We start from the raw sequence: 57671 nt of genomic DNA on the forward strand, positions 1-57671 counted from the left end.
GTCTGTCATGGGTCACGGCATGGGGATCCCATCTTGCTCAATCTACGTCCATGAGTTGATCAAAGATTACGGTGTTAAAAACGTGATCCGCGTCGGCAGCTGTGGTGCGGTTAAAGACGATGTCAAGCTGATGGATGTCATCATCGCACAAGGTGCGTCCACGGATGCGAAAGTCAACCGTACACGCTTTGGGGGTCACGACTTTGCAGCGATCTCAGAYTACCACCTGCTTGAAACAGCAGTCGGTGAAGCACGTAAGCAGAATGTTGCCGTGCGTGTCGGGAACATCTTCTCTGCCGATCTGTTCTACAGCCCAGAAGCTGATTTGTTCAACAAAATGGATAACCTAGGTATTCTGGCGGTGGATATGGAAGCGGCCGGTATCTATGGTGTCGCTGCAGAGCTGGGCGCTCGTGCACTGACCATCCTGACTGTGTCTGATCATATTATTCGCGGTGAAGCACTTAGCTCAGATGAACGTCAAAAATCATTTAACGAGATGATGACTGTTTCGCTAGAAACCGCAATCAACCTGTAAGTGTTGGTCGGAGGAAACGTGTCTAGCGGTAAACTGCCCCTCGCGGCCGGTGATTTACAGCTGAACTTCTGTAAAACCCTCACCTGCCCGAATTTTGGGTCAAAGGATGAGCAAGATTACTTGGTTCAGCACACCAATCCAGCACGACCAACCTTGGTGTGCCGTGAGTGTGGCGCGTTTCCTCCACTGTTAAATAACCATGATGTTCACGCTGAGCTAATTACTCAGCGCCAACTTCATGCCGATGGCTTGTGTGCCTGCACCAACCCAGAATGTGAACATTTAGGCAAACCCGTGCTCACGCATCGGCATTGTTATCATGCGTTCGGCTATAGTGGCGATCGTCAACGCTATCGTTGCAAAAGCTGCCAAAGCACCTTTGTCGATCGCTGGTCTGGGATCAACAAAAAAAGTGAGTTACAGCAAAAACTGTTGGCCTTTCTTTTTACTGGCCACACAGTGCGTGACATCTGCCGGCGGCTGTCGCTGAATCCGAAAACCTTCTACGATCATCTTAACCAAATAGCCGCACGTTGCCGACAAAAGCTTGCCGCTTACGATAGTCGGTTTTTAGCTGATACCTCAACCGGTCACCTAGCCAGTGTCCACACCGCATTGCAGCCCAAGAGCGACAATGGCGTGCAATGGCTAGCAACGGGTGAAGCGCATAGTGGCTACGTGCTGCAGCAAGATGTGAATTATCATGCGGATGACCATCACCACTTGACCACACACCATGACCCTTACCAACCTGATTGTCGGTTTATGTCGACGCACAGTGCGGGTCAGCCGCAAGAAACAGTGGCACGGCCAGAAGGATTATTGGGTCGGGTTGATGCCAAATACCGCGATGTCTTTGCCCGCTCGAATGTCGAAGATCCTTATACGCAGCCACTGCATTTTATTTATCCTAATCGCGGCACGCTGATCCGCYCTCAATACACCACGTATGCACACTACCTCAACCTCAAGCCGTTAATCGAACATTGGCAGCAAATTGTGGTGTTTTCGCCACAAGAGCCTTTATTGCGCTCCGCTTGCCTCTCCGTTTTTGAGGCCGATATTCGCGATAAGCGCGTCAGCCATGTATACGTCGAGCAAGATGCCGGTTGGCAGCCCGGATCAGAGCCAGAAAAAATTGATATCGTTTTGCTAAGCTGGTGGCGTRACCGTTGGGCCTTTACTCGCCGTGGCGACGGCGCTAAGGCGATCTGCGATCATGGCCAAAACAAAGGTCAAGAGGCCTATTGGTTAACCCATGCAAGCTGTGATGCATTAAAAAAATATCAACAGCACTTCCACCAGCAGTTTTCACTGTTGGTCAATGAGCCGAGACGCCGACTGCGCCCGGGTGGACTGCTACCCTTGCTTGATATCTATCGCGCATGGCACAACTTATGTTGGCAAGACCGCGCGCATCTCACCCCAGCCCAACGGCTTGGCTTGACCGAACGCCCTTTGACCTTGGCGGATCTGATGCTCTGATTGATATCGCGCGCATTCACTTGACGTGCATCGAGGTTTTTTGCCTAAATGCCCAATATCGCCGAGAAGGAAACCGCCATTGGACATTCAACTCCTGCGCACATTTATTGAAGTCAGCAAGACACGTCACTTCGGTCGTGCAGCGGACAACCTTTACCTGACCCAGTCCGCTGTGAGCTTTCGCATTCGACAACTCGAAACGCAGCTGAATACATCCCTGTTTATTCGTCAGCGCAATAATGTTCGTCTGACCGATGCGGGGGAGCGATTACTTCCTTACGCTGAAACCATGCTGCAAACCTGGCAGCGCGCCCAACAGGACGTCAGTGCGATGCACCACGCGAGCGCGCAACTGACGCTAGCCGCCTCCCCGATGCTGTGGGAACTCGATGGCGTCAGCGCATGGGTAAACCGCGTCTGTGCGGCACACGGAGACTGGTTGATCCGTACCGAATCGACGCCAGCCCAGTTGCTAGCACGCCATTTGATTGAAAAACGTATTGATGCCGGGTTGACCTCAGAGCTGCCTAAGCTTGAAGGATTACAATCGCATCACTTAGGCGATTACCAACTTCAGTTAGTCAGCCATATACCGGGGCTCACGCTGGACACGAGCGAGACCCTCCCCCTGATCTATCTCGATTGGGGCACTCGCTTTTCGCTCGAGCAAAGCCAAATTGCGTCCCTGCAACGTTCACCTGTGTTACACACCCAGTCATGCCAACTCGCATTAAACTATTTACTCGTACACGGTGGCGTCGCGTTTCTACCGTCATTAGCGGTTCATCCTTATCTCGACAATGGACAACTCCACCTGATTGACCACGGCCATATGTTGACCCATCCTCTTTACCTTACCTGGCTAACCAATAGTGATAAAAGCAACCTAATCAATGATTTAGTATCATCCGCCGGTCAGTTATAAGGGCACAGAAAAAATCGCTAAATTCACGCCTATTTCACTAGTCGACGGTCAATTTTTAGGCTATCTTAGAATCGTTAGGCAAACATTATGTGTCTAACACTTCGGCTACACATAGCACTGACAATCAACAAGCGTTAGGAAAACACCACCATGGCACAGTGGGATCAATGGTTAAAACACGGCTCGCAACAAAAAGAGAAGTTTAAATCTCGCCACCACGACGATTTTGATGACGATATGCCACGCGGCAAAAAAGACAAGAAGCGCCATAACAAACGCGCGCAACGCTCTCAATACGACGACAGTTATTTTGGAGAGGATCGCTAATCGCGAGGTAAGGCTCGCGGCATGAAGCACTGGTCATTGATAGGATAAAGGCAACGGTATCGCGTTGCCTTTTTGTTGTGGTTTTTAGACACTGGAGCACTCACTCAGGCTTGTTGCGCTTGCCACTCTGCTGCGTGTCGTTTAATCGCACGCTGTGCTAGCTGCCAACGCGGATCTTGCTGTAAGCGTTGCCAATCCACGGTTTGGCGCACCCGCAACCTGTCAGCCGCAGTAACCGACTGAATCGGCAACGCGTCGAGCACCGACACCGCACTGTGACGATCATTGCATATCAAGGCCATGTCGCATCCCGCATCAAGCGCCGCTTTGGCACGCGCGGGCGCGTCACCGAACAAATGCGCACCGCCCATACTTAAATCATCCGAGAAAATAATCCCTTTAAACCCAAGCTGTTGGCGCAAAATCTGGCTAAGCCAGTATGGCGAGCCGCTCGCAGGCAAGGCATCATGTTGTGGGTAAATCACATGCGCAGGCATCATCGCATCCACGAGCCCCTGCTCAATAAACGATTGGAAAATCGCAAAATCGTCTGAGTGCAAAATATCGCGCGTGTCCTCAGGTGTCACTAAGTGCGAGTCTTCTTTCACCCCTCCGTGTCCCGGAAAATGTTTCCCTGTCGTGGCCATGCCCGCCAGGCGCATCCCCTTAGCAAAGGCGCCGGCATAGTCGGTGATAGCTTGATGTGTTGCGCCAAAGGCGCGGTCTTTGATTGCCGCACACCCAAACCCTAAATCCAGCACAGGTGCAAAGCTAAGATCAATCCCATGGGCGATCAGCTCCATTGCCATTATCCAACCCGCCTGCTCCGCCAGCGCTGGACTGGCGCTCAACGCACCATATGACTGCGCGGCGGGGATGGGCGTAAACGCGTCGCGAAATCGCTGAACACGTCCGCCCTCTTGGTCGACGCCAATTAAGATCTCACGCCCAGCCGCAACACGAATCGATTGCGTTAGTGCACGAAGCTGCTCTGAATCGTAATAGTTGCGCGCAAATAAAATGACGCCGCCAACACTCGGGTGGGCCAAGATTTCTTTTTCTTCGTTATCGAGCTGCTCTGCATGCACATCCAGCCAAACCGGTCCCATTGTTTCTCCTTCATACGCTTGTCAACCCACTGACAACCATGCTCGGTATTCTCCACCATCATGTCTTACCGACTGATAAGATGTCAGTATCACAGACGCATAATCAAGCACTTTGCCACGTATCGCAATCTGTTTATACTCAGTGCGTTTTACCTCATCGCCATCTTATTGTTTGACTAACGTAAGGAAACACCCGATGTCACAGCCCGCCGCCGATATCTATATAGGTGTCATGTCAGGGACGAGCTTAGATAGTATCGATGTCGTCGCTGTAAGGTTTACTCACGCCGGTTACGTGGAGTCTATCGCCCGCCACAGCGATCCGCTTCCCCAAGATATTAAAACCACGGTGATTACCTTGAGCCGAGGCCATCCGATGTCGGTCAAAGCTTTGGGTGAACTCGATCGTCGTTTAGGGGAATGTTATGCCAATGCTATCAATACCTTACTTGAACAAGCAGCATTACGGCCCAAGCATGTCGCCGCCGTCGGTTGTCATGGTCAAACCGTCTATCACCAACCCAGCGGTGATTATCCATTCACCATGCAGCTTGGCGACGCCAATGTGATTGCAGCGCGAACCGGCATTACCACCGTCGCTGATTTTAGGCGCAAAGACATGGCGTATGGCGGCCAAGGCGCGCCTTTGGTGCCCGCCTTTCACAATGATTACTTTGCTGATAGCGAACAAGCCACCGCGGTGGTGAATATCGGCGGTATTGCCAACGTATCGATGATTTGCCCTGACCGCCCCTTGTATGGCTTTGATACGGGCCCTGGGAATATGTTGATGGATGCCTGGACGCAGCGTCACCGCCATCAAGCCTATGATAAAGATGGCGAGTGGGCAGCCACCAGCTGCGCGTATCAACCCTTACTCAACCGCCTGTTGTCTGACGCCTACTTCTCACGTCCCGCCCCCAAAAGTACCGGGCGGGAATACTTCAATCTTGACTGGCTCGATCGCCAACTGCTCGCGTTTTCACTCTCTCCAGACCAAGTGCAAGCGACCTTGCTGGCATTGACCGCCGAAAGTATTGCATTAGCCATTCGTCCATTAGAACGTGGCCGCGTCTTCGTGTGTGGCGGTGGCGCGCACAATCAAGCATTGATGCATGCGCTACAACAGGCACTTCCGCAATGGTCGATTGCACAAACTGACGATGCCGGGATCAGTTGCGACGATATGGAAGCTATTGCCTTTGCTTGGCTAGCCAGACAAACCCTTAATCACCAACCAGGCAACGTGCCCGCCGTGACGGGCGCAACGCAAGCCTGTTGCCTTGGTGCCATTTATCTACCTTACTGAGGAACGATTATGTCAGCCCCCAGCGTCGATCAGCTAAAAGGCTTACTCTCAGAAACACGCAACCCGCATACACTGACGATCGACCAACAAGACACACTGGGCTTGGTGGCGATGATTAACGCAGAAGATAAAGGAGTCGCCGCCGCCGTGCAGACGCAGCTCCCTGCGATTGCCAACGCGGTCGATGCGATTGCGGCAAGCTTTAACCAAGGCGGCCGTCTTATCTACATCGGGGCGGGAACCAGTGGTCGACTTGGCGTGCTTGACGCCGTGGAATGCCCGCCCACCTTTGGGGTTAATAATCAGCAGGTCATAGGACTGATTGCCGGTGGCGAACCTGCCATGTTCGTTGCCCAAGAAGGTGCCGAAGATAACCCTGATGCGGGTAAATCGGATTTGGTCGCGCAACACCTCACCGCGAAGGATGTAGTGGTCGGCATCGCCGCCAGTGGTCGCACCCCTTATGTCCTCGGTGCACTCGATTATGCCCAGAAAATCGACGCGGTGACGGTCGCGCTGTCATGTAATCCCCATGCGGCGATCAACACCCACGCCCAGATTGCCATTACACCCGAGGTTGGCCCCGAAGCGCTCACGGGCTCAACCCGAATGAAATCAGGTACGGCGCAAAAAATGGTATTAAATATGCTAAGCACCGCCGCGATGATAAAGACAGGCAAGTGCTATCAAAATTTGATGGTCGATGTAAAAGCTAGCAACGATAAACTGGCGACCCGTTCAACGTTGATCGTGATGGAAGCGACAGGGTGTGAAGAAGATACCGCGACACATGCCCTTTCACGCGCTGATGGCGAAGTAAAAGTCGCGATCTTGATGATCTTGGCCGACCAGGATCCCGCTACAGCCCGGCAACGCCTTCAGCAGGCCAATGGGCACCTGCGTGATGCGCTGGCGTTAGGGTAATACTCGACAAGCCTTATCCATCTGAGGAGGAGCGCAGGCTTTTCTCTTGCAATATCGCCGTCGGTTGCACACTGTCCATGCGCTCAACATAAGCCTGATATTGTTGGAACGGAAGCGGGCGAGAGTAATAATAGCCTTGTGACACATCGACGCCATACCGGCGTAACAGGGCCTCCGCTTCCTCTGTTTCCACGCCCTCAGCAACAACCATTACCCCTAGTGAGCGGGCCATGTCTGTGGTGGCGCGAACAATGCTTTGATGACGGCCGCTCTTGTGCAGATCTCGCACAAAACTGCGATCAATTTTGAGCTCAGTGAATGGGAGTTGAGAAAGGAAATACAACGAGGAATAGCCCGTGCCGTAATCATCGATCGATACTTCAATCCCACTGGCAGACAGTGCTGAAATCAGTTGTTTCAGCCAGTTATAGTCCTCGACCATCACTGATTCTGTCAGTTCCAACGAGATGAGGTTTGTCGGTATATGATATCGGTGCGCCAGCTCAACCACACGATTGGCTAAGTCGGGGATATAAATATCAGACGCACTGATATTGATGGAAAGGCGGCGRCAATGGCCGTTACGGATAAGCTGCGCTTGTTGTTGAAACGCGCGTTTCATCACCCATAAAGTAAGATTATTAATGATCCCAACATCTTCCGCCATTTGCACAAAGACTTCAGGCGATATTTGCCCATACTCAGGGTGCGTCCAGCGCGCTAAGACTTCCGAACCATGGATAGAGCCGGTGCGCAAGTCAATCTGCGGTTGATGATAAAGCTCGAGCTGATCATTCCCGATGGCGTCTCTTAAATCGGTCACGAGTGAAACATGCAGTTGATGATGTCGCTGCTCGTCGGAGTTAAAGCGTGCATAGTGAGTAGTGAGTGACTGGTGTTGAGCAATAGCGCTTAGGGCACGGCTGATTAATAAGCTCGGATGATCACCATCGGTGGGGTAGTGACAAGCACCAATCCGGACTCTCACTTGTGTGACAAACCCACCAACACACAATGCACCATTTAACTCTTTAATCAGGGCATCGATGATACGATCACAGGCTGCGCTGTCAGCATCATCCATAAAAAAAGCAAATACACCTTCTTTTAAGCAGCCCAAGCGATAAGCTGGCATGTCAGTGTCCGTTTTTATAAAGATCACAGGCGGTGCAGCCAGGACATCACTGATACGCTCCGCAATCGCGGTGATGTATTCCTCTCGGGTGTGCTCATCTAAATACGGTAAGAGGCTGGTATAATTATCTACCGAGAGACAATATAAATTGAAAGTCATATGCCGACTGATCAAGTCGTCGATCATCATATGTAACACATTATTATTCGGTAAGTAGCTTAAGGTATCGTAGGTGAGCGCTTGCATTTCTTGTAACCGTTGGTACCGGAAACGCTCAGCCAACGCCAAGGTAAACGAGATCATGGTGATGCCCAGCAACATCATCAGGGCATAACGCGATAGTAAGCTGTATTCAACGTAATTGAGCATCAAGGCATAAAGCATCACGCCACCCATGATGGCGGGGATCCAGCTCATGGAAAAAAGAAAGAGCCAAGACTTTCTCGGCTGCCATTGCAACCATAGGTAGTAGGCTAGCAAGCCATAAACTGGCAATTGCGCGATAAAAACGAATGCCAGTGACACATACGTCGGGGTAATAAAACTTAATACAGCTAAGCCAAATAGCCCTCCACAAGTCATATAAAACAGTGATCTGGCACGCTGATAAAGCCGACTTCGCTCAAAGTCTAAAAAATAATAAGTAAACCACAATCCCGCCATGAGTAAGCAAACGGCCAACGCAACCAAGTGGTTACTGATGACTATTTGAACCGTATCTGGCAAAAAGTAACGACTGAAACCGTGATTCACGCTCACGAGCATCGCACTCATTAGGGCAACGGGAACAAAAAGGAGATAGACGCGTTGACGGCTATAGACATACACCCCAGCACTATACAGCGCCACCATAACCGTAAAGGTGACAAATCCCCCCCAGACCAAATGCACCGATCTGGACAGATGATCAAACGCGTGGTGCGACATCACACTTAACGGCATGATCGCCATATCATTCGAGGTGACTTTGAGCAGTAATTGGTTGTCGCGATCAGGGAGTAAATTGATCGGAATAGAATCGGGCATTGGCAAGCGATTCAAGCGTGCCGGTGTTTTATCCCCTGCTTTTATCTGTGAGCGCACCTGATCGCTATCCAAGATATGGTAGGCGTCCAAATAGTCAATCAGTGGGTTATCGGTGAGCACATGAATGTCGCGCTCAGCCAAGCCACGATAATTAAAATCAAGCTTGATCCAATAGGTTTGATAAGCCAGCTTCCACGGAATGTCACGCGCGCTATCGGCTGGCGTAAACGGCGCATGATCCAACACATAGTTAAGAGAGAGGCCGTTGGTCTCATCAATGAAATAACTATAGTCGGTGCTGACCAGTGATTGCGCAGGGGCGGTGGTGCGGCTCAAACTCGTCATCCAAAACCCGACAGCCAATACAACCACCAATGAGAACAAGGTCGTCACCCAAATAAGGGGCTGCCGAGACTGTAGTGCGTGCATAAACATACACTCCTTAACCAAAAACGAGTCTGCCGCCCGAGGTTACTCCCCTTCCCTTGTACTTCTTGCGATTTAATCTGCTCGGAATGCTGGCGGGACGTAATAAAAATAGATAGTGATGGCTACTTTTTCAAACAGAACGCCTTTAAAAACGCTGCCTATACGATTAATCAGAGGGTTACATAGCGCGTCGTAGAAGCCAAAACAAATGAACATAAGTTTTAAAATGGAACATTTGTTCAATCATCATAAGCGCGATACACTGAGACCCATTACAGTGAGCCGTACTGTGTGCGGTGAGTTTGATCCGATCGATGAGCGAGACCAACATCCATGAGTACGCCAACGTCCCCAGATAACGTTCACGAAGACACAGATTTGCTGACCGAAATCGCCATTCTGTATTACCAGCAAAGCGCGACCCAAGAGGAGATCGCACGCAAATACAAAATAAGTCGCCCCAAAGTCAGCCGTCTACTCCGAAAAGCACGCGAGGAAGGGATCGTTGAAATCACGGTGAAGTTTCATCCCGTGCATAGCGCGCAATTAGAACAAAGGCTCATGGCGCGATTTAATCTCAAACGCGCATTAATTTCTCTCGACCAACCCAGTCCCGAAGAGCAGCGCACTCAAGTCGCGACCCTGGTTTCCACTTATTTAGATGGCAACCTCAACGACGGCATGGTAGTCGCGGTGGGGCAAGGTCAAAACGTCGCGGCGGTGGCTGATCACCCAGGGGTCGTCTCTCATCGCCAAACGCGCTTTGTTTGTGCGATCGGCGGTACCCACCGAAGTGGTGATGCCTTTAACGCGGATCATATTTGCCGGCGTCTCGCCAAAAAATTTGGTGGCAGCAGTGAAACTCTGTATGCCCCCGCCTACGTCGATAACGAGTCAATCCAGCAAGTGTTTGTCTCTCACCCCAATATCAGTGAAACCTTGAATCAGGCGAGAAAGGCAGAGTTTGCACTGGTCGGCATTGGCGATATGGACGAAAATAGCCATATGGTCAAATTAGGCTGTTTTACCGCACGCGAATTTGTTGAAGCACGTGTTAACCATGGTATTGTCGGAGACATCGGTGGCTTTGATTTTTTCCGCCTTGACGGACAACCCACCGACAATTTGATGCGAGGGCGCGTGGTTGGGCTAGCCATGCCTGACTTGGCACGTATTCCCAGTGTCATCGCCATGGCCAGTGAAAGTCGTAAAGCCTTGTCGATACTCGGCGCTTTGCGCACTGGGGTGATTGATGTGTTGGCGACCAGTGCCAGCTGCGCAATGGCGCTGCTCAACATGTCTGAGCCTGCCCCCGATGAAGCAGCGTTCACGTTTCAACAGGATGAGTAAATCCGTGACCAAAGAGTGAGACTTAACTCTCTTTATGTCGCAATACAATTGACAAGTGACGTAAAAAACTCAAAGATCGTCACATCATTTGCTCAGACGCGTTGCATCTGTTCATATTCAGAGCAAGCGTTAGCACGTCATACGGCGTCTGGGCCTACCACGTAAAGAAGGTGAGTGAAGATGAGCAACAAACTGGACCAACTCCGTGCCCTAACCACAGTGGTCGCTGACACAGGCGACATCGAAGCGATTAAAAAATACCAACCGCAAGATGCCACAACCAACCCTTCTCTGATCCTCAAAGCCGCGCAAATCAAAGAATATGCGCCGCTGATCGATGAAGCGATTGCTTATGCAAAATCACACAGCAGCGACGCAGACCAACAGGTTGCCGATACCTGTGACCGTCTCGCCGTCAATATTGGTAAAGAAATCCTCAACGTGATCCCTGGCCGTATTTCTACCGAGGTAGATGCACGTTTGTCTTACGACACAGACGCGAGTGTGGCTAAAGCGCGCAAGCTTATCAGCATGTACAACGAAGCGGGGATCAGCAACGAGCGCATTCTGATCAAACTGGCGTCAACTTGGGAAGGCATCCGCGCTGCAGAAATCCTGGAAAAAGAAGGGATCAACTGTAACCTGACGCTCTTATTCTCATTCGCACAAGCACGTGCCTGTGCCGAAGCGGGTGCTTACCTGATTTCACCGTTTGTGGGCCGCATCATGGATTGGTACAAAGCCAAAGAAGGCCGCGATTTCGAGGCGGCTGAAGACCCAGGTGTTAAATCCGTCACCACCATCTACAACTACTACAAAGCCCACGGCTACGACACCGTCGTGATGGGCGCGAGCTTCCGTAACACGGGCGAGATTTTAGAGCTGGCTGGCTGCGATCGTCTCACCATCAGCCCACAGCTTCTCCAAGAGCTGAGCGACGCCGACGGTGACGTGCCTGTGAAACTCAAAGACGCGGGAGCCACCGAGCAACGCCCAGCGCGTATGACCCACGCCGAATTCTTATGGGAGCACAACCAAGACGCGATGGCGGTTGAGAAGCTCGCAGAAGGCATCCGCAATTTCGCGGTTGACCAAGGCAAGCTTGAAGATATGATTCGCGAACAACTGTGATCCAACACAAAGCGTGATTTAACACAATAAAAGCGGCTGAGTCCGCTTTTATGATACTGTTTGACCCTATTTCACCTGTTCAACCTGTAGGTAAACACATGGAACGCAAAATGCTAGCTAACGCCATCCGCGCCCTTGCGATGGACGGTGTGCAAAAGGCCAAATCTGGTCACCCAGGCGCCCCAATGGGCATGGCTGATATCGCCGAAGTCTTGTGGCGCGACCACATGAACCACAACCCACAAAACCCAGATTGGGCCAACCGTGACCGTTTCGTACTGTCAAACGGCCACGGCTCTATGCTGATTTATTCGTTACTGCACCTGACCGGCTATGGCGTATCCATTGACGATCTTAAACAGTTCCGTCAATTGCACTCGAATACCCCAGGCCACCCTGAATATGGTTACGCACCGGGAATTGAAACCACCACAGGTCCTCTCGGCCAGGGCATTACCAATGCCGTGGGTATGGCAGTGGCAGAGAAATCGCTCGCGGCGCAATTTAACCGCGACGGCCATGACATTGTCGATCATCATACCTACGCATTCTTGGGTGATGGCTGCTTGATGGAAGGCATCTCGCACGAAGCATGCTCACTCGCCGGCACCCTAGGCTTGGGCAAACTGATCGCTTTCTGGGATGACAACGGCATTTCTATCGACGGTCATGTGGAAGGTTGGTTCTCTGACGATACCGCGAAACGCTTTGAATCTTATGGCTGGCATGTGATCCCTGCCGTCGACGGCCATGATTCGGCAGCCATTCAAGCGGCCATCGAAGCGGCAAAAGCAGAAACTGGCAAGCCGACATTGATCTGCACCAAGACCACCATCGGTTACGGCTCACCCAACAAAGCAGGCAGCCATGACTGCCACGGTGCGCCACTGGGTGATGACGAAGTACAAGCTGCGCGTGAATTCCTCGGTTGGGAGCATGGCCCATTTGAGATCCCACAAGATATTTACGCACAGTGGGACGCCAAAGAGGCCGGTGCGGCCAAAGAAGCCGCGTGGAACGAGAAATTCGCTGCCTATCAAGCACAGTATCCAGAGCTAGCCGCTGAGTTTACTCGTCGCATGAAGGGTGAGCTGCCAAGCAACTGGGACAGCGAAACCCAGAAGCTCATCAAAGATCTACAGGCCAACCCCGCCAAAATTGCATCGCGTAAAGCGTCACAAAACGTGTTAGAAGCATTTGGCAAGCTACTGCCAGAACTGCTCGGTGGCTCTGCTGACTTGGCACCGTCTAACTTAACCATGTGGTCAGGCTCGAAAGCGATCAGCGCAGACGATGCTAGCGGTAACTACCTGCACTACGGTGTGCGTGAGTTTGGTATGACCGCCATTATCAACGGTATTGCCCTGCATGGCGGGTTTGTACCTTACGGCGCCACCTTCCTGATCTTTATGGAGTACGCCCGTAACGCGATGCGCATGGCCGCGTTGATGAAGGTGCAAAACATTCAAGTGTATACCCACGACTCGATTGGCCTGGGTGAAGATGGTCCAACTCACCAGCCGGTTGAGCAAATGGCCACTTTGCGCCAAACGCCGAATATGAGCATGTGGCGCCCGTGTGACCAAGTTGAATCTGCGGTCGCGTGGAAAGCAGCGGTTGAGCGTAAAGACGGCCCAAGTGCCCTGGTGTTCTCGCGCCAAGGCCTGGCTCAGCAAGAGCGCGATGACGCACAATTGGCTAACATTGCTAAAGGTGGCTACATCCTAAAAGATGCAGCGGGTAAGCCTGATCTGATCTTGATTGCGACCGGCTCTGAAGTCGAATTGGCGATGGAATCAGCCGCGAAACTAAGCGAAGCCGGCAAACAAGTGCGTGTCGTCTCTATGCCAAGCACTGACTTGTTCGATAAGCAAGACGCCGCCTACCGCGAGTCCGTGCTGCCATCAGACGTGACAGCACGTATTGCCATTGAAGCGGGTATCGCCGATTACTGGTACAAGTACGTGGGTCTCGACGGCCGTGTTGTCGGTATGACTACCTTCGGTGAGTCAGCACCAGCTGACGAGTTGTTCAAAATGTTCGGCTTTACCGTTGAAAACGTGGTTAACACCGCTGAAGAGTTGCTCGCTTAATCGCACCTTCACGGCACGTTAATTCAGCTAAGGCCAGTCAGCGATGACTGGCCTTTTTACATCACACCGTTAAGGCATTCATCCAAAGTTGAATAAAAATACTCACAACGCTTTACAAGTGAGTGGATTGCTGTATGGTGAACACAGCTCTGGAACATGGAGCATCAATGATACATCAAGTAAAAGTCAACATAAGCTACGCTATTATCAATATTATAGAGTTTCTAACGTTACCCGCTTTCGCTTTTAGACATTTCATCGACTCCGTTCAAAGCTATCCTATTTTTTGTAATTTAAGAGAGAATGATTATGTCTAATCAAGCAACTGGTATCGTAAAGTGGTTTAACGAAGAGAAAGGTTTCGGTTTCATCACTCGTGACAACGGCGAAAAAGACGTGTTTGTACACTTCCGTGCGATCGTTGGCGAAGGTTTCAAAACCCTAACTGAAGGCCAGCGTGTGAACTTCACCGTTGAGCAAGGCCAAAAAGGCCCACAGGCGTCTGACGTTACTGTAGCGTAAGAAGCCAGACCTAATTGATAGAGGGCGCTCAGGCGCCCTTTTTTGTGCCTATCATTTGGCGAACGTGATCAACACGGCGAATGGCAAACGATAGGCACAACACATTTTCACAAAAAGCCCCAGCTGTCTGGTGTCTCACCAAGCTGGGGCTTTTTATCAGAGTAACCGACCAAGGTCACTCACTACCTGTGACTTAATCAGCCTCGGTGCATTTGCTGACGTTTTTTCAAAAACGTTAACCAGCTTTCTACCGCCTCATCAGGGGCAATCTTTTTAGCAATACGTGCTTGCTTGAAGGCCTGGTCAAACTGCTTCAGTTTGTAGTAGGCGCGCACTTTTGTCAGCGCTATCTCTTTGGCAGACGCCCCTTTCCCCGCCTTATCAAGCGAAGTAAGTGCTTGCTGATAGTCGCCTTGCTGAATTTGCATTAACGCCAATTGCCAATGGTACTGACGGTCTTTTTTTGCCGCCAATTGCCAAGCTGAAACAGCCTGAGGCCATTCCCGCGCTTGCTGCCATAGGCTTGCTTGCTGCGCGAGCGTTTGCGCATCTTGTTCGTTCTCAGGCAAGCGTTTGAGCCACGTCGCTGCCCGTTCAGGCACGCCGACATTGGCATACAGCTGCGCCACCGTGCGCTGCTCACTGGGTTCAAGCTCCACCCCTTTACGCTGGGCGAGTAAATAGGTGCTGATCGCCTCTTTTGGCTGCTCTAAGCGCACATAGTTGGCCGCCAATTGGCGCCACCATTGCTTGTTTTCAGGCTCGCGCTTCAACAATGCTTTAAGCGTCGGGGTCGCCCCACGCCATTGCTCGAGTTGTAGCTGCGCGCCCAACTTCAACGACAGCGCCGACACACTGGTGTTATTTTTCACAACGCCCTGATACGCCGGATAGGCGCTTAATACCTTACTCCACTGTTCACGCTGATAGTGCGCCTGCAGAATGCGCAGCCACACATCTTCACTTTGATCCGTCTTTTCTTTGGGGATCGCGCGAGCCAACGGATAGTAGTATTGCAGCGCCGACGCATACTGGCCATCAATCAACAATAAATCAGCGAGCATGCGCTTGGTTTGCCAGGCTTGCGCGTCTTTGAGCTGTTCACTGTCGACCGCGCGTTGAATATGGACAATCGCCTTATCGTTATTGCCATATTGCCAATAGAACACCCCCAACGCCCGGTTTACAAAGGCCTTATCGTAGGCGCGCTCAGCAGACAGCGCTTCAAGCACGGCAATCGCCTCACCCAGTTTGGCGTCTTGCTCTAACGTTTGTGCTTTTTCAATCGAGCGTGCCACCGATGGCGAAAGCTGCGCAGCGGCTGGCAGCGAAATGACCAATACGAAGGTAACAATGAGTCGTTTAAACATTAGCGTAAGTTAAACTCCAGTTTCACCTGTTGACCGGGTTGAGCCACGGCCTCTCCGTTAACCACTTTCGGCTCATACTTCCATTTACGCAGCGCGCGTAACGCCTCTCGCTCAAAGACGCGCGGCGGGTTGGCATCAACCACGGTCAAATCTTGTGGGCGTCCCGATGGACTAATGGTAAAGCTTACCACCACGAATCCCTCTAGGCCGCGGCGCATGGCGCGTGGCGGATAATTCGGCTCGACCCGAAATAGCGGCATCGCCTGCTGGTTGTTCGGCCCGGTGCTGACATTTAAGTCGCCGAGCGACGGCGCTTGCACCATCACCCCTTGAATATTGCTTTGCACATTCAAGTTCGGCATATCCGGCTGTGACGCGGCGCTGGATTGTGTCTGCGTTTGCGTCACCGGCGTCGGTGGATCAGGCACCTCTGGCGGTGTCGGGCGCTCCGGGACACTGCGTTGACGACGTTGTACCTCGGTATCCGGCTCTTGCATGAAAATATCAATGCTTACCGACTCAGCCTTCTCTTGAGGCCGCTGAGACGATTGTCCGACCATCAGCGCCATCAACATAAACAGGCCAAGCGTAAACACCAACGCCGCCGGCAATGAGATTAGCCATCGCTTCATTACGGCGACTCCGTGGCCAACGCAATGCTGCCAATGCCGGCCCCTTTCGCCGCATCCATGACTTCAACCACCGTCCCGTTGTACGCCAACTCATCGGCTTGAATCACCAGCGAAGCATCGGGTTTATCGAGCAATAGATGCTCAAGCGTCGCTTCGACACGTTCCACATCGACAAGGCGCTTATCAATGTACACCTCATTCGAGGCGGTGACCGCGACAAAAATACCCGCCTCTTTCTGACTGGTTGAGTGGCTGGCTTCCGGGCGGTTTACTTCCACGCCAGACTCGCGCACAAAGGAGCTGGTAACAATAAAAAAGATCAGCATGATGAACACAATGTCCAACATGGAGGTTAAATCAACCTGCGCTTCCTCGCGCTGTTTTTGGGCTCGAATCAATCGCATTACTGACTCCGAAGCGCCTGCTCCAGCGCGACTTCACGACGCTGACAGGCTTTAACTAAACGGGCATGGGCAAACATACCGGCCAAGGCAGCCACCATACCTGCCATCGTGGGTAAGGTTGCCATTGAAATACCTGAGGCCATTAAACGGGGCTCACTGGTGCCTTGACTGGCCATGACATCAAACACAGAAATCATCCCCGTGACCGTGCCTAACAGCCCCAACATCGGGCAAATAGCCACCAAGGCTTTAATAAAGCCAAGATAACGGCCGAGATCCTGTTGGGCTTGAAACAACCAGCCTTGGCGAATGGCGCGTGCATGCCAAGAATGATGATCGGTACGCGCCTGCCACGCGGCGATCCACGCGCGACGTTGTGCGGGGAATCGTGAATAGAGATATAGCAGGCGTTCAATCACCAACACCCAGCACACCATTACCACCACACCTAACCACCAAAGCACGGGCCCACCTTGCGCCATAAAATGACGCAAGGTGCTCAAAATATCCTGCTGGCCAAGCTGTGAAAATAACGCCACGTCTATCATGCCGCTTGTCCGGTTTCCACTCGCTGATCACTGTTTTCAGCTTGTTCCGCCACCAGGCTAATGCTTTGTTTTTCCAACATGCCACGAATGTGATCGGCTTGCCCACTCAAGATGTTATGCGCCAGCAGTAGCGGAATGGCGGCAATCAAGCCAAGCACTGTGGTGACCAGAGCCATCGAGATGCCATCCGCCATCACTTTCGGATCGCCATTACCAAACTGGGTGATCACCTGGAAGGTCTCGATCATCCCGGTCACCGTCCCCAGCAAGCCAAGCATCGGCGCCAATGCAGCAAGCAGTTTCAGCATCGATAGGCCTTTTTCACAGCCTTGCTGTTCATCCACCACCGCTTCCAATAAACGCAGCTCCAGTGATTCCACATCGCGCTTTGGTGCATCATGATAGACCTTCAGCACACGGCCAAGCGGATTATCCTCCGGTGATTCTGGGTGTTTAAGCTGGCGATGCATTTTGGCGTGAACCGAGAGCAAGACTGCCCCACGGTATAGCGCAATGAGCAAGCCGACAGCCAATAGGGTCGCGATCACTTTGGCAACGAAGCCACCCTGCGCAAAGCGTTCGCTCAAGCTTGGCGCATTTTCTAGCTGCCCAAGTAACGTGCCACGTGACGGATCGACGAGCACGGTCTCACCGACGTTGGCGATGGCTTGTTCAAGCTTTGCTGATGTTAAAGTGTTGTCCGGTTGTGCCCGGTACGGGACAGCCACTTGTCGTTCAGCTTGCCAGTTTAAATACCCTTGCTCATTCACCAGCCCAAGGTTACCCACTCGCACCACCGACTGCTCAGACGATACACCTTGCGCATTCACCACAGGTAAAGAAAGGGTTTGCAGCTGACCGCTGGTTTGCATTTGCGTGAGCATGCCCTGCCACAGGCTATTAAGCTGCTTGAGCGAGGGTAAGGTATCCGCGGCCACAATATCTGCCACCGTTTGATTAAACGCAGGCTGAGTGATCGCCACATAACTCGACGCGCCGTCGGTCTGGATGGTTTTACTTGCTTGGCGCACCACACCAAACAACTCACCCAAACTGCCCGACTCCAAACGCAGCTTATCTTCCAAAGACGCCAGTTGTTCCTCGTTATCGCTGAAGGTGTCACTCAATTGCTCTGTTTCCGCCTCTAACGCATTGCGCGTGGCTTTGAGCTGATTGAGTTTCGCGCGCAATTCACGCTCGGTCAGCGCGAATTGTGCTTCTCGCGCTTGGTTATGCTCACTCGCCTGCTGATGCGCCTTTTGGGTTTGCTCGACAAGATCATCGGCGTGGGTAAAAGGCGCCATCGCGGCAAAACAGGTTGCGACAATAAGGGTTTTCCAACTCATRACTTCACCCCTTGATTAGCACTCAATGGCAGAGATAACAACGACGGTGCCATTTGCTTTTGCGCCACCGCAAAGGCCTTATCCACCGCTTCCGCGACACTGGCATCCAGCGCGACCCACTGATCATCACGGGCGCTCCACAGCCAATGCTGCTGACCATCTAAGCTACGCGCCACCAGCGACATTCGACCCAAGTGCAACACATCCACCTGGTGATCTCGACCATTAAGCACAACGGTATCTTGATAGGCATCAAGCTTGCTGCCATAGTCTCGCTCAATTTGATACGCCTCGAGAATACGACGGAATTTCTCTGAGTCCGCCACATCGGCACGGCCCATCATCGCCTTAAGTTTTTGCAAACGGGCTTGGCGTTGGTCGGCTTTAAGAGGAATATCCTTGGCAAGCCACTGCTCGAGCCCACCCAACATGCGATACATCAACGGCACGATGCCTTGGCGAGTGTCTTTGATCTCGTCGATTTGATTCCGCAGGCTGGTCGCCTCTTTATCCTGATTGACCACCAAGTTTTGCAAGTGATCGCGATAGATTTCCAGGTTACTAATCTGTGCCTGCAGCTGCTCAATTTCTTGGCGCATGGCCAAGCTGCTATCAGAGTGGCGATTAATCCGTGACTGTGACTGCGCGGCCTCTTGGGTAGTGTTACCCTCGATAGCTTGCGCTTTTTCGAGTTGATCCGCACTCACTACTGGCGTAAACGCCAAACAGGACGCAACGCCYAGCACGAGCCGAAATGAAGACGATTTTATCATGGTGATATCTACAAACATGCATGGTGATATGGCTTGCGCCATAAACAAAAGTGAGAATAGTTTCTATTTGCGTGTAATGTACCGAGTTTGGCGGAAAAGATCTAGCCTAGCAGGCCTAGAAACGCGGGAATATTGCCCATATCGAGTCATGATGAGCTGACGGTGAAACAAGGCGGGATAGCGCATGTGCCTCGCGAGTGAGCAGTATCTCGACCATCAAACAGGTCAACATGCTCGAGCTCAATCAGCCACCATAAATCCTGTCACGGCCTTGGTGCTTGGCGTCATACATAAGCTTGTCTGCCCTCACTAATAGTGTGCGGAGCGAGTCCTCTTTTTCTAATTGAGCTAAACCGACACTCACGGTTAGCGACAAAGCAGGGGCTTGTTCAATGTTTGCCTTTCTCAATTTATCGGCGATACGCGTCATCACCTCGTGAGCCTCACGGCGATGACAGCCAGGGAATGCGAGTAAAAACTCTTCACCTCCCCAACGTGCTACCAGATCACTTTTTCGACATTCGCCTCTTGCCAAGTCAGCAAATATCGTTAGCGCTTTATCACCGACATCGTGCCCGTATGTGTCGTTGATGTTTTTAAAGTTATCAAAGTCCACCAGTGCAATACTCAGCGGCTGCTCATCCGCAAAAGCTTGCATTATTATTTGTCTTAGCGCTTTATCACCATAGCGACGGCTATAAAGACTCGTGAGTGAGTCTGTATTCGCTAACCGCGTGATTTCTTCCTTGGCTTGCTTTAATTCACTGATATCCCTCATTCTGGCCAATTCATGCCCGAGCCAGTCAGCAAATAGTTTTATCATTTCATAATCTTGCCGAATAAACGGACGGCAGGGACTCGCGCTCGAGAAGTTGACCGTACCGTAACGTTGACCGTCGACAAAAATCGGTGCGCCTAGGTACGCTTCTAAGCCAARGTTTTTAAAGCACGGATGCTCAGCTATTTCACTGGAAGAGACATGGTGAAAGCCTTGCACATCGTTGGCTTTGTAAACATGACTACAGTAAGTGCCCTTCAAGTCAAACACCGTGCCCTCTTCAATCGCGTCGTCAGGGTGATGGGCGTGCTTCACGATATAGTCATCGTCAATGATCTCACTGACAATACCGATAGGCAGCCCGAACATTTCGCACCCTAATGCCAGGATCTCGAGTGTTCGCTCACGAAATGATAGCTGTCGATTAGATGTAACGCTGTGGAGTTTGTTCAGCCCATACTCTGCTTTGAGTTTGACCGTTTCATCGGTTATTAGTCCAACGTACAACGCATTAACGCCGTCGTCATTTCGAATGATACCGCCGTTTAACCGACCTTTAAAAACGTCACCATACTTAGTGACACAATCGATGTAAAAGGTCTCGTTAGGGTTGTCACTGCGGGCGTTGGCGATCACTTGGCCGACACGAAGAAAATCACTTTCACTCGCATAAAGGATTTGCGTTGGTTTTCCTATCACTTCATCGTACTTATAACCAAAACAATCAGTAAAGCTTTGATTTACGTGTATAATCTCTCGGGACTCATTCGCAATGAGAACCGCTTGATCTAAGTTATCAAAAGCTCTAAAAAGCATAGAGAGCTGAGTAGAATTAAAGTACTTCTCTGGCATCATCATGTCTTATTATGTCGATGAATAGATATAAATAATAGCCTAGTCAACAGGGATATTTCTACTAAAAGTCTGATTAATGAGACAGATATTAAGTTTGTACTCATTCCGCTGGGATGAAACTTTCTCTCGTTCCCACGCTCCTGCGTGGGAATGCCTACCAAAGTTATCTCCTAGCTATCATACTTTTCCGCCAACGCCTTTAAACTTATCGACAAACGCAGCAATTGTGTCACGATTGAACCTCCCAATGGCCGACTTTATCAGAGCCGACCCGTTTAATCCTTTGCGCTTGCTGTAACTTGGCCAAGGCGCGACCAATGGTGCGAATGTCTTTGCCGATCCGCTCGGCCAGCTGCGGCCGCGTGAGCGTTTTATCGGCCACTAGCAGGGCGATGATAGCCTCCGCCGTCTTCAATCCTTGAATATCCACCGCATTAATATCATTTAAAGAGGCATTTACAGGGGCGTTTCTCGTTCCCACGCTCCTGCGTGGGAATGCATACCTCGCTACCACTTGCGACAAACCGCCAGCAGCCCCGGCGTGTCCATGTAATCTCTGGCACTCGAATAACGCCAGTGAGCTACTTCACCTCTCGTTCCCACGCTCCCGCGTGGGAATGCATACCTTGCTACCATTCGCGACAAACCGCCAGCAGCCCCGACGCGCCCTCGTAATCTCTGGCACTCGAATAACGCCAGTGAGCTGCGTCATCAACATAGCCCCGCTTCACCGGATTTTGATGAATGTAGTCGATTTTCTGCCACATCATGGCGTCGCTTTGTATCAATTCAGGATGCACACCCTCCTGCCAAAACTGATAAGCGCGGTCACCTTTGTGGGCTTTTTTATAAAACGCCAATTGATCCAAAATTTGCTTAACGTTGCGCTCAGCAAGGTATTGAATCAGATTTCTCGCCGTCCATGATTTCAGTCGAGCGATATCACGATCCAATGCCTGACTTTGCAACACTAAATGACAGTGGTTTTCTAGCACCACCCAAGCATAAACATTAAGGCCATCTCTGCTTAAAAAACGCAACGCATCAAGCAAGATATTGACGGTGTCGGGACGAGTAAAAACAGGGATCCAGTGCAGTACGGTCAAGGTCACGAAGTGCGGTAAGTGAGGCTCGGTGATTTTGTAGCGGCTTCTCCCCATGACTCACACTCCATATGCATTACCACGCCGGAGCGTGGGAACGAGGTACGACTTCTACCCATTATTCACACTCCGTATACACTCCCACACCGGAGCGTGGGAACGCGCGAACAGCGCTCAAACCCAAACATAGGGCGCTTTATTCAGAATGCGCTCTCGATTAGCTTACAACTTCCTGCCATTTCGAGTAACTCGTAACAACATCATGTTTCGCGTTCGCACTCGTAATCTCTGCATTAATTTTTTCAGAGAATTTATCTCGTTCCCACGCTCCTGCGTGGGAATGCATACCTCGCTACCACTCACGACAAACCGCCAGCAGCCCCGACGCGCCCTCGTAATCTCTGGCACTCGAATAACGCCAGTGAGCCGCTTCATCTCTCGTTCCCACGCTCCTGCGTGGGAATGCATATCGAATTGATCCCCCTGCTAGTGATCACAAAGCCATCAAAATCACCACTCAGAGGTGTCATAAAATCCAGTCAATACTGCGAAGTGAACCGCAGCAGTGATAAACTGCGCCCATTCGTTCTCTCGTTCCCACGCTCCTGCGTGGGAATGCATATCAAAGTTATCTGCTAACAATCATACTTTACTGCTAACGCCTTTAAACTTATCAACAAACGCAGCAATCTTCTGTAGGACGGTTTGTTTCTTGGTCAGGTATTGTGGGTTTAACGGGCTCATCTTAGGCAATAAGCTGTTAAGTTCCGTACCTTGCTCACTAGCGTATTCACGTTTGAGTGAGGTCGTGATGTAACGCTTTGCCTCTTCGGGTTTTAGGTTTTCTTCCTCAATCAGCGCTTGCGCCTCACGCATTTGCTCCGCTTGTGCAAAGCTAAAGAAGGCTTCAATCACGCTGGCTTTCTCACCCAGCTGATCGAGATCGGTTTGATTAATAAAGTCAACCACTAAGTTTTCCTTAGCACGGTTGCCGATACTAGCACGGATCACCCTACGTACTTCATCCACCAAATCAGCTTTGCTTTTGGTCTTTTTATTGTGCTCAAAAATCAGCTCAAGAATGTAATCGAGATTGATTTCTTGCGACTTGAGCAAATCCACCTCAAACTCCACATCATCCCAGTCAAGGGTTGACTCAGATTGGTTTTGCGCGGCTTTTTCGCGGCGTTGCCAGTCGCGAATGTCATTGTAGGCTGAGCGGTAGTCTTGCAGCCTACGGTCTGACGGCAAGCGAATGGTCTGCATCTCGGCCAGCTTCTCGTCATCCACATGATGCTCGCTCTTAAACGCTTCGACCGCTTCAGGATCACTGGTGTCCACACTTTGCAGCGCTTTCAGGCTCGAAAATTCATCATAGTTTTGTAGCAAGTTCTCGACCCGCAAGTACTCACCAAACACTTTGGCGAAGGCTTTTTTCTCTTTCTCTGTTTCAATATCAGCCGGATCGGGGAAGTTTTGCTCCAAATCGGAGACCACCTCCATGAAGCCGCGTTTAGCTTTACCGGTGATCACATCGGTAAAGCCCTCCATGTACTCCTGATAACTTTTTTCCAACACCATATTTCTGCTATTTTGCTTCCCAAATAGCGTAATGGCATCGATAGTCGCGTTTTCTAGGTCTCGGAAAGTGACGATATTACCGAACGCTTTAGTGGCATCGTAAATTCGATTAGTGCGTGAAAATGCCTGCATTAAACCGTGATAGCGCAAGTTTTTATCCACAAACAAAGTATTGAGTGTTGGCGCATCAAAACCAGTCAAGAACATACCCACCACAATAATCAGGTCGATCTCTTTTGCTTTAACCCGTTTCGCAAGATCGCGGTAATAGTTTTGAAAGCCGTTGCTATCGACGCTATATGTAGTTTTAAAATATCCGTTGTAATCTGCAATTGCGGCGCTTAAAAACTCCTTGGCACTCGAGTTCATGGCCGACATATCAAAGCTTTCGTCTAAAATATCACCAACCGCATCTTGCTCTTCATTGGCGGCATACGAAAAAATTGTCGCGATCTTTAATGGCCGATCACTGTCTTTTTGCAACGCATTCAGTGTTTCGTAGTAGAGCTTAGCCGCCTCGACACTGCTCACCGCAAACATGGCATTAAACCCTTGGTTGTTACCATTCAAGCGGTGTGTTTTTTGTCGGTAGTGTTGCAAAATATACTGTGAAATTTCGCGAATACGCTCTGGATGCTGCAGGGCTTGTTTGTTTTCCGCTGCGTTGAGCTTTTTCTCATCCTGCTCGGTTTCTATGGCCTTAAATTTTGGCCGGACGTCGTTGTAGTCAACCTTGAATTTGAGCACTTTCTCATCCCGGATCGCATCAGTAATAATATACTCATGCAGCGCACAGCCAAACACGCTGGCGGTGGTTTCAGCGCCCAAGGCGTTTTGCGGAAAAATTGGTGTGCCGGTAAAACCAAATTGGTAAAAACGCTTGAATTTTTTCTGCAGATTTTTTTGCGCTTCACCAAACTGGCTGCGGTGGCATTCATCAAAAATAAACACAACCTGCTGGTTGTAGACAGGCAACTTGCCCTCAGTTTTCATAAGGTTGTTGAGCTTCTGGATAGTAGTGACGATAATCTTGTTATCATCTTTATCCAGATTACGTTTAAGACCAGCAGTGCTGTCAGAGCCATTCACACTTTCCGGTGAGAATCGCTGGTATTCTTTCATAGTCTGGTAATCAAGGTCGTTACGATCCACTACAAAGAATACCTTATCGATAAAGTCCAGTTCTGTGGCAAGACGTGCTGCCTTAAAACTGGTTAAGGTTTTTCCCGACCCCGTGGTATGCCATATATAGCCGCCGCCTTCAGGCGACCCCCAAGCTTCCCTCTCATACGAGCTTTTTATTTTCCACAAGATGCGCTCAGTGGCAGCAATTTGATAAGGGCGCATCACCAATAAGGCATTGTCAATGTTAAGCACCGAATAGTGAAAAAGCACATTTAACAACGTATTTTTTTGGAAAAAGGTGGCGGTAAAGTCTTTTAGATCTTTAATCAGGGTATTATCGGATTGCGCCCAATTCATAGTGAAGTCAAAGCTGTTTTTATTACGCTTCACCGTGTTGGCAAAATAGCGTGTGTCTGTACCATTAGAAATCACAAAAAGCTGTAAATACTTATACAGCGAGTTATCACTGTTGAAGCTCTCTTTGCTGTAGCGATGCACCTGATTAAAGGCTTCGCGAATGGCGACTCCGCGTTTTTTTAGCTCGATTTGTACCAGCGGCAGGCCATTTACCAGTACAGTGACATCATAGCGATTGGCATGGCTGCCGGTTTGCTCAAACTGCTTGATGACCTGAACTTTGTTTCGCGCAATGCGCTTTTTATCCACCAGATAGATGTTTTGAATACGGCCATCATCAAACACGAAGTCGTGAATATAGTCGTCGTGAATTTTACGGGTTTTCTCGACAATGTTGTCGCTTGGCTTATCTAAATAGGTTTCGACAAAACGCTGCCACTCGCTGTCTGAAAAGGCGACATTGTTCAGGGTTTGCAGCTGCACGCGCACATTGGCGAGCATGGCGGCTGGATTGGTTAATTCTGGTACGAATTCATAGCCTTGATTGACAAGATCTTGAATGAGCTCGCGCTCTAGCGCGTCTTCACTCTGATAGCTTTCTGCTATCTGGCCCACCTTGTCATATTGGCTTAATACAATAAAGTGATTAGCTTCGGCGATGGTGTTGTAATGTGTCACGATTGAACCTCCCAATGGCCGGCTTTATCAGAGCCGACCCGTTTAATCCTTTGCGCTTGCTGTAACTTGGCCAAGGCGCGACCAATGGTGCGAATGTCTTTGCCGATCCGCTCGGCCAGCTGCGGCCGCGTGAGCGTGTTATCGGCCGCTAGTAGGGCGATGATGGCCTCCGGCGTCTTCAAGCCTTGAATATCCACCGCATCAATATCATTTACAGGGGCGTTTACAGGGGCGCTTACAGGGGCGTTTTGTGTCAGTGTTTGCGCGATAACCGACAACATAAAGTGAGCAAAGGGCGTGCTGTCGGCTTGTTCATCGGCCTGCTCTAGGGCTTGGTAGTATTGCGATTGGTGGTCTTTGATCACGCTTTCTAAAGGTAGCGATAAAAAAAGCGGATGCCACTGAGACAAAATCAGAGTTTGCCATAGCCGTCCCATGCGACCATTACCGTCGCTAAACGGATGGATAAACTCAAACTCGTAGTGAAACACACTGCTAGTGATCAACGGGTGGTCTTTGGCATTAGCCAACCATTGTGCCAACTCTGCCATCAGGCCCGAAACTTGCTGGGCAGGCGGCGCGACATGGTGCACCACGCCGGCTTTGTGAATACCAACCCCTTTGTTGCGAAACGTGCCTGCGTTGGTCAATATCTCCGACATCATTAAGCCATGCGCGGCCAATAAATCCTCAATGTGGCTGGGCGTGAAGGACGGCAAAGCCTCATAGGCCGCTATCGCCCCTTTTACCTCTGCCAGTTCACGCACACTACCCATAACCGGCTTACCTTCAATAATGGCGGTAATCTGCTCTTCGGTCAGAGTATTGCCTTCGAATACTTTTATAGTTGGTCATTATAACTCCTGTTTCTTGAAGCCATATGTTCTAAACAAGTGATTTACTAAGGCCTCAAGATTTTCCTTATCTTTTTCTTCAATATCTGTAATTTCTTCCCCTGCATGTGCAGAGTGGCTGGCCAAGTTAAGAATTCTGTTTGAAAATGGATCAGGAGAGCCTTCAGTGGTTTTTATCAAAAGGTCTTCCCAGCGCGGATATCCAAGGAAAGTGGCGGTTTTTTCTAAAATATTTCTCATAAATGAAAAGTGATACTTCCTRACTTGCTTCTTATTAATAGCCTCGCGAATTTCAGACAATAAGAATAGATGATACGAAAAGGGATGATCATTCGAACTGAACAGCTCGAAGGTTTCGTCAACATTTTTAACAAGCCGATGCTTTTCTGATTGATCGCGTTTATACAACCACGCTGGACTTTTGCCTCCTGCTGGGTTTTTAAGGTCGTTATTTAGCTCATTGTGTAAAACATTATAAAACAATGGGCTATGAGTAGTAATGACGAATCTGAGACCCTGGCCTTCAAAGTAATAGCTTCTTTTGATTAAGTCAGCTAAATCAACGGCCAATTCAATAAGGTGGGTATCATCTAATGAACTTACTGGATCATCAATAAATACATATTCTAAAGCATCAAACTTATCAGTAATTCTATTAGTAGGATCTTGTTCATTAAGAGTGGAAATAACTTGTTGTAAAAGGGTATACATAACACTCCAAACAAAGTTGCTTTCCTCACCTTTTGAAATTTTTATTACTTCGTATTTACCCTGTATGACATTTTCGACACCATCAGTCGCGGCAGTACCAGACTCATAGTTGACAGGTTCATTTGCAGCCACTTGAAAAGTTACCTCAGAAAATGGAGGTATCGTTACTTCCTTCTCATCAGTTTCATCTTTGTATTTTTCGTTAAATATAGGGGTAGCTTTGCTTCCCGTATAACGTTGAAAGTTTGTAGCGATATTATTGTCTTCACCTAATTCTTTTAATAAATCTATCAACCAACCCGTAAAAGTATTTGGTTGTATCTTTAACTTTGGGTTTGAATCTTCTTTTAAATCGTTATCCCAGTAAAACAAGTCTTCTGTAAAGGCGTTGTAGTACAGGAACTTTTCACGCGATTGTCCAGCGTATACGCCAGTATCATCGTCTTGTTTAGAAGGAGCTATTTCCTCCTTAAAAGCTCGTGATAAACGTGTTTTTCCTGTGCCATTAAAGGCATAGATTAACTGTACCTTTTTCTTCTTGCTGATTAAGTCATTAGCTATGTCCTTTAGTTCCTTACCCATATTAAGCTTCCGCCTCTTCAGGCTTAGGAAAGCTCAGCAACAAGTCACGATAATACTCGTATTGCTTTTGGCGCAGCTCGATTTCGCGGGGCAGGCCTTCAGTAAGGGAGTGCGTCAGAGTATCGAACTTATCTAATAATGCTACGACCCTCTCTTGCTCGACATAGGAGGGTATTAAAACAATCGGTGCCTTCAAAGTGTCGTATGAGACAAATGGTTGCGAAGAGTTTTTAGCTTTTGAGCCAAAATCTTGAGCCAGTAGAATGTAGTAAGCAAATTGAGGGTGAACTTCTTTGGATTTGTGCTTGCAAATAACACCATTATAAGTAACGAAATGCTTTCCTTTACCCCAATTAACAATTCCAGCATACGCGCCAATGTGACCAATAACAGGAGAGTCCTCGCTATTGTACTCATGGTGCGTGCCGACTACCCCGTTACTTCCATATACCGGATATTGCCCTCCCTCTTTGGGGATAGTATTTCCTCTCCCATATTTAAAATCATATATATCACCAATTGCCATTGGTGTAACGCCTTCCCCTTCTTCGAACGTTAACAACTGCTCACGATAGTGGTTGTATTGCTGTTTACGGGCGTTAAGCTCGGTGGTTAGCTCGGTGGTTAGCTCGGTGAAGGTGTCGAGTATGCGCACGATCTCCGTCTGAATCGCCAGCGATTTTTCAGGGTTTTTTGGGCAAGGGATGGGGATTGGAATTTCAAGCAGTTTGCTCTTGTTTAACTTAGCTCTGCCCCCGCCAGATAGAAATGGAATAAAGTTAACAACGCTAAGATAATGATACAAGAAACGTGTATTTAGTTTTGAGGTACCTCGAACAACGTGCACGTGATTATTTGCCCAAAATTGACCTGAAGCATACTGTATTGAATATTGCTCCAGACTCTTAGATCCGTCTTCGGCTATTAATGTATAAACCCCTTCATGAGTGTGACCATCAACATAGTCTTGTATGTTATTTGCACCGTAGTATGGAGTCTTTCCTGGGATGCGTAAATCTGCTTTAACCGGTCGCCGCCCCTTATTCGCGACCTCTACAAAGTCCTCATCTCCAAGTCGAGTCCACTCAACCTCAACGCCATCCAGCAATTTATCCAAAAAGCTCAATTGACTCATGCCTCGCCTCCTTCAATTTCTGCGACAATGGCGTCAATGTCTGTGCGTAGCTGGTCGATTTTGGCCACCGTGGTTTTTAGCTCGGCATTCAGCGTGGTGATATCAATCTGCTCCCGGGTATCTTCAGCTTCCACATAGCTGCTGACCGAGAGGTTGTAGTCGTTAGCGGCCACTTCATCCAAGGGTACTGAACGAGCCAGATAATCGGTGTTGGCTTTGCTATCAAACACGGCCATGATTTGAGCAATGTGCTCATCGGTCAGGATGTTGTTATTGGTTTCTTTTTTAAACAAACCGCTGGCATCAATAAATTGGGTGTCCGTGTTAGGTTTGTTTTTCGCCAGCACCAAGATATTCACCGCAATACTGGTGCCAAAGAACAAGTTAGAAGACAGTGAAATCACGGTTTCGACGTAGTTGTTGTCCACCAAGTACTGGCGAATTTTCTTTTCCGCGCCGCCGCGATAAAAAATCCCTGGGAAGCAAACAATGGCAGCGCGCCCTTTGCCTGACAGGTAATGCAGCGCATGAAGCACAAACGCAAAATCGGCTTTTGATTTGGGCGGCAGCACTCCCGCCGGCGCAAAGCGATCATCATTAATCAAGGTGGGGTCATCGCTGCCAATCCACTTCACCGAATACGGCGGGTTCGACACAATGGCATCAAACGGCTTTTGATCGCGTAGTTTTGGGTCGGTCAGCGTATTACCCAACTGCATATCAAACTTGTCGTAGTTAATGTTGTGCAAAAACATGTTCATACGTGCCARGTTATAGGTAGTGTGATTGATCTCTTGCCCATAAAAGCCGTCTTCGATGATGTGATTATCAAAGTGCTTTTTGGCTTGCAACAACAGTGAGCCAGAGCCAGCAGCGGGATCATAGATCTTATTCACACTGGTTTGCTTGTGCATTGCCAGTTGCGCAATCAGTTTAGAGACATTTTGCGGAGTAAAAAACTCACCACCTGATTTACCTGCATTCGCCGCGTAGTTAGAGATAAGAAATTCGTACGCATCGCCAAACAGATCAATTTGGCTGCTTTCACCGTCTTCAAAAAAATCGTGACCAAAATCTAGCCCGGCGACACCTTTGATCACATGCGCGAGGCGGGTGTTTTTATCTTTTACTGTGCTACCGAGTCGATTACTAGTGGTGTCAAAATCAGCAAACAAGCCTTTAATGTCGGATTCGGACGGGTAGCCGTTGGCGGAGTTCTCAATATCGGAAAATATATCGGCAAGATCGGTATTCAAGTGCTCGTTGTTATAGGCATCTTTGGCCACGTTACTAAACAGCTGGCTTGGATAGATGAAGTAGCCTTTGGTTTTGATCGCATCATCTTTGATCTCTGGTGTAATGACCTCGTCAGATAAGCCGGCATAGTTGACGCTCTCATCGCCCGCTTCAATGTAGTTAACAAAGTTCTCGCTCATAAAGCGATAAAACAGCGTACCCAGTACGTAATGCTTAAAATCCCAGCCATCGACGGATCCACGCACGTCGTTAGCAATGGCCCAAATTTGGCGTTGTAGTGCGGCACGTTGTTGGGTGCTTGTCATAAATTGTCTCGTTTGAATGTGGTGTTCTGAAATATCGTGAGTTGGCTCGATTTTACCATAGAAAACAGAACGCAAAAGGCGCGGTGACATGTTTGGGCTAAGAATGTGACGGGGCGGCTTCGGTATGCATTCCCACGCGAGAGCGTAGGAACGAGTAAACACACTTTTACTGTTCTTGCTCTAGTTCCGCTAAGGCTTGCTCGGCCATTTGCCAAGGTAAACGTCTGCCGTTGGCCTGCATCTGCCTATAAGCATCTCGCGCTTTATCGATATTGATTTGCTGATGAACCACCAGCTGGCCCACCAACCAGATAGTGCCTTTGACAATGGCAGCTTCTTTTTCTGCTGCGAATCTGAGCGCCATATCGCCGGTCAATAACGGACATTGCTCTTGTTTGGCCAACGCAAGCGCGAAACAATCGTTTCTGCTAGCTTTGGTATAGGTTCCTGTTAACTGCATGGCATACATCATTGATTCTGAGGAAACCTCTTTTAGCGCTAACCCTAAGCCGGGTAAGTGAGCATGCTCCTCTTCGAGCTCTTCATAAAATAGGATATCTGGCGTTGCAAAGTCGTAGGGCAGCTGAAACATTGCTTCTAATAAACCGCCTTCTTCCATGTCAATAAGAATATTGGCATCGCTAATTAGAAGTTGCTGCACCTTACACCTCCTGAGCGACCAGCTTGTTAACGGTCATCTCCAACTTACGCTCTTTATGAAAGCTGGATAGTGACATTCCCAGAAGTTCAGCGGCTTTAGATTCTCCAATATATTCTTCACCCAAAGCGCGATAAACCAACTGCTTATGTAGGTAAGTGGTTTCTTGTGGATAGGCGTTACCTGGCTCTAGCGTTCGCCAGCCATTTTTACTGAACAGCATAAACAACTTCTTCTGAGTCGCTGGCGTAATAATGCCGCATTGACCCGCTCGAAACAGTGCTGCCAGCATACTGATACCATATTCGTGCTTTAGCATGAGCAACTCGCGCGGCTCAATATGACGGCGTTTTTCACCCAGATGCTCGATGAGTGTCTGAGCAGGTAAAAGGAATGCACCCGCAAAAGCATTGCATACCTTCTCTTCATCAATACCTTCAGCTAAACGCCCATGCACCACTAAGTGCCCTAGTTCATGCGCTAAGGTGAAACGCTGACGGTCTCCACTCTGGGCAGTAGAAATAACAACGACGGGGGTGTTGCCAATCTTCCCCGCTAAACCATCAAACTTTTTATCCGTTTCAACACCAGTGGTAATGATCATCACCCCTTTGGCTTCGAGGGTATCAATCATATCGTGAATAGGGTTTAGGCCAAGCTCCCAGGCATGACGCATTTGGATGGCTAACTCTTCGGCTTGCTCTAAACGAGTAACTTGCTCTGGAAGCGCTTCTGGTAACGCAAAATCAGGAATGGGTTTTACCGAATCGGGATAACACGCTAATAGCTCTTGCCAACGTTCAGCTTGGTCTAGAACGTCACCATTGATTCGGTCCAGCGTTTTTTTTGGTGTACTCGCACGCTTGCGGTACTCAACACCTTCTAACTTCACCTTCGTTGGGCGAAAGAAATACTCTGTACGAACATCAAGTGCTTTTGCCAACTTCAGCAGGTTCGAAGATGAAGGCATTGTCGTGCCATGCTCGTACTTTTTAATAGCGTTAGCGGACAGGCCAACCTCATTGGCTAATGCACTCATTGATAGCCCGGCCGCCTTACGAGCTCGTTCTAGGCGTTCTGCAAACATGGCATCCTCTCAAGCAATGAGATGGTTTATAAAAATGATTAATTTGTCTTTATTGTAAACCTCATCGCTGTAATTTTCTATTACTTGGCAGTTAAGGTTTCTCAATTTTACTCATCCATCTCCCAGTATTAGGATACTTGACGCTAAACGCGCGGAGCCGTTTTCGAGCCCGCAGAATGATGGATAAGCTTGATTGAGTGAGTTGTTAGAGTTCCACTGTGATCTCATGCTTGCTCGCTCCCCACGTCGGCGCGTGGGGAATGAGTTGTGCGTCGGCTTCAGTATGTATTCCCACGTCGGCGCGTGGGAACGCGTTAAAGCCTTAACCCCTCAACTGCGAGAACTTGATGATCTCGTGAGAGTGTTCAAGGGTTTGTGCGAGGTGTTGGATATGGGCGGGGGTGATTTCGCAGCAGCCACCGACCACCAGGGCACCGTCGGCAATCCATTGTTGTACACGTTCGGTGTGGACTAACGGTGAGAGATCTTCCCGCGCTTGCAGGGCATCGGCTTTGCTGCCTTTGGCCATGTCTTCTACCGATTTAAACGCATTGGCATAGCCACCGACAATGTCGGCCTGGGTCGTCATTTTTGGCATCGCCGTAGTAAGCACTTCTGGGTCGCAGCAATTGAGCATCACTGCTGTCGGCGCGTAGTCAGTGACCGCGTGCATGGCTTGTTCTAGCGACTCGCCAGAGCGGAGTGCGCCATTAGGCTCTAGCCGAAACGCCACCCCAAACGGTTTGCCTTGCTCACGGGCGGCAGCGCACGCTGCACGCGCTTCTAGGGTGTTGGTCATGGTTTCGATTAAAAACACATCCACATGAGGCTGTAGGCGGGCGACATGAGAAAACTCGGCTTTCATATCGTCAAAGCTGCGCTGCGGCTGGCCGAGATAGCTGCCCACCAGCGGCGGCAAACAGCCGGCAATATCGACATCGGCGCCTGTCTCATCCACCGCTTGCTGCAGCGCTTCGAAGGCTTTTTGATAAATGGTGTCTATTTTATCGCTCAGGCCGGCTTTGGCGAGGCGCGTGGGCGTCGCTGGGTAGGTATTCAGGGTATGCGTTTTTGCGCCGGCGCGAATAAAATCTTTATGCACGTCTTTGACAATGTTGGCATGTTTTAACATCACCGCGACCGACCAAAGCTTCGAGCTCACATCCGGACCACGTTGATAAATTTCTTGCCCTAGGCCACCATCGAGTAATGCAATCGACGTCATGGTTACTTCAGCCTCCTTCGGCCATCTTTCCTTAGTTTGACTTGAGATTACCATGCGCTCGTCGATTTAACACCCCGTTGTTATGCCACCTCTTCACTGCCTTCTATTGCGAGATGTTCAAGCTTATCGATGACCGTCATGCTGGCGTTTTCCATCTCTTTTAATGCGGTGACCATTTGATCGGGTTGTTGAGCATGAAACGCTGCCACCGCAGCCTTGGCGTGGGTGTGCACTTGCTCGTGAGGCCCGGCAATGGCTTTAAACGTTTGCAACTGCCCAAAATATTGCTGCCCTTCACCATGGTTATACCACTGGCCGAGGCGGCATTGGGTGTGATCGGTGACATCGTCCGCCATCATGCTGTCTTCGCCCAATACCACGCGGTATATCGCAAATTTAAAGCTGATATGGTCAAGTTTTGCCAGTTCACAAAAGGCGCGCAGTGCAGAGGCTTTAATGGTGGTGCGGCTGTGCTGTGCTTGCTCACTTTGGGTGGCCATGGCATCGGCAACCTGTTGGCCTTGTTCGCTGTATTGAATGGCTTCAGTGGCAAGGGTATCGGTGAGCGTGCACGCATGGCTGCTGCCCGCACGAATTTTTTCCRCCAGCTGGGTAATATCTTGGGTGGCAGTGGACGTGCGCTCGGCAAGGTTGCGTACTTCATCAGCGACCACCGCAAACCCTCGGCCCTGCTCACCGGCGCGTGCCGCTTCAATGGCTGCGTTTAACGCCAGCAGGTTGGTTTGATCGGCGACATCACGAATCAAATTGACAATGCCACTCACCTCTTGGGCATGTTGATCGAGCGAGCGAATCGCTTCCGACGATTGCTGACATTGCGAAGATAACGACTGCACATGGCGCGCAAGGTCATTGACTTGCTCGGCGCATGATGCCGCTTGGTGGCTCACTTCGGTCACACGCTCTTTTTCACCGTTAATGGTGTCCGCCAGGGTAGCCAGAGAGGATTGGGTGGCGTTAATCGAATCACCAAAGTGGCATAAGTTGGCGTCGATCGCTTTGCCGGTTTGGCGTTTTTTCGCGACGGTATCCAGCTCTGCCTGCAATGCGCCTTTCTCTGTATTCAGCGCGTCGATGGTATGATTAATCTGCTCAATTTTTTGCTGTAGAGCGACTTGTTTTTGCTGTTCTTGTTCAAGTTGACGACGGGATATAAACACGCTGACTCCTAATTAAGCTTTTTATAATATTTTAACGCTTAATATTGGTTTTGTATGATAAACGGAGCGAAATGTGATCCATTTTACGCCAATCATTTGATTTACACTGTAAACCGATAATAATTCCCGCCATACTGACGTCTCTGCGGCGAATGAGCGAAACATTATGACCTTTTGGTTGCTTTTTAAACGTTGGATTATCAGTCACTTCGCCCATTTAAATGGGCGTATTTTGGGCTTGGTGGTCCTTGCTTACGGCATCATCGGCTGGCTGCTTTTGTACTGGGCGGGCGAAACCGAGATGACCCAGTCACTCGGTCGCTATATTTATTACTTAATGGTCACCGCGTCCACCGTTGGCTATGGCGACTATTCGCCAGCGACAGAAGCAGGACAGTGGATTACCGCCTTTTGGATTATTCCCGGCGGGCTGGGGTTATTTGCGGTGGTGATTGGGCATGTAACCAGTGCGTTGGTCGATTATTGGCGACGTGGATTACAAGGAAAACGGAGTCTTACAGTGAAAAATCATATTTTGGTGTTAGGGTGGAATGGTCAACGCACTATCCAGCTTATTCGCCTACTGCAAAGCGGTGTGCATGGCGATCGTCCTATTGTGCTTTGTGTGCGTCCCGAAATGGAAAACCCGCTCCCTGGCGAGGTGGAATTTGTGCGCGTCACCAGCTTTACCGACGCCGAGGGCATTGCCCGTGCGGGGATTGATAGTGCCGCGAGCATTATTATCGATAACCCTGAAGACGATATTACCCTGTCAGCGGCCTTGTTTTGCGCACACAAAAACCCCTCAGCGCATCTGCTCGCCTACTTTCAAGATGATGCACTCAGCCAAATACTCAAACAACACTATCCACACGCCGAGTGTGTACCGTCTGTTTCCGTGGAAATGCTGGCAAAAGCGGCGGTAGATCCCGGTTCAAGTCAGTTGCATCATGAGCTTTTAAGCACGTCACAAGGGATGACGCAGTATTGCGCGCGTTACCCCACCGATGCGAGCGCCACGGATGTGGGCACCCTGTTCAACCAATTAAAGCACGAATACGATGCGACATTAATTGGTCTCGATAAAGGTGAAGGCATTACCCTTAACCCCAACCTTGCAACAGACGTCGCCCCCGGCGATCGCGTATTCTATATTGCAGCCGAGCGTTTACCGCATTGGTCAGCGGCATGATTCGGGTACCATTCATCACACGCGACGCTGGCTGTTAGCCTTTCCCGAACAGTCCGCCGCTTCACCTTAGGAGCGGCGGACTCGCTTTAGATGCCCTATTGGTGAAAAACCGTCTATTCGACCGAGGCTTCTTTTACATCGGGTTGACGCGCCTCAACGGGGTAAGCGTAAAAATGATGTACAGGCCCCGCGCCTCTTCCCACCTTTAACTGCTGGCTATGCGCTAAGGCGTCGGTGAGATAACGCTTAGCCGCTCGCCCGGCCTCGATAGGTGTCATCCCTTGGGCGTAAAACGAGGCGATTGCGGCAGACAGTGAACAGCCTGTGCCATGGGTGTTAGGCGTTTCAACGCGACGTGCACTCAGGGTTTGGCACGTATCTCGGCTAATCCATACATCCACGCTTTCAGGAACGTGATGTAAATGGCCACCTTTGAGCATCACGTACGGACATCCGAGCTTGCGCAGTGCCGGCACTAAGGCGTACATCTCCTCGGTGGTTGTCGGAACAGGACACCCAGTTAAACGTGCGGCTTCTGGCAAGTTGGGGGTTAAAATGGTCGCGCGCGGGATCAATGTATTGATCAGTGCATCCATGGCGTCATCATCTAATAACGGATCGCCGCTGGTGGCGATCATGACCGGATCGAGCACGACCGGTAAGTGCGGGGAGCGCGCGAGCACAGCGGCTACTTCGCGAATAATCGCTTGGTTGGCGAGCATGCCGATTTTCACGGCACGTACTGGCATATCGTACAACACCGCATCCAATTGGGCGCGGACAAAACCAGGATCAACCGCCGAGACGGCCTCAACGCCACAGGTGTTTTGCGCGGTTAATGCGGTGATCACCGAGCACGCATAACCGCCGGTAGCTGAAATCGCTTTAATATCGGCTTGAATGCCGGCACCGCCACCGCTGTCTGAGCCGGCGATGGTAAGAATTACAGGTGGAGATAGGTTCATATTGGCCCCTTAATCATGAGGGGCGGAAGGAGACAAAACCACGCACGATGGCGCGACCTTGTGTGCTGAGCACGTCAGTTCCCTCCGCCAGTGCTAACTGGATCAGGTTCTACGGGTCCTGCTTTCGCAGTCTCAGCAATTGCTTGCTCCCCGACTAACACGGTCAGAATATAAACCTTACGGATAAAGCGCAAGGTTGAGGGTGCTAATTGCGCGTTTAGGCCATCTCATTATTATTGCTGGTTGCGTTGCTATTGATCGTCGCGTTGCTATTAATGGTCGCGTTGCCTTGGTTGGCGGTTTTAAGCAGTTGTTCAAATCCTTCTTGAATTAGCGGCCGTGCGTATAAAAAGCCCTGCACTTGGTCGCAGCCAATGGTTTGTAGCACATACTGCTGGTCCTCTTTTTCGACGCCCTCGGCGACCACACCATGACCAAAACCATGGGCTAAATCAATCACGCTACCCACCAAGTGCTTATCACTGGCGTTGGTAGCCAAGTCGTGGATAAAGCTGCGATCAAGTTTGACCCAATCGACCGGTAACTGTTTAAGGTAACTGAGTGAGCTATAGCCGGTGCCAAAGTCATCGAGGGCAATATGCATGCCTGCATCTCGCAATTGTTGTAGCTCTTTCAGTGCCACCGACATGTGCTGGATCAGTGCTGATTCTGTGACCTCTAATTGAATCAGATGCAAAGGGACATCAACTGCCTGGCACCGAGCTAAGACGCTGTCAGCAAAGCCGGGGCGAAACTGCTGGGCAGAAACATTGACTGACAGGTGGAAGCTATCGTTGATCAGTTTATTTTTTCGCCAACATTCAACCGCGGCTAAGGCCATCACCAGTACGTGGTCGCCCAGTTGGATCATATCTGCGCTGCGTTCGGCGATGGGGATAAATTCCGCCGGACTGATGGCCCCAAGGGTCGGATGCTGCCAACGCAACAGCGCTTCCGCGCCTATCATCAAACCGCCGTCTAATCGCCATTTGGGTTGATACACCAGTGATAATTGTCCGCTTTGCAGTGCTGGCCCTAATTCGGTGCGAATCAAATGCGCGCGCTGAGCTTGGCTATCAAGCTCAGGCTGATATTCGCCGATAAGTTGGTCATCCGTCGGAATCGCTAAAATGGCTTGACGAAACAGTTGCGCCACATCTTGTGTCTCATGCTCCGTGCGGCTGATACCAATGTGGCAACGTAAAAACATTAAACGCCCATCGAGCGTGTGGTGTCCGCTGATCAACCGATTGATGCGCGCGGCTTTTTCTACGGCATGGTTATCGTGTTCTTCAATCAGCATCACCAGTCGTGTGCTATCCCAAACGCCAATGCGATGTGGGCGCGCCACTGTACTATTGGCTAGCAGATTGGCCACTTGTTTGTATAGTGCCTCTGTCATTAAATGGCCTTGGTGTTTGGTCACCGCTTCCATGCCATCTAAGGCAATCATCATCACAGTCACCGGCCCTTTGCTCAGCTGGCGCTCAGCGGCATCTAATAATGCGCGACGATTTGGTAGCCCGGTTAACGGATGGGTCAAAGACAGCGCGCGTAAAGCCGCCGTTTGTTTGTTAACCAGCATTTGCAGCCGTGCCGCTTGATCGCGCTCTTTACGGGTTTTCAATTGCAGATGCAAAAGGTTTTGAATCCGTTGCAACACCTCATCGTGATCAAAGGGTTTGCTGATGTAATCAATCGCGCCACGGCATAACGCTTGGTTACGCAAATTCAGGTCATTATCTGCGGTGAGTACCATCACGGGCGGGCAATGCTCATCTAAAGCGTCATTAAGATCATCCAGCACCAGTAAGCCAGAGCGCTGCGGCATCCGCATATCGAGTAAAATCAGGTCGGGAACGGGGGAGAGAGCATCGGTGACAAGGCGAGGATCGGTGAGCCCATTCAGCTGTTGATAACCGGCTTGCTTGAGCATGGTAGACAGTAAGTGAATGTTTTCCGGTCGATCATCAATGATCAGTATATGTGCTTGTGACGGATCCTTTATCATAGCCTCTCCTCTAATAATAATTGTATGGCCTCAGCCAAGTCCGCTGACGAGAGCGGCAACGATAAACGTTGTAATGTCGGTTTGTTATGTGGTTCGTCGCATGGGTTGTCAGTCAGAACAATGAGTGGTTTGTCGCCAAATTGTGCTTGTATTTGTTCGGACGTTGCCGCAACGCTATCAGCCGCTATAATGACTAACGATGGCGGAGACGCGAGCGCAACAGCCTCAGCCAGTGACAGCTCATGCGCATGATAGAGTGTCAACATTGGCCAATCTTCAAAGCAATCGGYCATCAGGCGCTGGCGGGCACTGTTATTATCAATATAGAGCACGCGATGCGGCTGGCTCACGCGGAGACACGTACAACCTTGATCGTCAGGTCGCGTCGACGCCCGGTAAGGGAAAGTCACTGAAAAACAACTGCCCTTGCCTGGCTGGCTTTTTACTGACATCTCGCCTTGCATTTGCACAACCAATTGGTGGCTCACCGCTAACCCCACACCTGCCCCTTCAATCTGTGATTGTTCGGCGGCCAAGCGGTTAAATGGCTCAAAAAGATGGTTTAACCGATTTTCAGCGATGCCGATCCCGGTATCTGATACAGAGATCGTCAAGGTTGACGATGGTTGACTGGCTTCAACCCATACTCGCCCCTGAGGATGGTTATATTTAATCGCGTTGCTGAGTAAATTGATCAACACTTGTTTGAAACGGGTTGGATCCACATATAGGTCGCCACTCAGATCCGCGGGTAGGCAATCATCTAACTCAACGTGCTGCTGCTTTGCGAGCGGGAGTAGTGTTCGAACGGCATCACTGACAAGGGCGCGAACCGGATACCAAGTGACATTGACCACCGTTTTTCCTGCCTCAAGTTTGGCAAGATCCAGCACATCATTAATTAAGGTGAGTAAGTGGCGACCACTTTGGTGAATTTGATCGACATATTGCCGTTGCGTCTCCGTCAAGCGAGGAGAAGAGGATCGTTGTAGTAGTTGCGCATAACCGAGCACACTGTTTAAAGGCGTGCGCAGCTCATGACTCATGGCAGAGAGAAAATCACTTTTGGCTTGATTGGCGCGTTCTGCCTCGTGCTTCGCTTGCAGTAATGGTGTGGCATCATACCCAACAGTCACAATGGCGTAAGGCTCTCCCTCTACGTGGCGAATAAGCGTTTTAGCGAGCTTAAAAGTCCGACCATCTCTTAATGTCACATCGACATGAACGGGTTCACCATCGAGCGTCAGTTGGTGATCAAGCGCATTGAGGGTTTCGCGCATTCCCTCAGGCAAGGCACCATGAATTGCCTCAGCAAGCTGTTCAACATGCTCGACATTTAATGCTTGCAGGCAGGCATAATTTGCAAGCGAATAGTGTCCGCCCAGCTCTCGGACAAAAACAGGATTGGCGATCGCATTAATAATGGTTTTGAGTTGATTGCGTTCGTGTTTATTACGCGTCTGAGCCTGAGTCAGCGCGCGCATATCAGACATAATGCCAATAAACTCTCGCCGGTCTTCAACCCACACTTCACTGACCGCAAGATGAATCGGTACCACATGCCCCGCTTGATGCCGTGCCTCAACCCGCCGGCCGGTACCGATAATGTTTGCCTGGCCTGTTGTTATATATTGCCGTAAATAATGGTCATGCTTCCCTTGGTGCTCCGGCGGCATTAAACAATCAACATTCTTTCCGATTAGCTGTTGCGGGTGATAACCCAATAATCGGTGGGTGAACGGGTTCGCATCTAAAATAATGCCGCGTTCATCAATCACCAAGATCGCGGCTGCCGCGCTGTCGACTAACGCTTGATAATGGGCTTGGGTCCCGCGTGTTCGGTTTGTGATGATTGGTTCGCTGTCCATGCTCCCTGCCTTTGACCTATAAAAAACGCCCCATTGTGGGGCGTTTGACGGTCCGGCATGCATTGCCTATCCGTCGCTATCTTTTATAGTTTTTGACTAGCGCATCGACCTTTTTCAGGAACTGCTCTTTTAGGTTTTCGTGCTCATAGTCAAGATCATAGGTATTGTGAAACCCCACACGTAACTGTACCCCATTTCCTGCTAAATAAATGGTATAGCCGTCATAATCTGAGAAAGCGTCAATGCCATCTAGGCGGTGCCCATCTTCTATTTTCTCACCATACTCTGTCACTATCTCAAACGCGCGCAGTAGATGGGTAGGATTGAGTTCGTTTTTCACGCTTCCCTCCTGGCAGTGTTAGCGAAACTGTGCCCCACCTCCCGGCCGTGATCCACGACCATAAAGTGGGCCGGCCAATACCGGTGGTGTGGTCAACACATGCCCTGACACCTCAATCCGGCTTGGCTTAGAAATAATATTGGGCAAGGCGGCCAATGTATCAAGGGTGGTATCTGGCCCCGTTTTTTGGATTGCTGTACCGTAATTATAGCCGTAATCGACACACACGACAGGCGAGCCCGCCGCTCTTGCCGCATGAACATCATTCACGGCATCACCAACCACCAGCAATTCTGATGGTGGCACTGCTAAAATCGCCGCCGATTCAAAAATGCTATCGGGATCCGGCTTTCCGGCTGCGATTGCATCGGTTCCTAAGATACGGGTAAAAAAGTGGCTGACCCCAAGTGCTTTGAGTAGGCTATTGGCATGCGCCGTTTGCATGTCCGTGGTACATATCATCGGGAACTGACGTTGAGAGAGACCTTCAAGACAAGCAAGCACCCCTGGATAGAGTCGAGTTTTTGGCGGTTTTTTGCCTAGGTATGAGGACAGGAACAACGCGCGGGCTTGGTTCAGTACGGTGGTAGAAACCCGCCCATCAATGTGTCGCGTAAGCACCCGATGGATCAATAAATCCGAGCCATCACCAATCCAGTCTCGAATCGCACTGGGCTCTTCCTCCGGCAAATCAAACCCTCTCAACATGCCGAGGACAGCGTCGTATAGATCATCAAAAGGGTCTGCGATCGTGCCGTCTAAGTCAAAGCATATCGCAGAGATATTCTCCAGTTTTTTCATGGAACGCCTCCACAATCAATGTGTTATCGCCAGGAAGGAAAGGGAACGGTGGATCAGGTTGTCTCTCCATCGACTCATTGAAAGTTAGCAGAGAACCAGAAAGCATCCTACCAAAACAGCAGGCACAATGTATCGAATCACCGGAACAAAATTGCATAACTCACCACTTGCCCACAAACTTCAGAGGCGAATCAAGCCCCTAAACATAACGTGATCATTTTCACATTTATATATCTTTGCACTCATCGATACCGACCTTAACCCTGTATAAAAAATCCGTCATTTTTCTGACGCGCCAGGGCAGGCGAAGTCACGACCTGTCATAAAAATGAAAAGCAAATAGGCATAGATTGTCATCGAACCGCTCTACCCTGTCTCTCTCGATAGTGAGATTCGATGTATTTTTTATATGCGGTATTTTTCTTCACAGCCTCTATGGCGTTACCTGGCGGTTGTAATGATTGCGCTGATCGCCGGTTGGTCTGTCTATACCTTGGAAAACCAGCGTCAGCAAAGCCGATTTTCGACCGACGTGGAAAAGCAACGTCACACTCTCAGTAAAGCCTTTTCCCAACTCTATGAGCTTCAATTATCGGCACAGTTGTATCTGCAACAAGAAGGCGGCCTGACACGTGATAAATTCCATGCCTTTATCGATAACCATACCCAAAAGCGCTCTGGGCTTGATAGCGTTATGTGGCTACCTCGAGTCAATCGCGCTGAGTTAAAACAATTTGCCGCGCAACACGGGCATTATCATCCCTTTCCACCGCTCAATAACCATGCCTGCCAGTGGGTGATGCGGGGTGATACCTTTCCCGCGCTTTACTTGTCCCCCAAAGCTGCGGCAGAGGGGTATTCAGGTTGGCGCGCGGATGCGCAATGCGAGAATACCGTCACCATGGAACGGGCTTATTTTAAGCGCCAACCGGTGGCAAGACTGATTCACGACGAGCAAGGACATGGGGTGCGTTGGTTTGCAGCCATTACCGCACGAGACGGCCAATTAGCCGGTTTTCTCGCCACCACACTTTATTTTGATACCTTTCTACCCACGATCTGGCAAGATGACACTCCCGCGCCCGATATGGGGCTAATCGCCCGTGAAGCCTTTGGCCACCAGCAAATGTTTGCCACGCACTCAACGCAAGCATTGCAAACATGGCGAAATACTCACTCGCCCGACATCACTATTCCGATTGCCGGCAGCGAAGAAGGGCTGGTAGTGAGATTCACCCATCTGCGCGGCTTGCACACAGGGCTACTCTACGGAGTGCTAGTCGGGCTATTGGTATTGTCACTCGGCTTATCGGTTCTGGCCAGTTTTTGGTCTTACGCTAACCGACTGTCATTGGCACAACACTTAGTCAACAAGCAGACCCGCCAGCTTACCCATCAAGCACATCACGACACTCTAACGGGGCTGGCAAACCGTGCGGCGCTCGACAATGCCTTGGAGGGAGCACTCCAGCAAGTGAGCGCCCAGTACAGCGAGCACTTTACCTTGCTGTTTATCGATCTCGATCGGTTTAAAGTGGTTAACGACTCTCTCGGTCATGTGACGGGAGACAAGCTTCTAAAACAGGTTGCTAAACGTTTGACACAATCGGTCAGTGGCGAGCGCGTGTTTCGCTTTGGTGGCGACGAGTTCATCATTTTGCTTAAAGCCGACAGCTCACTGGCATTGGCACAAACCAAAGCCAAGCACCTGCTCCAGGCGCTCAGCGCACCTTACAAGGTGGACGAGCATATGATTAACTTGTCCGCCAGCATTGGCATTGCCTCGGTGAACAAGGCCAATGCCTCGGTGACGGATATCATTCAGCAGGCGGATATTGCCATGTATCACGCCAAGCAAACCCGTGATCGCCTGGCCATTTTCCAACCGGCCATGCTTGCCAAAGTCCAGCAACGCTTTATTGTTGAACAAGACTTAAAGAAAGGGTTGGCACAGCAGCAGTTTCACCTGATGTTTCAACCTATTTTTGATGGTGAACATGAAACACTCAGCCATGCAGAAGCGCTGCTCCGGTGGCAACACCCGACGCTGGGGGCGATCTCACCGGCAGAGTTCATCCCAATCGCAGAAGAAACCGGTTATATCATTGAGCTTGGCGACTGGGTGCTCGAGCAAGTCGCTGATGTGCTTGATAGCTGGCATATCCGATTTCCCACTAACCAATGTCCATCTATCACGGTGAATGTGTCGGCCAAGCAGTGTCAGTCAGCCACTTTTGCCGATGACGTCGCCTCACTGATCGCCAGGCACCAGTTTGCGCCCCAGTGTCTGGGGTTAGAAATGACAGAAACAGCCCTACTTGAGCATTCAGAAACGGTGGGGAAGAACTTACATCAGCTTCACGCGCTGGGAATAAAACTGTACCTCGATGACTTTGGCACCGGGTATTCATCCCTCTCTTTACTGCGCCAATATCCGTTTAGCGTGATTAAGATGGATCGCAGTTTTATCATGGATATCGATCAGCCCAACGGCAAAGCGGCGCCCCTTTGTCGAGGAATGATTGCCATGGCACATGCCGTCGATTTAACCGTCGTAGCAGAAGGCATCGAGACCAAACAGCAGCTAGGCTGGCTGCGCCAACACCAATGTGACTACTTGCAAGGATATGTGCTCTCTCGCCCGATTGCGCGGACAGCGCTTGAAGATTGGTTGCTGCCGAAATCACACCAGCGAATGGTCTTGGTGCATGGTTGAGGCCACAGCGGCCAGGGTGTCGGCGGACGAGGGACCGTTTTGACGCACTGGCGCCGCTTGCTGCAACCACTCGTCGCGCAACACGCCGTAGCGGAGTGAGTCATAATACTCACCTTGATAGTAACGGACGGCGCGTAAGCGCCCTTCCTCACGCATTCCTAGCGCTTTGGCACAGCGCATCATCCCTGGATTACCTGACCAGGTCGTTAAGCCGATTCGGTTTACTTGGTGACGAATAAACAATTGGTCAATCCACTGCGTCAGTGCACGTCGGCCGATACCTTTGCCCCAGTCTGTGGGATCGAAAATGGTGATCCCCACTTCTAACCAACGCGTGCGTTTGTCTTCCCAGTAAAGGGTGACATAACCGACTGGCTCGTTATCCACACAAATCACCTGGGCCGTGTCACCCACGATGAACCGGCGAAAAAGACCAAAACGAAACGACCAAAACGACACCGGTTCAATGGGTGTGTAAGGCGCATCATACTGTTTCCAGGCACGAGAGTAATAAATATTGCGCCAAAAATAACGGGCTTCGTTTCGCCGTGCGGCTCTCAAGGTAACGACTAAGCGGTTAGTTACATCCACGTCCATGTCGGGTTACTGTTCTCTCTTTACCAGATAATCGGTGACGACCCTGCCCCGTCACAGCGACCGTTTGTCGGTGTGACCCACAAAGGTACCCAATTTAACTCAATTAACCACCACATTGGCGACCTCCGTCAAACAACCCACTTTTATTGAGTGTAGACGGTTACGCGCAAGACCGGCGTCTTGATTGCTGTGAGATGGCCACACCCAGCATCACCAATCCACCGCCCAACAAGTGGTACTGAGTGAGTGTTTCCCCTAGCACAACAACGGCGATAGCCGCTGTCATCACGGGGAGAAGGTTCATGTACATCGCCGTTCGACTCGCCCCATTGAGCGCGATAGCGTGTAGCCAAACCGCTGGAGCAATCACCGAAGCGCCCAAGGCGGCAAATCCCACCAATGGGTAAGCGTCCGCGGGGATCGTAGGACTAGGCGCCATCCACAAGACCGGCAGCAACATGATCACCGCAAACAAGGCTTGTACATACACTGAGACCCAGTTTGACAGTGCCATCTTCCATCGCTTAAGAAGCACGCAATACAGTGCATATGAGGACGCACACACCAGCATCAGCCCATCCCCCACCGACGCACCAGCGTGAAAAAGAGAAAGCGGTTTGCCCAGCGTTAGCATATAGACCAATCCAGCGAAGGATAACACGGCCCCGAGGATCGCACGCATCGTCAACGGCTGTGACAGCACAGGCACACTGATCAACAAGCTCAACATGGGCACCAACGACATAATCAGCGCCATATTGGTCGCCGTCGTGGTTTGCGCAGCAAAATAGGCAACGGATTGATTGGTCACCATCCCGAGTAATGCCAGCACGGCTAAACGTGGCGCCAATCGGCCAACGGCGCGTCGTTGTCGCCATACAGTGGGCAGACAAAAGGGCGTTAATACTAAAATGGCAAAAAACCACCGATAGAACGCCATCGCGCCAGGTGCAATCACAGTCACCGACATCTTGTTTACAATCGTATTAATCGCCCAGATGAGCACCGCGGCTAACGGCAATAAAAATGGCATGACTGTCTCACAAACTCACACAAAGGATGGATAAAGCAGGTAGTTTACACTGTAAAGCGGCAAATAAAATCCAAGCGAATCGCCAACGGAGCCTAACAGATGGATACTCGGTAAGCGGCTGAGGAAGGCAAGGAGAAAAAAGCGGGCAAAGCCCGCTCGGCAAGTGATTCGCCAAATGGTGCCATCAGAGCACCCAATAGGACAAAGGTATCGAGWGGTAGTTTACGTCGATCATCGAAGGTTGTGTCATTACCCTGTCAACAACCTGCAAAATCGGTCACTACCCGCCCATTGCAATATCATCCAGAGCCTTAAGCACTTGCCCATCGAGATGGCCCTCAAACACGCGCTGACAGACTTTACGTCGCACGGCCAGGCCAGATATCAACTTTTCAATAGAAAGGTGTCTATCATGCTGTTGTTGATTATAAAACTCGATGGTGCGGCTGAGTGTTTCGTAAGAGACCACTTGCTCACCCACGCGCAACCAATCAAGCTTTTCTAAATACCCCTGACATTCTTCGGTGATCACGGATGAAGGATGCCCTGTCATCGCCGACAACGCGGTAATACTGCGTTGCAACGCTTCCTCAGACGTATACTTTGAGAGCACAATGGTCAGTTCATCTGCATTAATCTCAACCAAGTGCTTACGTTGTTTAACACGACGTCCCAAGCGGCCACTGCTCTTCTCTTTGCGCTGGATCGGTTCAAACTCACCATCAATGATCCCGGAAAGCTGATCAAGGTCTTGGCTGGGTAAGATCTCGTTTCGCAATGGGTTGGGCATGGTGGGGGCCAACGAACGTTTGCCCTCGTTATACATCTTGGCACGCGAATAGCGGATCACCTCGTCCACGTTGCATTTTATGTCTATGCGGTAGTCAGGGTATTTTTTCTCTTCGTCTTCGCGCGTTAACGTTAAGTGATACCCCCACAAGTTCACCGCAAAGACAGATTCGGTCACCTTCCCTTCCGCCAGCTTTCGTAGCTCTCGGATTAAATCACTGGAAAAACGGCGCCATTCGATATTCCGCGCCATTTTCTGGTTCAGCTCGCTAAGCAACATGGAATCTTCGAGTCGACGCGACATACGGCTTCTGAACAACGAGTAGAGCTGAAACACCAAGGTGTGCTGACGCAATATCTCCGGTGGGAACAAAAAGAAATAATCGCGTGTCATCAACTCTTCAAAGAACGAAGGCTCCCACACTAAGATGTAAAGGTTGGGCTTGATCCTAACCTCACCATCTTCCCCTTCTTGAGGCGCTTCCTCCGAGGCGGTAATGGTTCTGGCTAAGAACCGGAATCGGTCACTTTTGAACCCTTCTGGCATGTTTTCACTGAGCCAACGTCCTGTCAGCTCATGAAGCTGAAAGTCAGTAAATTCAATTCTATCGATGCTTTCGCGGATGGCGTCACGTGCAGGACCACTGTCTTTTTTACCCCGTAATTGCAGAATATCAGTGATATAGATGGGGGTTTTGTTGCCTATAGATTGGGTCTGTAACTCGTAATTGGGTAAATGATGATCATGGTACTGCACCGTGAGGGTGAACAGGGCGAACAGTGTCATCAGATCATCCACCGTCATGATCGACTTAGCCGAGCGGGTTTCAATGATCGCTTTGGTCCCGCTGATCGCCACCATCGATTTTTGATAACCTTTTTTGGTGCGCGGAGGGGCAAGCGCTTGATCAATGATCCCAGCCCAGCTGGTCGGTGAGACCAAAATCTGATCTTTCTCACCAGGCATCATGGGGGGCGTGCCCAGTCCATGCTCATTGAGAAGTTGTCGATTAACTTGTGTTTGCGCTAACGCTTTTGAACGTTTTTGTTTGACTGCATCGCGACTTTTTTCTGTCATTAGGCCTGCACTGCCGAGCGATGAAATCAATCGGCTAGGATTAACAAACTGATGCAGCATGGTTTTGCCCGCGAGTCCTTCTTCAAACCGCACAGGTTGCTGAATGAACAATCCTAACTGGACAGCGGCACGAAGCCTTTGCTGAATCGCTGCGCGTGTGAGCTGGCCATCTGTCGCGTCAACCAATTCTGTGGTGGAGACATACCCGTCTTGAGAGGCAAAGCCCCGCACTGAAATTAAGTTCAGCAGCTCTAGAATGCTTTTGGTTACCCCTTTAAAGTGTTCATACTGTGCAAGCCAATCAATCAACTGATCATGAACGGCAAACAAATGCCCGTCTTTGTGGGAGCGAGGGGCTTTTATCAAGATTTTTTCGGGTTTACTGGCATTCATGTCAGCTTAAATCCTTTGTCACGAGCATACTCAACGCGCATTTTTAATTGAATTGACGGAAACCGTAAATCGATCACTCTTCCAGGGAAAGACTAATAAAAAAAGAACCAAAAAGAAAGATCTTTTTTATTGTGCTTTTTAACTGATCTTTATGATTATTCTGATCTAATTTGATGATCTGATCTTATGATCCAAACAATTGGATTTATATAACATTCTGATTTTTATGAAGTATAATTTTACCTTCCTCGAAAGCATGATCATCAAAGTTTCGGAGACATGATCATCAACACGCACCAACGATGATCAAGTAAGGCCCGCATCAATGATCAACATCTTACCGCATTGATGATCAGATAATAACGGCAACGATGATCAAGCGTGATACACATCTTATCCACAGTGATAGGCTATCGCTGACGATGATGTTATTCGATTTAGTGACTAAACGGGCGAATGGGACTTAGGAACAATGATCAAGACAGCGCTTTTTTAGTCGATCCGATGAAAAAGCGTCCATGTTGTTGGTTAGGCTAGCGGCTATTTCACGCTTATCCATCAAATCGAAATGACATTGACAGTATAACCGTCACTGGGATGTATGTGTCCGGTTATTGGAACAATGATCATGAAGGGGATCGTGCTGTTCGATCATCTTGACCTAACCCCCTGTTTCGTCCACTGGAGACGGAGAGGAGGATAAGATCCTTCTCGATCCCTTGTTACACCTGACGTTATCCGTAATTTGGCGGTTTGATTATATCGTTCCGAACAATGGGACATTGTATAAGCGTTTACAGCAAGTCTTGATCATTGTTCCGTTGAGTAGCGATATACGCCGCGTGGATTTGCAGAGGATTTAACCCATAATACCGCTTGATCATGTTTCCTAAATGATGCGTTTACGCTCGAAAGCATGATCAAGTGATGGCGTCCATGAAGGCCGTACACCTTGATCATCGTTTCGGGAAAAATGATCAAAACGGTAGTGAGCCATCGGGTGAGCGACAAATGGGGATGTTTTTCAAACCAACTTCCCTGCTTCAGGGTTAAGCCACGATAAACTCAGTTCAATGATCGGATACCGTAAATTAGCCATTCAAAGATAAGCTTCCGGTTATTCGACTTGTTTACATTGTAAATAAGTGACGCTGTGACATTTAAAATGTGCGGAACTTATCGTAGGTTTGTCGAGGTGAGGATAAGCGGATATTTGTCGCTATTTTCATCAATCATCCAAGATAACAATTGTGAGCAGGATCTTTATTTGATCGGCTTTTGTTCACCTTTTTATTGTTTTAACTGGAATTTGCTGTACAATCGGCAATTATTTCTCGTTAAGGCGAAAAAGAATATGGATAGGGAAAAGACGATTGAAAACCTTCGCAACATCGCCGCGCAGACGAAACAGGTTCAGTCTGATCGGGTCGAGATTGTGATGGAAGAGCGCCACGACCAACTGTTTCCACCGATGTCAAAAGCATTAATGGAAACGCGTTCTGGTTTAACGCGGCGAAAGCTTGATGAAGCGATCTCTCGCATGGAGCAAGARGGGCATCAGTTTACCAAAAACAACGCTAACCATTATTCGATTACACTCGATGAGGCGCACCAAATCATGGATGCGGCGAATGTGCCGACCTTTCATGAGCGTAAAGGAAAAACCCATAAGCCTTGGGTGGTGAACATCCAAAACCAGAAAGGCGGAACCGGTAAATCCATGAGTGCGGTGCACTTAGCGGCGTGTATGGCCCTCAATTTGGAAAAGCGTTATCGCATTTGCTTAATCGATTTGGATCCACAAGGCTCATTGCGACTGTTCCTCAACCCACAAATTAGTTTGACCGAGCAAGAGGGGATTTACTCCGCCGTTGACGTCATGTTGGATAATACGCCCCAGCCTGCAGACAAAGACTTCATGATGCGTAATGTCCTATTGCCGACACAGTACCCAAACTTAAAAACCATGGCGGCCTTCCCAGAAGACGCGATGTTTAATGCTGAGGCGTGGCAAGCGTTAGCAACGAGCCAGTCTCTGAATGTGGTTGAGTTGCTGCAAGAAAAAGTCATCGACCCAATCAGTGATGAGTTTGACATTATCATGATAGATACAGGCCCGCATATCGATCCGCTGGTATGGAATGCGATGTATGCTTCAAACTCATTAGTGATCCCTTGTGCGGCAAAGCGCCTTGACTGGGCGTCGACGGTGAACTTTTTCCAGCATCTGCCACAAGTCTATGAGATGTTCCCTGAAGACTGGCATGGCCTCGAGTTTGTGCGGTTGATGCCGACTATGTTTGAAGATGACAACAAAAAACAGATTTCGGTCTTAACGGAAATGAATTATCTTTTAGGTGAACAAGTCATGATGGCGACCATTCCAAGAAGTCGCGCCTTTGAGACCTGCGCCGATACCTACAGCACAGTGTTTGATCTTACCTCACAAGACTTTGAGGGCGGTAAAAAGACGTTATCGACAGCCCAAGATGCCGTCCATCGTGTCGGTTTAGAACTTGAGCGTGTGCTGCACAGCCACTGGTCTCAGCTCAATCAGGAGTAATTACGAAAAATGGCCATTAAGACCTCTGATTTAAATGCGCGTTTGTTTGCCAAAGCAGACAAGCGACGAGCGACGACAACGCAAGAAGCTCAGAGTGCAGCGAGTGAAAAAGCGGCAGTCATTGAGCTTGCGGTCGCCGGTGAACACACGGTTGAATTTGAGCTGGTAAAAGTCCCTGCCAGTGAGATCCGAGATAAAACGACCGTCTTTGATAAGAATGCGCGAGAGCAGTCATTTCTGAATGAACTTGCGTTATCCGATATTTTGGTAACGCTAAAAGCACATGGCCAGCAGTACCCTGCAGTGGGTCGTTGGCTTGACGATGGTCGTATCGAAGTCCTCGACGGTAGCCGACGCCGCATGTCGTGTCTGATTGCAGACCAAGATTTCTTAGTGTACGTGGCCAAAGGCATTAGTACGCGCCATGCTAAATTCTTGTCAGATGTCGCCAATGCGCACAAACCCTTATCGCTTTATGAACGCGGTAAAGAGATGCAGGCAATGTTAGACAGTGGTGAAGTGAGTGACCAAAAAGCATTGGCGAATGCGTGTCAGTGTAGCGAAGCCTTGGTCAGCGGCGCCCTAAAAGCCGCGGCCCTGCCCTTACCGCTACTCCAGGCCTACCCGAGTGTATCGGAGTTGGGACGGCCGACGATTGTGAAGTTGCACCGCTTGTATTTTGGCCTTGATGCGTCTTTGCAACAACAGCTGGTTGCTAAGCTTGGTGACACGCCTTTATGGCAACAGGTTGATGCGCAAGGCGTGACGCGTATTACGCGAGAAGTCACCCAGTTGATTGAGCAGTTTAAGGATGAACTGGTTGCGCCGACATCTACTGAAAAAGAGCAAGCGCAAACATTGCTTGAAGGGCGAGCGTCATACCGACGCAAAGGCAACAATTTGAATATTAGCCTCAAGAAAGTCAGTGACGAAGACGCAGAGCGTATTTTAGCGCTGATTAAGCAAACACTCGATAGCTAATCTTTTTGCCGAAAATGACAAAGTAAAAACGACATGCCTGGCGTGTCGTTTTTTTTTGCGTGTTATCATCCCCTATCCGCTTGGTAAAAAGCCTTATGGAAACATGATGACATCACCCACATTGGAAGACTTTTTTGCGCCGCTGATCTTACGTGCAGCCCATCACTCCCACCGTCAACTGGTTTGTGTCGATAAGGATTTGGCGACTGTGCTAGCCGGCTTTGATGAGACACAAGCCCCGTTAATTGTGGGAAGCGCTGAACATGGTTTGAGTTGGCGCCAGGCTCAGCAAAAGTTAGGACAAGAGTGTGGTCATATCGTGGTGGAGGTGAACGCGCAATTTAACGCGGAAGCTTTTTGCGCCATCGTCGGTTGTTGTCGCGCGGGGGCGCTCATTGTGCTCCGAATTGCCGACGGCGTTGAAGATATGCCGCCATCCGTGCAACGTCTTCTTCGGTGTTTGAGTGAAGATGATAGCGTCGCATTTCATTGTCATTGGCAACACCGGTTACCGCGAGAACGTTCGGTGCGACCCCAAACGCATTCAGTCACCCAGAAAGATGCGATTGCTGCGGTGGAGAAAGTCGTGACCGGACATCGGCGCCGTCCCCTGCTGCTTAGCGCTGATCGAGGTCGGGGTAAATCGGCCGCATTARGAATGGCCGCGGCTAACTTGATGATGAAAAAGCCAAGGCGCATCATTGTGTCATCGCCTTCCCCTGCCCATGCATCAACGCTTTTTCATCATCTGAAAGCCACCCTTGAGGTTGATGACGCCGGTCAAAAAATCGATTATCAAGGAAGCCAGATACGGTTTATCGCGCCTGATGTGCTGTTGCAAGACGCGCCAGCGGCAGACTTGTTACTGGTTGATGAGGCAGCGGCGATCCCGCTTCCGATTATAAGCCAATGGCTGAATCAATACAGTCGCGTCGCGATTGCCACGACAGAGCATGGCTATGAAGGGACAGGACGGGCTTTTACGCTGCGACTCAAGCAAATGTTGGATGCAGAGCAGCCACAATGGCGTACCTTAAAGCTCACCGCCCCCATGCGATGGGCTGATGATGATCCGGTTGAGCGTACCTTGAATGCCCTCTTTTTACTCAATGGCGACGACGACTTAGCGACGGAACGGGCCGATATGCTTGAGACCGAGTGGGTTAAAAATGTGGTGATTGAACCGATTAGCCGTCATCAGTTGTATCAAGACGAGGCGTGTTTACGGCAGTTATTCACACTACTGATCGCGGCCCATTATCAAACATCGCCTAACGATTTAGCCCGTCTTCTGGACGATGACGCTATCTTAATCTTTGCCGGCTGGCGCAACGATAAGTTGGTTGCCGCGTGTGTCGTGAGTCAAGAGGGTGGGGTTGATTGGCAAACGTGCCAGGCGGTCGTTGCGGGGCAACGCCGGATAAAAGGGCATCTGTTTAGCCAATCTGTCGCCGCGCATTTGGGGGAGGCTGAGGTCTTGCACGACAGGCTTTGGCGCGTGCAACGCATTGCCGTATCCGAGCCCTATCGACACCAAGGCGTCGGTCGACGGTTGCTCGCCGTCGTGAATGAACACGCGGCTGAAGCCTCGGTAGTTGGGGTAGGGGTTAGCTTCGGTGCAACCGCATCGTTGACGCCGTTTTGGTTTAAGCAAGGGTTTAAGCCGGTTAAACTGGGATTGAAACGCGATCAAGCCAGTGGCTGCTACTCACTGCAAATGCTTAAACCTATCCAGCCATTGAGATGGTGTGATCTGGCGTTGCGCTTGTTTAGGCAAAGTCTTCCCATTCAGATGCTCACTAGCCATCAACGGATGGAAACGGATATTGCTGTGTCTATCATTGCAGGGTTACCAACCACACCGCTACCGGAGGAAGTAAGACAACAACTCGATGGGTTTGTTGCCGGTGGTGTAGGAGTCGATGCTGCCCTCTCGAGTCTACAGGCTTGGTTATATCATCATATTCGTTGTGACGGGAAAAAGGGCGAGAACGCCACACTCCCCATTCTGGTTAGCCGTATTTTGTTAGGGTTGCCTTGGTCTGTGGTTTGCACCCGATATCAGCTTGCGGGAAAGAAGGACGCGGAATCTCGAATAAGGGACTATGTTCACATGCACCTGACGACATGAGCGATTTACACTGTAAACGAAACACGCGGCATTGGCTTGATTTACAGTGTAAACGCTGTCACGCTTGACGCGTATTTACACTGTAAATCGTTCTAATGTCGATCATTGTGGGGAGCATGCCGAGGGCCAATGAATTAATCCTACCCTGGTCACGTTTTTATCAGTGATCCTGCTCCCATAAACGATAAACCTGTATAATTTATTATAAATGAGACAATTGCGCACACTGGCATTGGATTTGGACTAATCTAATCAGTGACGACAGTCGAGCGTAACGTTCCACAAGATGATGGAGCAAGCGCGTTGCCAAGTGGTTTACTGGGCTAATAAAGCCGCCACAAGGATCAGATGGGCAGGAAGCGAGATGCTAGACGATATCCTCCGCGTCTCTCAGGATGGTCAGCGTGTATATTTATCGGCAGGGAACGTCGAGCATACAAATGGCCAACCCATAGAGAAAAAACAGATTAAGGACTGGTTGGTGAGCAACCAAGTCGATGGCTTTTTTTGTTTTGATGATACGATAGAGTCAGCCCTCACCAAGTTAAATGCCTCGCCGGATGATGCTGAGTCGGAAGATTTCATTATAGCAGAACGCCGTGATGCAACTATCGAGGCGCGTATCGCCGATGATAAAATGACGGCCTATTTGATCGTTAACGGCGCTTGTGGCGGGCGTGGACTGAAAGCCGATGACATTCTTTCGACACTGCGTGATGCTAATATTGTTCGAGGGATAAAAAAACCAACCCTGCAAAAACTTCTCTCCGCATCAGGAAAGCTCAAACCTGGTGAATATCTCGATGTGCCCGTTGCATTCGGCCGACAGCCTATCGCCGGCGAAGATGCACATCTTGTCTATCTCATTGAAGATCCTACCGAGCGTGTTCGTCGTCCCAAACAGCGTGAAGATGGAACCGTTGATATGCGTGATTTGGGGGAAATGGTGATGGTGAAGCAAGGACAGCCTTTAGCAAAACTGATCCCAGAAACGTCGGGTTATGAGGGCTTCACGGTCACTGGCTCAGTGTTGTCGACCTCGTCCGGTCAGCCAATGACACTCACCGCTCACCCAGGTAGTGAGTTCAGTAACAAAGATCCCAATATTTTGGTGGCGACCATGGCCGGGATCCCTCGGTTACAAAAAGACGGTGTGGCTGTCGATGATGCCTTGAGCTTAGATGCGGTTGATGTCGGTACTGGGCATGTCAACTTTGAAGGCAGTGTGGTGATTAAAGGGGATGTCGAAGTGGGTATGAAGGTCACGGCATCGGGAACCGTCACGGTGGGAGGAGTGGTAGAATCGGCGACCATCACCGCCGGTGCCGACATTATTGTCCAGAATGGGATTATCGGCCGACAAGTTGCAGCCGATTCTGATATTAATTGTACCCTGATTGCGGAGGGCAATATCGTTGCCAAGTTCGCGCAGTATGCCACGCTCTGTGCCAATCAAAACCTAGAACTTACCTTGCATGCGATGCACTGCAAAACACATGTGGGGCAGTCAATCATCATTACTGATGCCACCAAGCGCAAAGGGACATTAGCGGGCGGTCAACATGAAGTCGGTGAGAAAGTACAGGCGGTGATTATCGGCGCCAGCGCAGGGGCGCATACGTATATCCATTGTTTCCCGCGTCTGCCGATACTTAAACGGGAACTCGTCAATCTAAACAAAAGCTGGGAAGAGAAAAGTGCCCAACTGGACAAGATCCAGGCGGCAGAGAAAAAACTTGACGCTGTTCCAGAAGAGAAGCGCGACGCCGCGATGGTGGAAAGAATAAGTTCGACACGCGAGCACCTTTCTACCGAGCTAAGTGAAATAGAAGCCACGGTGGAAGAAACAGATGCGGCGATAGAAAGCGGATACAAAGCCGCCAGTATCATTGCGACTAAGTCATTACTGAATCGTGTCCATTGTACTATCGGCGAAGACAAGCACGTGATTCACTCAGAGCATGGTCCATCACATTTGTTTTATGATAATGCGGCGATTGAATTAAAGCCGTATCAAGCCAATGGTTAACGCTGATTTACAGTGTAAACTGTTAGCCAACCTTACGGATTTTCCCTCTTTTAAGGCTTGAATTACCATCCCCGCTCGCTCAGCCGCGCGGGGAAGTAAAAAAGGTGAGAGGTAGCCGTCGGAGATAGGGAGTCCAGACACAAGGGCATCGGGGGAGTTCGCGTTACCGAAGTAACGCGATACATAAATCAATGATTGCAGGAGCGGATCTTTAACCATGGCTGTCCTGAGTGTTATTGAAGATATAGCCTTGGAAACCATTGACGAAAAGCTCGGAAAGGTGAGCAAGTTGTGCGTCTGTTTCCACGCGTGTCGCGATAGTGGTGATATTTAAGTTATGCGCGGTGCGACAAATTGATGCCAAGACATGCCCTTGGGCATCGTCTTCTATATGGCTGGTATAGGCAAAGTCTATTTTTACGTAATCGGGCTTAAAGCGTTGTAAGTAATCCAAAGACTGGAAGTTGCGACCATAATTATCGACGCCAAATTGGAAGCCTGCTTGACGGATTTGATCGATCAACAAGCCAGTGTGATCAGCATGACGAACAAAAGCGACCTCTGGGATCTCAAATAACAGTTGGCCGGCCTGTTTGCGGTGCTGATACAAGGTTGTTCCCAACCAACGAATAAACGACGCATTGGTCACACTACTCAAGGTGAGATTCACCGCCAATGGCCCGACACTGGCGTCTTGAGATAATGTCTTAAGCACGTGAGTAATGACATACTTATCGAGGGTCTCACCCAGCTGGAGCTGTTCCACGGCCCCTAAAAAGTGCCCAGCCCCATAATACTGGTCGTCTTTTTCTATCGCAGAAAAGACCTCTTGATGCAGTCGGTTTGATTCGCTGTCTGTGGCGGGTTGGTATTTGAACACAAACAGCTCTTGTGCGACGGCTTCATGCAGCAGTGCTTTCCATTGCTGTTTACCCATTGCAGCGTCACCGATGGATTGGTCAATCAGTACGACAGGGTGCTCTGGCGTATTGCGTGCTTGTGATAAGGCATTATCTGCTTGTGACAGTAGCACGCTGGCATCCTGGTTCCCGCCGCCATTGATAGCTAACCCAACCGCTACCTTAGGTGGCGTGAGGCCGGTCGGATCCGCTTGCATGTCCACGACCATGGCGAGCACACTCTCGCCGAGCAAGCGTAAGTCATCAGGGTCTGAATTCGGGGCTAGGATCACAAATTCATCTTTGCTCAAACGCGCTGCGGTCATGTTGTCGTCGCTGATAATCGTGGTAGTGAGGTTATTCGCAAATTGCTCAACCACACGGTCCCCCGCTTCGAAGCCATGGTTTTTATAGGCCTCCCCAATGAGATCCACTTT

The 57671-nt window shown here is 49.9% G+C and carries 45 protein-coding genes, 1 pseudogene and 1 riboswitch (1 of these 47 running past the window's edge); of the genes and pseudogenes, 16 read left to right on the forward strand and 30 right to left on the reverse strand.

Features of this window, described 5'->3' with window-relative positions:
• The 4 genes from deoD to BZG14_RS15550 form a co-directional block, all read left to right on the forward strand.
• On the forward strand, nt 1-538 hold a 538-nt coding region (deoD, locus tag BZG14_RS03000), incomplete at its 5' end, for a purine-nucleoside phosphorylase (RefSeq protein ID WP_108743509.1).
• A gap of 18 nt (nt 539-556) precedes the next feature.
• Nucleotides 557-2023, forward strand: coding sequence for a lactate dehydrogenase (locus BZG14_RS03005; protein ID WP_077607948.1), 1467 nt, complete (start codon nt 557-559; stop codon nt 2021-2023).
• A 79-nt stretch (nt 2024-2102) separates the two neighbouring features.
• Entirely contained in the window at nt 2103-2948 is an 846-nt protein-coding gene (gene hdfR / locus BZG14_RS03010) for an HTH-type transcriptional regulator HdfR (RefSeq protein WP_069360910.1), read from the forward strand.
• Nucleotides 2949-3098: 150 nt separating this feature from the next.
• The gene (locus BZG14_RS15550; RefSeq protein ID WP_155522544.1) at nt 3099-3275 is read left to right on the forward strand and encodes a hypothetical protein; all 177 of its coding nucleotides are present in this window, start codon (nt 3099-3101) and stop codon (nt 3273-3275) included.
• A gap of 104 nt (nt 3276-3379) precedes the next feature.
• Here the strand turns inward: BZG14_RS15550 and nagZ are convergent, their stop codons facing one another.
• Nucleotides 3380-4384 carry a beta-N-acetylhexosaminidase gene (gene nagZ / locus BZG14_RS03015; RefSeq protein WP_077485116.1) on the reverse strand — a complete coding sequence of 335 codons (1005 nt, stop codon included), beginning with the start codon at nt 4382-4384 and terminating at the stop codon, nt 3380-3382.
• A 196-nt stretch (nt 4385-4580) separates the two neighbouring features.
• Between nagZ and BZG14_RS03020 the strand changes: the two genes are divergently transcribed.
• Both BZG14_RS03020 and murQ read left to right on the forward strand, forming a co-directional pair.
• A complete protein-coding gene (locus BZG14_RS03020; protein WP_077485114.1) occupies nt 4581-5693 on the forward strand; it encodes an anhydro-N-acetylmuramic acid kinase in 1113 nt (370 codons plus the stop codon).
• A gap of 9 nt (nt 5694-5702) precedes the next feature.
• Nucleotides 5703-6617 carry an N-acetylmuramic acid 6-phosphate etherase gene (gene murQ, locus BZG14_RS03025; protein ID WP_077485112.1) on the forward strand — a complete coding sequence of 305 codons (915 nt, stop codon included), beginning with the start codon at nt 5703-5705 and terminating at the stop codon, nt 6615-6617.
• A gap of 13 nt (nt 6618-6630) precedes the next feature.
• Here murQ and BZG14_RS03030 read toward each other — a convergent pair whose 3' ends face one another.
• Nucleotides 6631-9207, reverse strand: coding sequence for an EAL domain-containing protein (locus BZG14_RS03030; protein WP_198532006.1), 2577 nt, complete (start codon nt 9205-9207; stop codon nt 6631-6633).
• Nucleotides 9208-9540: 333 nt separating this feature from the next.
• On the opposite strand from BZG14_RS03030, the gene BZG14_RS03035 reads away from it, so the two are divergent.
• From BZG14_RS03035 to cspE, 4 genes are all read left to right on the forward strand, one after another.
• A complete protein-coding gene (locus BZG14_RS03035) occupies nt 9541-10557 on the forward strand; it encodes a sugar-binding transcriptional regulator (protein ID WP_069360905.1) in 1017 nt (338 codons plus the stop codon).
• A gap of 180 nt (nt 10558-10737) precedes the next feature.
• Nucleotides 10738-11688 carry a transaldolase gene (gene tal / locus BZG14_RS03040; RefSeq protein ID WP_069360904.1) on the forward strand — a complete coding sequence of 317 codons (951 nt, stop codon included), beginning with the start codon at nt 10738-10740 and terminating at the stop codon, nt 11686-11688.
• A gap of 98 nt (nt 11689-11786) precedes the next feature.
• The gene (gene tkt / locus BZG14_RS03045) at nt 11787-13781 is read left to right on the forward strand and encodes a transketolase (protein WP_077485108.1); all 1995 of its coding nucleotides are present in this window, start codon (nt 11787-11789) and stop codon (nt 13779-13781) included.
• A gap of 309 nt (nt 13782-14090) precedes the next feature.
• Complete coding sequence (gene cspE, locus BZG14_RS03050) at nt 14091-14303, forward strand: transcription antiterminator/RNA stability regulator CspE (RefSeq protein WP_046075612.1); 213 nt, start codon at nt 14091-14093, stop codon at nt 14301-14303.
• 197 nt (nt 14304-14500) lie between these two features.
• Here the strand turns inward: cspE and BZG14_RS03055 are convergent, their stop codons facing one another.
• From BZG14_RS03055 to BZG14_RS16065, 19 genes and pseudogenes are all read right to left on the reverse strand, one after another.
• The gene (locus BZG14_RS03055) at nt 14501-15673 is read right to left on the reverse strand and encodes a tetratricopeptide repeat protein (protein WP_077607950.1); all 1173 of its coding nucleotides are present in this window, start codon (nt 15671-15673) and stop codon (nt 14501-14503) included.
• Nucleotides 15673-16305, reverse strand: coding sequence for an energy transducer TonB (locus BZG14_RS03060; RefSeq protein WP_077607951.1), 633 nt, complete (start codon nt 16303-16305; stop codon nt 15673-15675). Before BZG14_RS03060 ends, BZG14_RS03055 begins: the two co-directional genes overlap by 1 nt.
• Complete coding sequence (locus BZG14_RS03065) at nt 16305-16709, reverse strand: ExbD/TolR family protein (RefSeq protein ID WP_046075609.1); 405 nt, start codon at nt 16707-16709, stop codon at nt 16305-16307. The genes BZG14_RS03060 and BZG14_RS03065 overlap by 1 nt, the downstream gene beginning before the upstream one ends.
• Nucleotides 16709-17257, reverse strand: coding sequence for a MotA/TolQ/ExbB proton channel family protein (locus tag BZG14_RS03070; protein WP_069360896.1), 549 nt, complete (start codon nt 17255-17257; stop codon nt 16709-16711). Before BZG14_RS03070 ends, BZG14_RS03065 begins: the two co-directional genes overlap by 1 nt.
• Nucleotides 17254-18603: a MotA/TolQ/ExbB proton channel family protein gene (locus BZG14_RS03075; RefSeq protein WP_077607952.1), complete on the reverse strand. Its 1350-nt coding sequence runs from the start codon at nt 18601-18603 to the stop codon at nt 17254-17256. Before BZG14_RS03075 ends, BZG14_RS03070 begins: the two co-directional genes overlap by 4 nt.
• Nucleotides 18600-19382 (reverse strand): DUF3450 domain-containing protein, encoded by a 783-nt coding sequence (locus BZG14_RS03080; RefSeq protein WP_077607975.1) that lies wholly within the window; start codon nt 19380-19382, stop codon nt 18600-18602. Before BZG14_RS03080 ends, BZG14_RS03075 begins: the two co-directional genes overlap by 4 nt.
• A 238-nt stretch (nt 19383-19620) precedes the next feature.
• Nucleotides 19621-21012: a diguanylate cyclase gene (locus tag BZG14_RS03085; protein WP_077607953.1), complete on the reverse strand. Its 1392-nt coding sequence runs from the start codon at nt 21010-21012 to the stop codon at nt 19621-19623.
• Nucleotides 21013-21238: 226 nt separating this feature from the next.
• A complete protein-coding gene (locus BZG14_RS03090) occupies nt 21239-21490 on the reverse strand; it encodes a hypothetical protein (protein ID WP_131825163.1) in 252 nt (83 codons plus the stop codon).
• Between the two features lie 148 nt (nt 21491-21638).
• A complete protein-coding gene (locus tag BZG14_RS03095; protein WP_077607955.1) occupies nt 21639-22169 on the reverse strand; it encodes an REP-associated tyrosine transposase in 531 nt (176 codons plus the stop codon).
• A 585-nt stretch (nt 22170-22754) separates the two neighbouring features.
• Nucleotides 22755-25853 (reverse strand): type I restriction endonuclease subunit R, encoded by a 3099-nt coding sequence (locus tag BZG14_RS03100; protein ID WP_077607956.1) that lies wholly within the window; start codon nt 25851-25853, stop codon nt 22755-22757.
• Complete coding sequence (locus tag BZG14_RS03105; protein WP_077607957.1) at nt 25850-26629, reverse strand: Fic family protein; 780 nt, start codon at nt 26627-26629, stop codon at nt 25850-25852. The genes BZG14_RS03100 and BZG14_RS03105 overlap by 4 nt, the downstream gene beginning before the upstream one ends.
• A 78-nt stretch (nt 26630-26707) precedes the next feature.
• Nucleotides 26708-28000, reverse strand: coding sequence for an AAA family ATPase (locus tag BZG14_RS03110; RefSeq protein WP_077607958.1), 1293 nt, complete (start codon nt 27998-28000; stop codon nt 26708-26710).
• 1 nt (nt 28001) lies between these two features.
• The gene (locus tag BZG14_RS03115; protein WP_077607959.1) at nt 28002-29135 is read right to left on the reverse strand and encodes a restriction endonuclease subunit S; all 1134 of its coding nucleotides are present in this window, start codon (nt 29133-29135) and stop codon (nt 28002-28004) included.
• Nucleotides 29132-30697, reverse strand: a complete 1566-nt coding sequence (locus tag BZG14_RS03120; RefSeq protein ID WP_077607960.1) for a type I restriction-modification system subunit M — start codon at nt 30695-30697, stop codon at nt 29132-29134. Before BZG14_RS03120 ends, BZG14_RS03115 begins: the two co-directional genes overlap by 4 nt.
• 166 nt (nt 30698-30863) lie before the next feature.
• Nucleotides 30864-31358, reverse strand: a complete 495-nt coding sequence (locus tag BZG14_RS03125) for a PIN domain-containing protein (RefSeq protein WP_077607961.1) — start codon at nt 31356-31358, stop codon at nt 30864-30866.
• A 1-nt stretch (nt 31359) separates the two neighbouring features.
• The gene (locus BZG14_RS03130; RefSeq protein ID WP_077607962.1) at nt 31360-32442 is read right to left on the reverse strand and encodes a helix-turn-helix domain-containing protein; all 1083 of its coding nucleotides are present in this window, start codon (nt 32440-32442) and stop codon (nt 31360-31362) included.
• Between the two features lie 322 nt (nt 32443-32764).
• A complete protein-coding gene (locus BZG14_RS03135) occupies nt 32765-33667 on the reverse strand; it encodes a homocysteine S-methyltransferase family protein (protein ID WP_077607963.1) in 903 nt (300 codons plus the stop codon).
• A gap of 80 nt (nt 33668-33747) precedes the next feature.
• Entirely contained in the window at nt 33748-34167 is a 420-nt protein-coding gene (locus BZG14_RS16060; protein WP_443508465.1) for a CZB domain-containing protein, read from the reverse strand.
• An 18-nt stretch (nt 34168-34185) separates the two neighbouring features.
• A pseudogene (locus BZG14_RS16065) lies at nt 34186-34848 on the reverse strand (methyl-accepting chemotaxis protein); the annotation flags it as partial.
• A 166-nt stretch (nt 34849-35014) separates the two neighbouring features.
• Between BZG14_RS16065 and BZG14_RS03145 the strand changes: the two are divergent.
• Nucleotides 35015-36040: a potassium channel family protein gene (locus BZG14_RS03145; RefSeq protein ID WP_077607965.1), complete on the forward strand. Its 1026-nt coding sequence runs from the start codon at nt 35015-35017 to the stop codon at nt 36038-36040.
• A 113-nt stretch (nt 36041-36153) separates the two neighbouring features.
• On the opposite strand, the gene thiD is transcribed toward BZG14_RS03145, so the two are convergent.
• The 5 genes from thiD to BZG14_RS03170 all read right to left on the reverse strand — a co-directional run bounded on the left by thiD (nt 36154) and on the right by BZG14_RS03170 (nt 42025).
• On the reverse strand, nt 36154-37005 hold the full coding sequence (thiD, locus tag BZG14_RS03150) for a bifunctional hydroxymethylpyrimidine kinase/phosphomethylpyrimidine kinase (protein ID WP_077607966.1): 852 nt from the start codon (nt 37003-37005) through the stop codon (nt 36154-36156).
• A 62-nt stretch (nt 37006-37067) separates the two neighbouring features.
• Nucleotides 37068-37168, reverse strand: a riboswitch (TPP riboswitch).
• A gap of 54 nt (nt 37169-37222) precedes the next feature.
• Nucleotides 37223-39016, reverse strand: coding sequence for a putative bifunctional diguanylate cyclase/phosphodiesterase (locus tag BZG14_RS03155; protein ID WP_077457040.1), 1794 nt, complete (start codon nt 39014-39016; stop codon nt 37223-37225).
• Entirely contained in the window at nt 39013-40884 is a 1872-nt protein-coding gene (locus BZG14_RS03160; protein ID WP_198532009.1) for a sensor histidine kinase, read from the reverse strand. Before BZG14_RS03160 ends, BZG14_RS03155 begins: the two co-directional genes overlap by 4 nt.
• A 76-nt stretch (nt 40885-40960) precedes the next feature.
• Entirely contained in the window at nt 40961-41224 is a 264-nt protein-coding gene (locus tag BZG14_RS03165) for a DUF3081 domain-containing protein (RefSeq protein WP_077457036.1), read from the reverse strand.
• An 18-nt stretch (nt 41225-41242) separates the two neighbouring features.
• Nucleotides 41243-42025, reverse strand: a complete 783-nt coding sequence (locus BZG14_RS03170; protein WP_077607968.1) for an HAD-IA family hydrolase — start codon at nt 42023-42025, stop codon at nt 41243-41245.
• Nucleotides 42026-42482: 457 nt separating this feature from the next.
• Here BZG14_RS03170 and BZG14_RS03175 point away from each other — a divergent pair, with 457 nt between their 5' ends.
• Entirely contained in the window at nt 42483-44741 is a 2259-nt protein-coding gene (locus BZG14_RS03175) for a bifunctional diguanylate cyclase/phosphodiesterase (protein ID WP_198532010.1), read from the forward strand.
• Here BZG14_RS03175 and BZG14_RS03180 read toward each other — a convergent pair.
• The 3 genes from BZG14_RS03180 to BZG14_RS03190 form a co-directional block, all read right to left on the reverse strand.
• The gene (locus BZG14_RS03180; protein ID WP_077607970.1) at nt 44709-45338 is read right to left on the reverse strand and encodes a GNAT family N-acetyltransferase; all 630 of its coding nucleotides are present in this window, start codon (nt 45336-45338) and stop codon (nt 44709-44711) included. The two genes, BZG14_RS03175 and BZG14_RS03180, sit on opposite strands and share 33 nt — an antisense overlap.
• Nucleotides 45339-45498: 160 nt before the next feature.
• The gene (locus BZG14_RS03185; protein ID WP_077607971.1) at nt 45499-46371 is read right to left on the reverse strand and encodes a DMT family transporter; all 873 of its coding nucleotides are present in this window, start codon (nt 46369-46371) and stop codon (nt 45499-45501) included.
• Between the two features lie 280 nt (nt 46372-46651).
• Nucleotides 46652-48631: a replication initiator protein RctB domain-containing protein gene (locus tag BZG14_RS03190; protein WP_077607972.1), complete on the reverse strand. Its 1980-nt coding sequence runs from the start codon at nt 48629-48631 to the stop codon at nt 46652-46654.
• A 1354-nt stretch (nt 48632-49985) separates the two neighbouring features.
• Here BZG14_RS03190 and BZG14_RS03195 point away from each other — a divergent pair.
• From BZG14_RS03195 to BZG14_RS03210, 4 genes are all read left to right on the forward strand, one after another.
• Nucleotides 49986-51194, forward strand: coding sequence for a ParA family protein (locus BZG14_RS03195; protein ID WP_046076018.1), 1209 nt, complete (start codon nt 49986-49988; stop codon nt 51192-51194).
• Nucleotides 51195-51203: 9 nt separating this feature from the next.
• On the forward strand, nt 51204-52175 hold the full coding sequence (locus BZG14_RS03200; protein WP_077485047.1) for a ParB/RepB/Spo0J family partition protein: 972 nt from the start codon (nt 51204-51206) through the stop codon (nt 52173-52175).
• 103 nt (nt 52176-52278) lie between these two features.
• On the forward strand, nt 52279-54306 hold the full coding sequence (locus tag BZG14_RS03205) for a GNAT family N-acetyltransferase (RefSeq protein WP_077607973.1): 2028 nt from the start codon (nt 52279-52281) through the stop codon (nt 54304-54306).
• Nucleotides 54307-54670: 364 nt separating this feature from the next.
• On the forward strand, nt 54671-56335 hold the full coding sequence (locus BZG14_RS03210) for a DUF342 domain-containing protein (protein WP_069360880.1): 1665 nt from the start codon (nt 54671-54673) through the stop codon (nt 56333-56335).
• Between the two features lie 211 nt (nt 56336-56546).
• On the opposite strand, the gene BZG14_RS03220 is transcribed toward BZG14_RS03210, so the two are convergent.
• Nucleotides 56547-57671, reverse strand: partial view of a bifunctional diguanylate cyclase/phosphodiesterase gene (locus BZG14_RS03220; protein WP_077485039.1) — the 3' portion only. 810 nt of this gene lie beyond the right edge of the window; the window shows 1125 of its 1935 coding nt (coding positions 811-1935); its start codon lies beyond the right edge, outside the window; it ends in the stop codon at nt 56547-56549.

It is taken from the genome of Salinivibrio sp. IB282 (genome assembly GCF_001995685.1).
Classification (GTDB): domain Bacteria; phylum Pseudomonadota; class Gammaproteobacteria; order Enterobacterales; family Vibrionaceae; genus Salinivibrio; species Salinivibrio kushneri.

Excerpts from the sequence above, each read along its gene's own strand:
- BZG14_RS03135 (WP_077607963.1), bottom strand. The coding sequence starts at position 33,667 with ATGACGTCGATTGCATTACTCGATGGTGGCCTAGGGCAAGAAATTTAT.
- cspE (WP_046075612.1), top strand. The coding sequence starts at position 14,091 with ATGTCTAATCAAGCAACTGGTATCGTAAAGTGGTTTAACGAAGAGAAA.
- BZG14_RS03095 (WP_077607955.1), bottom strand. The coding sequence starts at position 22,169 with ATGGGGAGAAGCCGCTACAAAATCACCGAGCCTCACTTACCGCACTTC.
- BZG14_RS03130 (WP_077607962.1), bottom strand. The coding sequence starts at position 32,442 with ATGTTTGCAGAACGCCTAGAACGAGCTCGTAAGGCGGCCGGGCTATCA.
- BZG14_RS16060 (WP_443508465.1), bottom strand. The coding sequence starts at position 34,167 with ATGGCCACCCAAAGTGAGCAAGCACAGCACAGCCGCACCACCATTAAA.
- BZG14_RS03145 (WP_077607965.1), top strand. The coding sequence starts at position 35,015 with ATGACCTTTTGGTTGCTTTTTAAACGTTGGATTATCAGTCACTTCGCC.
- tkt (WP_077485108.1), top strand. The coding sequence starts at position 11,787 with ATGGAACGCAAAATGCTAGCTAACGCCATCCGCGCCCTTGCGATGGAC.
- murQ (WP_077485112.1), top strand. The coding sequence starts at position 5,703 with ATGTCAGCCCCCAGCGTCGATCAGCTAAAAGGCTTACTCTCAGAAACA.
- BZG14_RS03065 (WP_046075609.1), bottom strand. The coding sequence starts at position 16,709 with ATGCGATTGATTCGAGCCCAAAAACAGCGCGAGGAAGCGCAGGTTGAT.
- BZG14_RS03170 (WP_077607968.1), bottom strand. The coding sequence starts at position 42,025 with ATGAAAAAACTGGAGAATATCTCTGCGATATGCTTTGACTTAGACGGC.
- BZG14_RS03175 (WP_198532010.1), top strand. The coding sequence starts at position 42,483 with ATGATTGCGCTGATCGCCGGTTGGTCTGTCTATACCTTGGAAAACCAG.
- BZG14_RS15550 (WP_155522544.1), top strand. The coding sequence starts at position 3,099 with ATGGCACAGTGGGATCAATGGTTAAAACACGGCTCGCAACAAAAAGAG.
- BZG14_RS03075 (WP_077607952.1), bottom strand. The coding sequence starts at position 18,603 with ATGAGTTGGAAAACCCTTATTGTCGCAACCTGTTTTGCCGCGATGGCG.
- BZG14_RS03190 (WP_077607972.1), bottom strand. The coding sequence starts at position 48,631 with ATGAATGCCAGTAAACCCGAAAAAATCTTGATAAAAGCCCCTCGCTCC.
- BZG14_RS03185 (WP_077607971.1), bottom strand. The coding sequence starts at position 46,371 with ATGCCATTTTTATTGCCGTTAGCCGCGGTGCTCATCTGGGCGATTAAT.
- BZG14_RS03155 (WP_077457040.1), bottom strand. The coding sequence starts at position 39,016 with ATGATAAAGGATCCGTCACAAGCACATATACTGATCATTGATGATCGA.
- BZG14_RS03055 (WP_077607950.1), bottom strand. The coding sequence starts at position 15,673 with ATGTTTAAACGACTCATTGTTACCTTCGTATTGGTCATTTCGCTGCCA.
- BZG14_RS03060 (WP_077607951.1), bottom strand. The coding sequence starts at position 16,305 with ATGAAGCGATGGCTAATCTCATTGCCGGCGGCGTTGGTGTTTACGCTT.
- BZG14_RS03035 (WP_069360905.1), top strand. The coding sequence starts at position 9,541 with ATGAGTACGCCAACGTCCCCAGATAACGTTCACGAAGACACAGATTTG.
- BZG14_RS03115 (WP_077607959.1), bottom strand. The coding sequence starts at position 29,135 with ATGAGTCAATTGAGCTTTTTGGATAAATTGCTGGATGGCGTTGAGGTT.
- BZG14_RS03105 (WP_077607957.1), bottom strand. The coding sequence starts at position 26,629 with ATGGGTAGTGTGCGTGAACTGGCAGAGGTAAAAGGGGCGATAGCGGCC.
- BZG14_RS03200 (WP_077485047.1), top strand. The coding sequence starts at position 51,204 with ATGGCCATTAAGACCTCTGATTTAAATGCGCGTTTGTTTGCCAAAGCA.
- BZG14_RS03020 (WP_077485114.1), top strand. The coding sequence starts at position 4,581 with ATGTCACAGCCCGCCGCCGATATCTATATAGGTGTCATGTCAGGGACG.
- tal (WP_069360904.1), top strand. The coding sequence starts at position 10,738 with ATGAGCAACAAACTGGACCAACTCCGTGCCCTAACCACAGTGGTCGCT.
- BZG14_RS03070 (WP_069360896.1), bottom strand. The coding sequence starts at position 17,257 with ATGATAGACGTGGCGTTATTTTCACAGCTTGGCCAGCAGGATATTTTG.
- thiD (WP_077607966.1), bottom strand. The coding sequence starts at position 37,005 with ATGAACCTATCTCCACCTGTAATTCTTACCATCGCCGGCTCAGACAGC.
- nagZ (WP_077485116.1), bottom strand. The coding sequence starts at position 4,384 with ATGGGACCGGTTTGGCTGGATGTGCATGCAGAGCAGCTCGATAACGAA.
- BZG14_RS03210 (WP_069360880.1), top strand. The coding sequence starts at position 54,671 with ATGCTAGACGATATCCTCCGCGTCTCTCAGGATGGTCAGCGTGTATAT.
- BZG14_RS03180 (WP_077607970.1), bottom strand. The coding sequence starts at position 45,338 with ATGGACGTGGATGTAACTAACCGCTTAGTCGTTACCTTGAGAGCCGCA.